57 protein-coding genes and 1 other annotated feature (1 of these 58 running past the window's edge) are annotated in these 57,671 nt (G+C 40.0%); of the genes, 4 read left to right on the top strand and 53 right to left on the bottom strand.

Annotation, left to right across the window (positions count from 1 at the left end; translation table 11 throughout):
* The 16 genes from rsgA to dapF form a co-directional block, all read right to left on the bottom strand.
* Positions 1-133: the beginning of a ribosome small subunit-dependent GTPase A gene (rsgA, locus tag BUQ87_RS03500; RefSeq protein ID WP_038267822.1), read on the bottom strand. It extends 758 nt beyond the left edge of the window; the window shows 133 of its 891 coding nt (coding positions 1-133); its start codon is at positions 131-133; its stop codon lies beyond the left edge, outside the window.
* A gap of 15 nt (positions 134-148) precedes the next feature.
* Complete coding sequence (gene pknB / locus BUQ87_RS03495; protein ID WP_038267819.1) at positions 149-2,170, bottom strand: Stk1 family PASTA domain-containing Ser/Thr kinase; 2,022 nt, start codon at positions 2,168-2,170, stop codon at positions 149-151.
* Positions 2,171-2,189: 19 nt separating this feature from the next.
* Positions 2,190-2,936 carry a Stp1/IreP family PP2C-type Ser/Thr phosphatase gene (locus BUQ87_RS03490; protein ID WP_038268353.1) on the bottom strand — a complete coding sequence of 249 codons (747 nt, stop codon included), beginning with the start codon at positions 2,934-2,936 and terminating at the stop codon, positions 2,190-2,192.
* A gap of 4 nt (positions 2,937-2,940) precedes the next feature.
* Entirely contained in the window at positions 2,941-3,972 is a 1,032-nt protein-coding gene (rlmN, locus tag BUQ87_RS03485; RefSeq protein WP_038267816.1) for a dual-specificity RNA methyltransferase RlmN, read from the bottom strand.
* 2 nt (positions 3,973-3,974) lie between these two features.
* Positions 3,975-5,306 (bottom strand): 16S rRNA (cytosine(967)-C(5))-methyltransferase RsmB, encoded by a 1,332-nt coding sequence (gene rsmB / locus BUQ87_RS03480; RefSeq protein ID WP_038267814.1) that lies wholly within the window; start codon positions 5,304-5,306, stop codon positions 3,975-3,977.
* Positions 5,307-5,355: 49 nt separating this feature from the next.
* Entirely contained in the window at positions 5,356-6,042 is a 687-nt protein-coding gene (locus tag BUQ87_RS03475; protein ID WP_038267811.1) for a zinc metallopeptidase, read from the bottom strand.
* Position 6,043: 1 nt separating this feature from the next.
* A complete protein-coding gene (locus BUQ87_RS03470) occupies positions 6,044-6,793 on the bottom strand; it encodes a DUF116 domain-containing protein (RefSeq protein WP_038267809.1) in 750 nt (249 codons plus the stop codon).
* Positions 6,794-6,795: 2 nt separating this feature from the next.
* On the bottom strand, positions 6,796-7,731 hold the full coding sequence (fmt, locus tag BUQ87_RS03465) for a methionyl-tRNA formyltransferase (protein ID WP_143182390.1): 936 nt from the start codon (positions 7,729-7,731) through the stop codon (positions 6,796-6,798).
* A gap of 23 nt (positions 7,732-7,754) precedes the next feature.
* Positions 7,755-8,207, bottom strand: coding sequence for a peptide deformylase (gene def, locus BUQ87_RS03460; RefSeq protein WP_038267807.1), 453 nt, complete (start codon positions 8,205-8,207; stop codon positions 7,755-7,757).
* 33 nt (positions 8,208-8,240) lie between these two features.
* Positions 8,241-10,694, bottom strand: coding sequence for a primosomal protein N' (priA, locus tag BUQ87_RS03455; RefSeq protein ID WP_038267802.1), 2,454 nt, complete (start codon positions 10,692-10,694; stop codon positions 8,241-8,243).
* Between the two features lie 58 nt (positions 10,695-10,752).
* Entirely contained in the window at positions 10,753-11,952 is a 1,200-nt protein-coding gene (gene coaBC, locus BUQ87_RS03450; RefSeq protein ID WP_038267799.1) for a bifunctional phosphopantothenoylcysteine decarboxylase/phosphopantothenate--cysteine ligase CoaBC, read from the bottom strand.
* Between the two features lie 76 nt (positions 11,953-12,028).
* Entirely contained in the window at positions 12,029-12,253 is a 225-nt protein-coding gene (gene rpoZ / locus BUQ87_RS03445; protein ID WP_038267796.1) for a DNA-directed RNA polymerase subunit omega, read from the bottom strand.
* A complete protein-coding gene (gene gmk, locus BUQ87_RS03440; RefSeq protein ID WP_038267793.1) occupies positions 12,254-12,868 on the bottom strand; it encodes a guanylate kinase in 615 nt (204 codons plus the stop codon).
* Positions 12,861-13,145: an extracellular matrix/biofilm regulator RemA gene (gene remA, locus BUQ87_RS03435; RefSeq protein ID WP_038267791.1), complete on the bottom strand. Its 285-nt coding sequence runs from the start codon at positions 13,143-13,145 to the stop codon at positions 12,861-12,863. Before remA ends, gmk begins: the two co-directional genes overlap by 8 nt.
* 10 nt (positions 13,146-13,155) lie before the next feature.
* Positions 13,156-14,037: a YicC/YloC family endoribonuclease gene (locus BUQ87_RS03430; RefSeq protein WP_038267788.1), complete on the bottom strand. Its 882-nt coding sequence runs from the start codon at positions 14,035-14,037 to the stop codon at positions 13,156-13,158.
* Between the two features lie 3 nt (positions 14,038-14,040).
* On the bottom strand, positions 14,041-14,871 hold the full coding sequence (gene dapF, locus BUQ87_RS03425; protein ID WP_330391218.1) for a diaminopimelate epimerase: 831 nt from the start codon (positions 14,869-14,871) through the stop codon (positions 14,041-14,043).
* Between the two features lie 593 nt (positions 14,872-15,464).
* Between dapF and BUQ87_RS03420 the strand changes: the two genes are divergently transcribed.
* The gene (locus BUQ87_RS03420) at positions 15,465-17,267 is read left to right on the top strand and encodes an Rqc2 family fibronectin-binding protein (RefSeq protein WP_038267783.1); all 1,803 of its coding nucleotides are present in this window, start codon (positions 15,465-15,467) and stop codon (positions 17,265-17,267) included.
* 45 nt (positions 17,268-17,312) lie between these two features.
* Here the strand turns inward: BUQ87_RS03420 and brnQ are convergent, their stop codons facing one another.
* The 15 genes from brnQ to BUQ87_RS03345 form a co-directional block, all read right to left on the bottom strand.
* A complete protein-coding gene (brnQ, locus tag BUQ87_RS03415) occupies positions 17,313-18,593 on the bottom strand; it encodes a branched-chain amino acid transport system II carrier protein (protein ID WP_038267780.1) in 1,281 nt (426 codons plus the stop codon).
* A gap of 139 nt (positions 18,594-18,732) precedes the next feature.
* Positions 18,733-19,992 carry a uracil-xanthine permease family protein gene (locus BUQ87_RS03410; RefSeq protein ID WP_242943771.1) on the bottom strand — a complete coding sequence of 420 codons (1,260 nt, stop codon included), beginning with the start codon at positions 19,990-19,992 and terminating at the stop codon, positions 18,733-18,735.
* Positions 19,993-20,099: 107 nt separating this feature from the next.
* Positions 20,100-20,636 (bottom strand): bifunctional pyr operon transcriptional regulator/uracil phosphoribosyltransferase PyrR, encoded by a 537-nt coding sequence (gene pyrR / locus BUQ87_RS03405; RefSeq protein ID WP_038267775.1) that lies wholly within the window; start codon positions 20,634-20,636, stop codon positions 20,100-20,102.
* A gap of 172 nt (positions 20,637-20,808) precedes the next feature.
* The gene (locus BUQ87_RS03400) at positions 20,809-21,732 is read right to left on the bottom strand and encodes an RluA family pseudouridine synthase (protein ID WP_038267774.1); all 924 of its coding nucleotides are present in this window, start codon (positions 21,730-21,732) and stop codon (positions 20,809-20,811) included.
* A gap of 17 nt (positions 21,733-21,749) precedes the next feature.
* Positions 21,750-22,196, bottom strand: coding sequence for a signal peptidase II (gene lspA, locus BUQ87_RS03395; RefSeq protein WP_038267771.1), 447 nt, complete (start codon positions 22,194-22,196; stop codon positions 21,750-21,752).
* 24 nt (positions 22,197-22,220) lie between these two features.
* On the bottom strand, positions 22,221-22,919 hold the full coding sequence (locus BUQ87_RS03390; RefSeq protein ID WP_038267769.1) for a 5'-methylthioadenosine/adenosylhomocysteine nucleosidase: 699 nt from the start codon (positions 22,917-22,919) through the stop codon (positions 22,221-22,223).
* 34 nt (positions 22,920-22,953) lie between these two features.
* Positions 22,954-23,424, bottom strand: coding sequence for a DivIVA domain-containing protein (locus tag BUQ87_RS03385; RefSeq protein ID WP_038267766.1), 471 nt, complete (start codon positions 23,422-23,424; stop codon positions 22,954-22,956).
* 30 nt (positions 23,425-23,454) lie between these two features.
* Positions 23,455-24,228: a YlmH family RNA-binding protein gene (locus BUQ87_RS03380; RefSeq protein ID WP_207647170.1), complete on the bottom strand. Its 774-nt coding sequence runs from the start codon at positions 24,226-24,228 to the stop codon at positions 23,455-23,457.
* 18 nt (positions 24,229-24,246) lie between these two features.
* A complete protein-coding gene (locus BUQ87_RS03375; RefSeq protein ID WP_038267765.1) occupies positions 24,247-24,522 on the bottom strand; it encodes a YggT family protein in 276 nt (91 codons plus the stop codon).
* A 19-nt stretch (positions 24,523-24,541) separates the two neighbouring features.
* On the bottom strand, positions 24,542-24,988 hold the full coding sequence (locus BUQ87_RS03370; protein WP_038267762.1) for a cell division protein SepF: 447 nt from the start codon (positions 24,986-24,988) through the stop codon (positions 24,542-24,544).
* A gap of 11 nt (positions 24,989-24,999) precedes the next feature.
* Positions 25,000-25,701 (bottom strand): YggS family pyridoxal phosphate-dependent enzyme, encoded by a 702-nt coding sequence (locus BUQ87_RS03365; protein WP_038267760.1) that lies wholly within the window; start codon positions 25,699-25,701, stop codon positions 25,000-25,002.
* A 12-nt stretch (positions 25,702-25,713) separates the two neighbouring features.
* Positions 25,714-26,961: a biotin/lipoyl attachment domain-containing protein gene (locus tag BUQ87_RS03360; protein ID WP_038267759.1), complete on the bottom strand. Its 1,248-nt coding sequence runs from the start codon at positions 26,959-26,961 to the stop codon at positions 25,714-25,716.
* Positions 26,962-27,139: 178 nt separating this feature from the next.
* Positions 27,140-28,147 carry an NAD(P)H-dependent glycerol-3-phosphate dehydrogenase gene (locus BUQ87_RS03355; RefSeq protein WP_038267756.1) on the bottom strand — a complete coding sequence of 336 codons (1,008 nt, stop codon included), beginning with the start codon at positions 28,145-28,147 and terminating at the stop codon, positions 27,140-27,142.
* A gap of 19 nt (positions 28,148-28,166) precedes the next feature.
* Positions 28,167-29,489, bottom strand: a complete 1,323-nt coding sequence (gene der / locus BUQ87_RS03350; protein WP_038267753.1) for a ribosome biogenesis GTPase Der — start codon at positions 29,487-29,489, stop codon at positions 28,167-28,169.
* Between the two features lie 151 nt (positions 29,490-29,640).
* Complete coding sequence (locus tag BUQ87_RS03345) at positions 29,641-30,792, bottom strand: RNA-binding domain-containing protein (RefSeq protein WP_038267751.1); 1,152 nt, start codon at positions 30,790-30,792, stop codon at positions 29,641-29,643.
* Between the two features lie 170 nt (positions 30,793-30,962).
* Between BUQ87_RS03345 and BUQ87_RS03340 the strand changes: the two genes are divergently transcribed.
* Positions 30,963-31,862: a selenium metabolism-associated LysR family transcriptional regulator gene (locus BUQ87_RS03340; RefSeq protein WP_038267750.1), complete on the top strand. Its 900-nt coding sequence runs from the start codon at positions 30,963-30,965 to the stop codon at positions 31,860-31,862.
* 120 nt (positions 31,863-31,982) lie between these two features.
* Here BUQ87_RS03340 and BUQ87_RS03335 read toward each other — a convergent pair whose 3' ends face one another.
* The 6 genes from BUQ87_RS03335 to BUQ87_RS03310 all read right to left on the bottom strand — a co-directional run bounded on the left by BUQ87_RS03335 (position 31,983) and on the right by BUQ87_RS03310 (position 39,901).
* Positions 31,983-33,368 (bottom strand): aminopeptidase, encoded by a 1,386-nt coding sequence (locus tag BUQ87_RS03335; RefSeq protein ID WP_038267749.1) that lies wholly within the window; start codon positions 33,366-33,368, stop codon positions 31,983-31,985.
* A gap of 478 nt (positions 33,369-33,846) precedes the next feature.
* Complete coding sequence (locus BUQ87_RS03330; RefSeq protein ID WP_038267748.1) at positions 33,847-35,283, bottom strand: YfcC family protein; 1,437 nt, start codon at positions 35,281-35,283, stop codon at positions 33,847-33,849.
* Positions 35,284-35,459: 176 nt separating this feature from the next.
* The gene (locus tag BUQ87_RS03325; RefSeq protein ID WP_038267745.1) at positions 35,460-36,569 is read right to left on the bottom strand and encodes an NAD/NADP octopine/nopaline dehydrogenase family protein; all 1,110 of its coding nucleotides are present in this window, start codon (positions 36,567-36,569) and stop codon (positions 35,460-35,462) included.
* A 324-nt stretch (positions 36,570-36,893) separates the two neighbouring features.
* Positions 36,894-38,213, bottom strand: coding sequence for a sensor histidine kinase (locus BUQ87_RS03320; protein WP_038267743.1), 1,320 nt, complete (start codon positions 38,211-38,213; stop codon positions 36,894-36,896).
* The gene (locus BUQ87_RS03315) at positions 38,210-38,875 is read right to left on the bottom strand and encodes a response regulator transcription factor (RefSeq protein WP_038267741.1); all 666 of its coding nucleotides are present in this window, start codon (positions 38,873-38,875) and stop codon (positions 38,210-38,212) included. The genes BUQ87_RS03320 and BUQ87_RS03315 overlap by 4 nt, the downstream gene beginning before the upstream one ends.
* 66 nt (positions 38,876-38,941) lie before the next feature.
* Complete coding sequence (locus BUQ87_RS03310) at positions 38,942-39,901, bottom strand: 3'-5' exoribonuclease YhaM family protein (protein ID WP_038267738.1); 960 nt, start codon at positions 39,899-39,901, stop codon at positions 38,942-38,944.
* 153 nt (positions 39,902-40,054) lie between these two features.
* On the opposite strand from BUQ87_RS03310, the gene BUQ87_RS03305 reads away from it, so the two are divergent.
* Positions 40,055-42,544: a YceG family protein gene (locus BUQ87_RS03305; protein WP_052636391.1), complete on the top strand. Its 2,490-nt coding sequence runs from the start codon at positions 40,055-40,057 to the stop codon at positions 42,542-42,544.
* A 25-nt stretch (positions 42,545-42,569) separates the two neighbouring features.
* Positions 42,570-43,676 (top strand): toxic anion resistance protein, encoded by a 1,107-nt coding sequence (locus BUQ87_RS03300; protein ID WP_143182388.1) that lies wholly within the window; start codon positions 42,570-42,572, stop codon positions 43,674-43,676.
* Positions 43,677-43,754: 78 nt separating this feature from the next.
* Here the strand turns inward: BUQ87_RS03300 and BUQ87_RS03295 are convergent, their stop codons facing one another.
* The 16 genes from BUQ87_RS03295 to BUQ87_RS03220 all read right to left on the bottom strand — a co-directional run bounded on the left by BUQ87_RS03295 (position 43,755) and on the right by BUQ87_RS03220 (position 56,770).
* Positions 43,755-44,150, bottom strand: coding sequence for a CD1247 N-terminal domain-containing protein (locus BUQ87_RS03295; RefSeq protein ID WP_143182387.1), 396 nt, complete (start codon positions 44,148-44,150; stop codon positions 43,755-43,757).
* Positions 44,151-44,191: 41 nt separating this feature from the next.
* A complete protein-coding gene (locus BUQ87_RS03290; protein WP_038267735.1) occupies positions 44,192-44,719 on the bottom strand; it encodes a hypothetical protein in 528 nt (175 codons plus the stop codon).
* Between the two features lie 190 nt (positions 44,720-44,909).
* Complete coding sequence (gene efp / locus BUQ87_RS03285; RefSeq protein ID WP_038267734.1) at positions 44,910-45,467, bottom strand: elongation factor P; 558 nt, start codon at positions 45,465-45,467, stop codon at positions 44,910-44,912.
* 53 nt (positions 45,468-45,520) lie between these two features.
* Positions 45,521-46,042, bottom strand: coding sequence for a shikimate kinase (locus tag BUQ87_RS03280; protein ID WP_052636388.1), 522 nt, complete (start codon positions 46,040-46,042; stop codon positions 45,521-45,523).
* Between the two features lie 206 nt (positions 46,043-46,248).
* Positions 46,249-48,042 carry a bifunctional diguanylate cyclase/phosphohydrolase gene (locus BUQ87_RS03275; RefSeq protein WP_052636385.1) on the bottom strand — a complete coding sequence of 598 codons (1,794 nt, stop codon included), beginning with the start codon at positions 48,040-48,042 and terminating at the stop codon, positions 46,249-46,251.
* Positions 48,043-48,431: 389 nt separating this feature from the next.
* A complete protein-coding gene (locus BUQ87_RS03270; protein ID WP_038267733.1) occupies positions 48,432-48,932 on the bottom strand; it encodes a PilW family protein in 501 nt (166 codons plus the stop codon).
* Complete coding sequence (locus tag BUQ87_RS03265; RefSeq protein WP_038267731.1) at positions 48,919-49,374, bottom strand: pilus assembly FimT family protein; 456 nt, start codon at positions 49,372-49,374, stop codon at positions 48,919-48,921. Before BUQ87_RS03265 ends, BUQ87_RS03270 begins: the two co-directional genes overlap by 14 nt.
* Before the next feature lie 16 nt (positions 49,375-49,390).
* Entirely contained in the window at positions 49,391-50,536 is a 1,146-nt protein-coding gene (locus BUQ87_RS03260; RefSeq protein WP_038267729.1) for a hypothetical protein, read from the bottom strand.
* Between the two features lies 1 nt (position 50,537).
* Entirely contained in the window at positions 50,538-51,269 is a 732-nt protein-coding gene (locus BUQ87_RS03255) for a type IV pilus modification PilV family protein (protein WP_038267728.1), read from the bottom strand.
* A gap of 12 nt (positions 51,270-51,281) precedes the next feature.
* A complete protein-coding gene (locus BUQ87_RS03250) occupies positions 51,282-51,722 on the bottom strand; it encodes a hypothetical protein (protein ID WP_207647169.1) in 441 nt (146 codons plus the stop codon).
* A gap of 62 nt (positions 51,723-51,784) precedes the next feature.
* On the bottom strand, positions 51,785-52,333 hold the full coding sequence (locus BUQ87_RS03245) for a hypothetical protein (RefSeq protein ID WP_038267723.1): 549 nt from the start codon (positions 52,331-52,333) through the stop codon (positions 51,785-51,787).
* The gene (locus BUQ87_RS03240) at positions 52,330-53,169 is read right to left on the bottom strand and encodes a hypothetical protein (protein ID WP_038267720.1); all 840 of its coding nucleotides are present in this window, start codon (positions 53,167-53,169) and stop codon (positions 52,330-52,332) included. The genes BUQ87_RS03245 and BUQ87_RS03240 overlap by 4 nt, the downstream gene beginning before the upstream one ends.
* The gene (locus tag BUQ87_RS03235; RefSeq protein WP_038267718.1) at positions 53,138-53,560 is read right to left on the bottom strand and encodes a prepilin-type N-terminal cleavage/methylation domain-containing protein; all 423 of its coding nucleotides are present in this window, start codon (positions 53,558-53,560) and stop codon (positions 53,138-53,140) included. The genes BUQ87_RS03240 and BUQ87_RS03235 overlap by 32 nt, the downstream gene beginning before the upstream one ends.
* A 27-nt stretch (positions 53,561-53,587) precedes the next feature.
* The gene (locus tag BUQ87_RS03230) at positions 53,588-54,775 is read right to left on the bottom strand and encodes a type II secretion system F family protein (protein ID WP_038267715.1); all 1,188 of its coding nucleotides are present in this window, start codon (positions 54,773-54,775) and stop codon (positions 53,588-53,590) included.
* 15 nt (positions 54,776-54,790) lie between these two features.
* Entirely contained in the window at positions 54,791-56,032 is a 1,242-nt protein-coding gene (locus BUQ87_RS03225; RefSeq protein ID WP_207647168.1) for a GspE/PulE family protein, read from the bottom strand.
* A 216-nt stretch (positions 56,033-56,248) separates the two neighbouring features.
* A complete protein-coding gene (locus BUQ87_RS03220; protein WP_038267713.1) occupies positions 56,249-56,770 on the bottom strand; it encodes a tryptophan transporter in 522 nt (173 codons plus the stop codon).
* Between the two features lie 73 nt (positions 56,771-56,843).
* Positions 56,844-57,105, bottom strand: a binding site (T-box leader).
* Positions 57,106-57,671 lie beyond the last annotated feature (566 nt).

The raw sequence follows: 57,671 nt of genomic DNA, 5'->3' as shown, positions 1-57,671 counted from the left end.
CAACCATGTCTCCCACAAGAGGAGTTATCTTATCCTTTCTGAATATCCCCCTTGCCTTGCACTCATAAAGGCCGCCGCTTGTTTCAACGTAATAAAAACCTCCTATTCCCTTTGTTATCCTTCCTTCTATCATTTAACCTCTCCTCGCCTAAAAGCTGACATCTCCATCATAATAAGAGCTGCCGTCTATAGTTATTTGATATGCTTTTGTAGTTCCGCTTTTACCCCTTATAGGGACAATAAGCAATCCATTTGTTTCATTTACTTTTATTTCTTTATCATATACAGTCTTTGTCTGGGAATCATAAGTCTCTTTTACTACAACTCGTATGTTTCCCTTGTCTTCTGGAAGCTTTATCGAAAGATTCCTTTTGACCTGATCTTCCTGTTTAGCTCTATCCCCTGAACTTTGAGTTTCACCTGCAGTTTCATCCTGGCTCTTTAGCTTGTTTACAACAAGGTTCATGCTTTTGTTTTCCTCGGTCTTTTCCCCGGCGGAAAGACTCTGCTTTAAAACCACCCCATCCGGCTGCGACTTGTCTTCATCATAAGTCACATCTCCAAGTCTCAAATCGCCCATTAGCTTTTTAGCGTCTTCAAAGCTTACGCCTACAAGCTGAGGTACTATCACCAGCTTGACTTCCTGTCCTTTGCTGACAACCACATCTATTGAACTTCCCTCTTCCAATTTAGAAAGGGCCCTAGGCTTTTGCGAAAGTATCGTCCCCTCTGGCTTATCGTTGAACTCAAAAGTGACTACGCCTTCTTCGAAGTTCGCCTCGCTGAGTATGCCTGTCAAATCACCGAGCTTTTTGCCTTCAAGGTTTGGAACCTGCGAAAGCTTTCCTCCCTTGCTGACAACCACCGTTACTTCAAAGCCTTCCTTTACAGTCGTGCCGGCTTGTGGCTCCTGGCTTATTATATGATCCTTGAGCACTTCATTGCTGTTTTCTTCCCTTCTTATGCTCAGCTTTATCTTTTTCTCCTCAAGCATTTTCTTTGCATCTTCAAATTTCATACTTTCCAGCTTTGGCAGACTGTACTCCTTAGGCTTTAGCATCTCCTTTATGTAAAATCCTCCTGCGGTGAATCCTACAGAAGCTACAAATCCCAAAACTATAGCAAGCATCATTATGAGCTTTTTATGTCCTTTTCCAGATTTTTTCGGCATGTCCTGTTCTCCCATGTCTTTTTCGGTTTGAAAATCTTCACTTCTAGTGATTCCCATGTCCTCAGAATGTCTTTCTATTATTATCTCCCTTTGCTGCTCAGCCTTTTCTATTGCTTCCCCAAGATTTTCAATCTTTTGAGTCTTGAAATCCTCATAGCTCGGCTGGATAAAATTAGGGCTCACATTTTTTTTGATAAGATCCATGTCCTTTATAAGCTCATCTGCGGTAAAATACCTTCTCGATTGGTTTTTTTGAGTTAGCTTTAGTATGAGCTTTTTTACATCCTCTGAAACTTCATTTTTTATGAAATCTGGAAATGTCACTTCCTCGTTGATGTGTTGAAGCGCTATATTTACAGGACTGTCTCCCTTAAACGGCACCCTTCCGACAAGCATTTCGTACATCACTATTCCCAGGGAGTAAAGGTCAGACCTTTCATCCACATATCTTCCCTTTGCTTGTTCCGGAGAAAAATAGTGGACAGACCCTATGACGCTTCCCATATTTGTAACAGTTGAACTCGTAACGGCTTTTGCTATGCCGAAATCCACAACCTTTACAGTTCCGTCTTCCTTTACAAGTATATTGTGCGGCTTTATGTCCCTGTGTATTATGTGCTTTTTGTGCGCCTGAGAAAGTGCCAATGCTATTTGCCTTGCTATTTCAATTGCCTGCTCCTCGCCTATCCTCTTGCTGCCTTTTATTATGTCCCTTAGGCTTTTGCCTTCTACATATTCCATAACTATATAGTGGACTTCCTCATCCTGGCCCACATCATATATGTTGACTATGTTTTGCTGAGTAAGGCTTGCAGCAGACTGAGCTTCATTTTTAAACTTTTCAAGAAACTCCTCGTCTTCAACAAATTCACTTCTCAAAACCTTTACGGCAACTATTCTGTTGAGAAGCCTGCACCTTGCCTTGTAGACAAAAGCCATCCCTCCGTCGCCTATTTTTTCCAATATTTCGTATCTGTTCCCTAATACTTTTCCTAACACAGTACCACCAACTCCCAGGTTATATTAAAATGTGAATCAAAGAAATATTGTCGTCTCCCCCGCTGTCCTTCGCCCTGCTTAGAAGCTCTTCGCAGCTTTGGTCAATATTTTCAAAATTCAGTATAACTTCTTGCATCTCATCATGTGCAATCATGTTTGTAAGGCCGTCCGTAGTGAGAAGCACATGGTCTCCCTTTACCACATCCCTTTCATACACGTCAACCTTCAAAGGTTCTTCCAGACCCACGGCTCTTGTTATGACATTCCTTTGAGGATGCCTTCTCGCCTCTTCCTCGGTTATAAGACCCTTCAATAGGAGTTCCTGCACAAGTGAATTGTCATTTGTAACTCTATGGAGTTTTTCCTCGCTAAACAGATAGCATCTGCTGTCTCCGACATTTGCAACGTACATTTTGCCACCTGTAATTACAGCCATCGTAAGCGTTGTTCCTATGCCGCGAAATTCTTCGCTCCTTTGTGCCTCTTTAATTATGATATCGTTTGAACGCTCATACGATTCAATCAGGTTTTCAACTACAATGGAATCTATATCCCTTTTGGCAGACTCAATTCTGCCTTTCAAATGCTGCATGACTTTTTCAACTGCAATCCGGCTAGCAACCTCGCCTTTATTATGTCCTCCCATGCCATCCGCTATTGCGAATATGCCTACTGCCCCTTTTCCACTGCCTAATATCTCTGCACCCCAAAAGTCTTCATTCATGCTCCTGACATTCCCTACATCTGATATTGCTTTATATCTCATATTATCACCCCGAAATATTTCGCTTCCTAAGCTGTCCGCAGGCTCCATTTATATCGCTTCCCATCTCTCTTCTAACTGTGGCATTAATGCCGTGTTTTGAAAGTATCCCCGAAAACCTCTCCACTCCTTCCTTTGAAGGTCTTTTGTAGTCTTTTTCGTCAATCTTGTTGACAGGTATTATGTTGACATGTGACAAAATCCCTTTAAGAAGCTTTGAAAGAGCCAGGGCCTCTTTTTCACTGTCGTTTACACCTTGAATTATTGCATATTCAAATGTGATTCTTCGGTTTGTCTTCTCTACATAGTACCTGCAGGCATCGAGCACCTCTTCTATAGAATATGCCTTTGCTATTGGCATTATCCTTTTCCTGCTGGTATCATCTACTGCATGCAGTGATATCGCAAGGTTTATGGGAATCTCCATGTCAGCCAGATCATAAATCTTTGGCACTATTCCGCAAGTCGAAAGCGTTATGTGCCTGTAACCTATGTTGAGTCCATTTTTGTCGTTCACGGCCCTTAAAAATTTCACAGTCTCCTCAAAATTATCAAGTGGTTCCCCGCTTCCCATCATTACAACATTTGAAACCCGCTCTCCAGTATCCTCCTGTATCCCTATGATCTGGTCGAGCATTTCCGATGCCGTGAGGTTTCTCTCCATACCGTCCACGGTGGATGCGCAAAAGCTGCATCCCATCCTGCAGCCAACCTGTGTTGATATGCACGCCGAGACCCCGTGCTTGTATTTCATCATTACGCTTTCTATTATGTTCCCGTCCATAAGCCTGAACAGGTATTTTCTCGTTTGATCTATTTTCGAAACGAGCTTTTTGTCTATTTGTATATTGTCTATATATGCATTTTGGGCAAGCTTCTGCCTTAATGGCGCAGGTATGTTGTTCATATCATCAAAATCCTTTATACCCTTGTAAATCCACTTGAAAACCTGGCTCCCCCTAAAGCTCTTTTCTCCTATCGTTTCAATATATCCCCTGAGCTGTTCTTCTGTAAATGACTTTATATCAACCTTTTCCATTATTACCTTACCTTTCTCAGCTTTGCAATAAAAAACCCATCGATTCCATGTATATTAGGATAAGTCTGGATATATCCGTCCTTTTGGGTTTCCATGTCTATATAAACCTCTTTTATGGGCTCCAGCACATAATCGCTGTTTTGTTTTAAAAACTGCGACACGACCCCCATATTTTCCTTATATTCTATTGTACAAGTACTATATATGAGTAGTCCATCTTTTTTTACATATCTATTTACATTCTCCAGTATCCCCATCTGGATGCTTGGAAGCTGGTCTATCTCCTGCTTGCTCTTGTATTTTATCTCCGGCTTTCTGCTTATTATTCCAAAACCTGAACACGGAACATCTGCAAGCACTATGTCAAACTTTTCGTCAAGCTCGTCTTGATGCTTCGTTGCATCCCCTATCTTTGCATTTATGTTTTTAAGACCGAGCCTGTTCGCATTTTGATTTATAAGGCCAATCTTGTGTTCATGCACATCTCTAGCCTCAACGCATCCAGTGTTTTCCATGAGAGTAGCCATATGTGTTGTCTTCCCGCCCGGGGCACTGCAAACATCCAAAACGTGCATATTATTTTTGGGGTTTGCAACATGTGCAACAAGCATGGAGCTTATGTCCTGTACAAAAAACATGCCTTTTGCAAAAAGCTCATTCGATTCTATATTTTTCATTCCTCTGACCCTTATAGCCTCGGCAGCCATTCCTACTGCCTCACATTCTATTCCTTGCTCACTCAGCATTTGCAGGAGCTGCTCCCTTGTAGTCTTCAACGTATTAGTCCTTATATATATTGAAGGCCTTTCCATGTTTGACATCATGAGCTCTTTTGTAAACTCCACGCCGTATGTTTTTATCCACTCGTCTGCAATCCACTCTTCATAAGAGTATTTCACAGATAGATATTTTGCCGGATTTTTTTTCTCACTTGGCATTTTAATAGATCCTTTTGACCTTATGAGATTTCGAAGCACGGCGTTCACAAAGCCTGCTGTTTGTGGCTTGAATTTCTTTGCTAGCTCCACGCTTTCATTTACGGCTGCAAAGTCCTTTACCCCGTCTAGAATGAGTATCTGGTATACCCCCATTTTAAGTATGTTCAGCACAACGGGCGATAGTTTCGAAAGCCTGATCTTTGAAAACTGGCTTATTGCATTTTCCAGAAAATATCTGTTTTCAACCACTCCATATACAAGCTCCGTTACAAACCCTCTGTCTTTTCCCGACAGTCCCGACCTTGTGAGCCTTTTGCCAAGGGCTATATTTGAATACATGCCCCTATCTTCTATGTCATTTATAGTTTCAAGCGCTACAATCCTGCTCTTTTCCAAAATGTTTTCCTCCCCTACAAAAAAGAAGCCCTAAGATAATCTTAGGACACTAGTCTCTTTGATTCCTTATGAGCAAAAGCCTTATGAGCTGGAGTACTGCAGAAGCAGTTGCAGCCACATATGTCAGCGCCGCGGCACTTAAGACCTTTTTGCTGTAAGGTATTTCATCTGCATATATTATGTGCGAGCTTCCAAGTTCATTTATGGCCCTTGAGCTTGCATTAAACTCCACAGGCAGCGTCATTACCTGAAAAAGCACAGCACCAATAAATAGCATTATTCCTATGTCTAAAAGCGCAGGGCTTATTATAAACCCTAGCGTTATGAATATCCATGCCATTGAAGAACCTATATTTGCTACTGGCACAAGACTGTTTCTAATTTTCAGCGGAGTATATCCCCTGGCATGCTGTATGGCATGTCCGACTTCGTGAGCCGCAACAGATATAGATGCTATCGAAGCCCCCATGTACACATCTTGCGAAAGCCTAAGTCGTTTTCGCCTAGGGTCGTAATGGTCTGAAAGCATGCCTGCAACCATTTCTATTTGCACATCGTCTATTCCGTTTGAATGGAGCATGTACTGTGCAACCTGTGCCCCTGTATAGCCCTTTTTAGACTGAACCCTCAGGTACTTTAAAAAAGTCGACTTTACCTTTGCCTGAGCATATACTGCAAATATTATAGCCGGAATCATTATTATGAATGTCGGATCGTAAAAAGGATATCCGTACATTTTAATCTACCCCCATAAAAAATTTTATAGCGTTTTCAACATTTTCAATGTTAACTTCAGTGTTAAAACACGGTCCGCTCGGCCTTTCATTGTATACGCCCAGAACCGGTATTTTAACCACTTCCTGTATACCGCTTGTAAGGTCTCTCTCACATGCTATTGCCACTACGGCCTTTGGCCTGTTTTCAATTATTATCTTCCTTGCCAGGGTTCCCCCAGTCGCTACGAAGACCTTAACGCCGTATTTTTCCCTGAGAGAGAGGAACCTGTCGATGCTACACTTTCCGCATCGTTTGCAGTTCGAAACATCATAAGTCACTTTGAAATTGCAAAAACTCTTTTGTATGCAGTGAGGTGAAAGCAACATTATATCCTCACCGTTTAAACTGTATTTTTGAGAATATATATAAGAATTGTTAAGGTGTACAAATATTCTCCTTATTTCGTTCTTGTTGACATTTAACAGCTTTCCTATGCTAGTCACAAGTGGAAAAAGTACCGAAAACACAATGAGGCTGATTTTCAAAGACCTTCCCTTTGGCATTCTGCCACTGCATATCCTATACACTACAAAGCTCATGTATATTATCGCAAATACGGCTAAAATCACTGTTGTGTTCAATGCGGTCAAAACTGCTCCCGTAACCGGTGCATATTTCCCCAAAATCACCATATTTGCAAGAAGAGCCAAAGTAACTATTCCTGTAACAATCACAGCTGCAATATTCATGAATTTGTATTGAGTTTTCATATCTATGCTCCTAGGGATACGCCTTTTTCTATTTCGTTTCCTTTTAGGTACTCGGAAACCTTCATTCTCTTTTTGTTTGGCATTTGAATTTCCTTGACTATTATGCACCCGTTTGCGCATGAGACCACTATGCCGTCATCGGAAACACTGGTTATGCGCCCTGGTTCACTGTCTCCTGTGCAGCTATCATATTCTGCCACTTCCCATATTTTCATTGTATTTCCATTATATCCTGTATATGCGCCAGGCCAAGGATTTGTTCCCCTCACAAGATTTACTATCTCATGCGGCTGCTTTTTCCAGTCTATCGCTCCAAGCTTTTTGTCCATCATGTGTGCATATGTCGAAATGGAATCATCCTGTTTTTCCCTCGGAGCGTTTCCTTTGCTTATTGCCCCTATTGTATCCTTTAGAACTTGCGCTCCCAGGCTTGAAAGCCTGTGGTAAAGCTCTCCGGCAGTTTCGTCATCTCCAATTTCCACTTCACTTTTTAGTATCATATCTCCCGTGTCAAGGCCTTCGTCCATGTACATGGTTGTGATTCCTGTCTTCTTTTCGCCGTTGATTATTGCCCAGTTTACAGGCGCAGCTCCCCTGTATTTCGGAAGGAGCGAACCATGCACATTAATGCATCCATATTTAGGTATTGAAAGTATCTCCTTTGAAAGTATCTGTCCGAATGCAACTACCACTATTATGTCCGGATTTATTTCCTTTAATATTTCTACAAATTCGCCGTCCTTTACGCGCTTTGGCTGGTACACCTGTATCCCATTTTCAATTGCAAGTTCTTTCACAGGCGGCATCGCCAGCTTTTTTCCTCTTCCCTTAGGCTTGTCGGGCTGCGTAACCACAGCAGCCACTTCAATACCTTCGTCCAGCATAGCCTTAAGGCACGGCACTGCAAAATCTGGTGTTCCCATGAATACAGCTTTCAATATCATCACTTCCCTAGTAGTTTTTATTCTTCGATTTCACCTTCAACCTTGTCTGTAAAAAGCACTCCGTCCAAATGATCCAGCTCGTGGAATACAGCCCTTGCAAACAGCTCTGTTCCTTCAAGCTCCACATGCTTTCCATCTCTGCCCTGGAACTTAACCCTAACCCAATTTGGTCTTCTTACCTTTCCGAATTTACCTGGAACGCTAAGGCATCCCTCATCTCCAAACTGCTCTCCATCGTATTCCACTATCTCGGGATTTATCATCTCTATAGGCCCGTCCCCTACATCTATTATGACTATTCTCTTTAGTATCCCAATCTGAGGCGCTGCAAGCCCCACTCCATCTGCCTCTACCATTGTTTCGTTCATGTCGTCAAGAAGCTGGGATATCCTGTCATCTATTTTTTCAACCACTCTTGATTTTTTCCTCAAAACCGGGTCTCCGTCCGTCTTTATTATCCTTGTTGCCATTAAATACTCCTCCTCATTTAAATAATCACTATTTTACATTATGCTTGACGGATTGATGTCTATGCTTACATTTACATCTTCGTCAATTATCTTAGAGCGTTTTGTGATGCATACAAATCGAACTATCTTCTTTAGAAATTCAATATCTATGCCACTGTCCCTAATAACCATCTGCCATCTGTGTTTCATATTTATAAACGCCATAGGGCATTCGCTTGGTCCCATTATAAAAGAAAAATCTTCGAATCCTTTTTTTGCAAGCACATATGTCATACCTTCATGTATCTTATATATATTGTTCATTACGCTGCTTTTGTTCCTGCCTGACACCACTATGCTCAGAATGTTTCCAAAAGGCTCATATCCAAATGTCTTTCTCAGGCGTATTTCCTTATCGTAAAAGCCCTCGTAGTCATAGTCCTTTGCATGCTGTATTGAATAGTGGGTTGTGTCGTGAGCCTGAAGCGCCACCACACCTGGAAGACTCGCCCTTCCAGCCCTGCCTGAAACCTGGGTTATAAGCTGGAATGTCTTTTCGGAGCTCTTGTAGTCTGGATAGTTAAGTGTAGCATCTGCAGACACCACACCTACGAACGTGACATCCGGAAAATCATGTCCCTTGCTTATCATCTGTGTCCCTATCAGTATGTCTGCCTCTTTTCGCCTGAATTTTTGAATTATATGGGAATGTGCGCCTTTTCTAGATGTCGTGTCCCTGTCCATTCTCAGAATATGGCTTTGAGGATACATATTTTTTATCTCATCAACTACCCTTTGCGTTCCCATTCCTCCGGTTTCAAGCGCATTTTCACCGCACTCGGGACATGCCTGCGGCATCTTCTCTTTGTGTCCGCAGTAGTGGCATTTAACGCCTCCTATGTCCTTGTGGTATGTCATGGATATGTCACACCTTTTACACTTTAATACAAATCCACATTCTGCACAATACACAAAATTAGAATATCCCCTTCTGTTTAGAAATATCATTGCCTGCTCTTTCCGCTCAAGAGCATCACCCAAAAGCTTTAGAAACCTTCTACTGAAAATGCCTCTGTTTCCGCTGTCGATTTCCCTCTTCATGTCTATAAGCTCTATTTTCGGAGGCAGTTTATTGTTTGCTCTCTTTTCTAACCTTATTATATCATATTCTCCAGTTTTACACATGTAATACTCTTTTACAGAAGGTGTGGCAGAGCCCAGCACAAGGCCTGCACCATGCATGTTACACATGATTTTCGACAGTTCTATTGTATCATATTTAGGAGACATTTCCGACTTGTATGAGCTTTCATGAAATTCATCTATTATGATAATTCCTATGTTTTCAAATGGCGAAAATATGGCCGAACGCGCGCCTATGCACACATTTGCATGTCCCTTTTTCATTTTTCTCCACTGGTCGTATTTTTCGCCTGCTGAAAGTCCGCTGTGAATTACGGCTATGCCTTCTCCAAATCTCGCCTTGAATCTCGAGACAGTCTGGGGCGTAAGCGCAATCTCAGGCACAAGCATTATGCACTCTTTTCCAAGCGATACGGCCTTTTCAATCGCCTCTATATACACCTGGGTCTTTCCGCTTCCAGTAACCCCGTGAAGTACTATGGGCTTTGAAAATCCTTCCGAAAACCCTTTTCCAATATGTCTCACGGCTGCCTTTTGCTCATCGTTAAGCGCTATGTCAGATTCCTCAATATCCTGCTGGTCAGGCTCCCTGTAGTATTCCTCTTTTTGAATCTCCACTATTCCTTTTTGCAAAAGCGATTTTATAGTGGCCTGGGATGCTCCGGTGATCTGCTTAAGGTCGCTTTTTATGCATTCGTCGTTATACCTTAAAAACTCGACAGCCTCTGCCTGCTTGTGCGCCCTTTGCTTTTTGAGCCGTTCTATATTGATGTCTATGTCCTCATAGTCGATGCACAGCCTTACAGTCTCCACATATTTTTTATTTTCAAGCTTTTTGTACTCCCATACAATCTCTATGACGTCCTTTTTTTCAAGCGCTGAAATAATTTTTTTTGCACTCCCAAATTTACCTGTCAGCTTTTCAATAGAAGCCGAGCCGGACTTTTGGATTTCTCCTACTATAATCTCTTCCTTTTCAGAAAGCGGATCTTTCGGCGTATTTTTAAGTACTGCAACCTTATAGTTTTCAAGCCCTATACCTTTTGGACATATCGCATTTATGCAGTCCATATAAGTGCATATATAATTTTCTCTCATCCACTCTACCATATCAAGCTGCTTTTTCGTGAGAATCGGATCGTAGTCTGCAATTTCAATGATTTTTTTGACTTTGAAGTCCGTATCCTTTTGACCTAGAATTTTAAACACATAGGCCTGCACCGGCTTGTTGCCCCTTCCAAACGGCACAAGCACCCTTTGTCCCAGCCTTATGCTTTCCTTCTGATCGTCTCCAACCTCATAAGTAAACAGCCTGTCGGTATTGTAGGAATTGTTACTGACTACTACTTCAACTAAACTTTTCATAAAAATCTCCTTTGCACGCAAAGCCCGTACATAACAAAAATAAGCACCCATAAGATGCCTATTTTTGTAATAGCAGTGTCACTTTGTCTATTATAACATTTGCAAGTTCGTCCTTGCTCATTTTAGGAAATTTTGTGATTTCGCCGCTTCTGTCTATTATGCTGACTATATTTGTATCAACGGCAAATCCGGCTCCTTCTTTTGTCAGGTCATTTGCAACTATAAAATCAAGATTCTTCTTTTTTATCTTTTCATTTGCATTTTGGATCAAATCGTTGGTCTCGGCTGCAAATCCCACAAGCACTTTTGAGCCTTTTATCTCTCCAAGCTCTTTGAGTATGTCGGGATTTCGCTCAAGCTCTATTGTAAGGCCGCCCTCACTCTTTTTTATCTTCTCACTGGCCACATCTTTTGGCCTGTAGTCAGCAACAGCCGCAGACTTTATTATGGCGTCGCTTTCATCAAAGTTCTCCATGACAGCCTTTTGCATATCGAGGGTTGATTCCACGCTTATAAACTTCGAAATGCCACTTGGCGGATCAATATGGGTCTTTCCCGATATCAGCGTGACATTTGCTCCTCTTTTGGCAGCGGCAGCGGCTATTGCATACCCCATTTTACCTGTAGACCTGTTTGTTATATATCTTACGGGATCTATGGACTCTATTGTCGGGCCTGCAGTCACTAGAATATTCTTTCCTCTTAGCTCTTCCCCCGCCATAAAATGATGTGCAATTCTATCTACTATGCTTTGCGGAGAAGCGAGTTTTCCCTTGCCTTCGTCTCCGCATGCAAGTCTTCCCGATTCAGGCTCTATGAATTGATAGCCCAGCGCTTTTAAGCTCTTTATATTTTTTTGCACAACTGCATTCTCGTACATGCCCGTATTCATTGCTGGTGCTATAATGACAGGGCATTTTGCAGCCATTATAGTTGTGGAGAGCATGTCGTCCGCGATTCCGTTTGCAATCTTGCCTATTATATTGGCAGTTGCCGGTGCTATTAAAAACATGTCAGCCTTTTGGGCCAGCGATATGTGCTTTATGTCCCAGTTCAAAGGCTTTTCAAACATATCAGTCGTCACAGGATTTTGGCTTAGGCTTTGGAATGTAAGCGGCGATACAAATTCTGCCGCGGAGCCTGTCATTATTACATCAACGCCTGCCCCGAGTTTTTTAAGCCTGCTTACAACGTCGCATGCCTTGTATGCGGCTATCCCTCCGGTCACTCCGATTACTATGTTCTTGCCTGAAAGCATTTCATCACTTCTCCCTGTTTTCTTTTAGGTGTTTTTTTACAAATATACGACGCATACCGACTAGTTATATGCCGCCTTACAGCTGATCCTGCAGCTCTCCCATTTCAAGTTCAGGCTTTTCAACTACTATCTTATGAGCCGCAACTTCGTTTGTAGCTATGTTTACAGGCTTGTCGTCCGAATCCATTGTGCCTTCTCTTTGTTCGTCTATTATCTGTCTAGCCCTCTTCGAAACGGCTATCACAAGATAATACCTGTTTTCCATTATGTCAAGCAAATCGTTTATTGATGGATATAGCATTTATAGTTCCTCCTCGAATTTTTTAAGTATGCAATCTTTATATCTTGAAACTCTGTTTTTTTCAGCCATTATTATGCTCTCAAGCTGTCCTACTGCTTTGTCCAGGTCATTGTTTACAAGATAGTAGTCAAAATTTTCTATCTTGCTTATCTCTGAAAATGCACTTCCGAATCTCTTTTTAAATGATTCTTCAGTTTCAGATCCTCTCTTGACTATTCTATTTTTCAGCTCTTCAAGCGAAGGCGGCAGTATGAATATGAACACCCCGTCAGGATATTTTTCCTTGACCTGCATGGCACCTTGTATGTCTATTTCCAAAAGTACATCTTCACCCTTTTCAAGGTTTTCGAAAACGGCCTTTTTAGGCGTACCGTAGCCGTTGTCATAAACTCTTGCATATTCAAGGAATTCGTCTTTTTCTATCATGTCCTCGAATTTCTGAGCATCAAGGAAATAGTAGCTGACTCCATGCTCTTCTCCCGCCCTTGGACTTCTTGTGGTTGCAGATATTGAAAGTTTTATGTCAGTGTTCTTTGTCAAAAACTTCTTGCATATTGTGCCTTTTCCCACACCTGAAGGTCCGCATATGACTATCAGAATGCCTTTTTTATTCATGTGTTTCTTCCTTTCTGTCTTCATTGTGGTGATCTTCCTTGTCTTCAAGCCTGTGAGCCACAGTTTCAGGCTGTACTGCAGAAAGTATTACGTACTCGCTGTCTGTGAATATAACAGCCCTTGTCCTACGCCCGTACGTAGCATCTATGAGAGTCCCCTTTTTTCTTGTCTCCTGTATTATCCTTTTTATAGGCGCCGACTCAGGGCTTACTATGGAAACTATTCTGTTAGCCGATACTATGTTTCCAAAACCTATGTTTACAAGTTTTATAGCCATGTCCAGCCTCCTACTCTATATTTTGAATCTGTTCTCTTATTTTTTCAAGTTCGCTTTTCACTTCTACAACCGTTTGGGTTATATCTATATTTGACGACTTGGAGCCTATTGTGTTGGCCTCTCTGTTCATCTCCTGTATCAAAAAGTCTATTTTTCTTCCTATTGACTCGTTTGACTTTATAGTGCCCTTAAGCTGGCTTATATGGCTATTAAACCTTACGACTTCTTCAGTTATGCTGCTTCTGTCAGCAAAGAAAGCTACTTCCTGGCTCAGCCTGTTTTCATCAATGACAGCTGTGCCTTCAAGCATTTCCTTAACCCTTGCCGAAAGCTTTTCCTTGTATTCCAAAGTGACAGTGTGCGAGAGCTTCTCCACCTGTGCTATGTACTTTTTCATGAGGTCGCATCTCATATCAATGTCCTGTGCAAGTTTTTCACCTTCCACAGCTCTCATTTCAGAGACAGTGTCCATGGACTCGTCTAGCGCAGGCTGAAGACTTTTCCATATGACATCTTCGTCCTCGCCTTTTTCCTCGACTCTTATCACATCAGTGAACTTGGCTATGTTTGAAACCGTGATGTCGTTTTTCGCTCCTGTAATATCTTCTATCCTGTTTAAAATATCAAAATACTCTTTTGCAAGATTCGAATCGAGACTCAAGCTTACTGCGCTTTCTCCGACAAGCTGCATCCCAACATATATGTCCACTCTTCCTCTTTTGATGAATCTTTTCACATGGTTTCTTATCTTTTCTTCAAAAAAAGATATCTTTCTTGGCATTCTTATGTTTATGTCAAGATATCTATGGTTTATAGTCTTGCACTCCACCGTGAAGTGGTAGTTCTCATCCTTGTACTCGCCTCTTCCAAAACCAGTCATGCTTATGGCCATATCTTACACCTCCAGTATGCCTTCGCAAATTTTCACAGCCGGACCATCCATATATATGATTCCGTCCTTTATTTCTATATAAATCCTGCCCCCAGGTGATTCTACAGATACACTTTCGCCACAAATGCCTATAAGGTTTGAAACGTATGCAGATGCGCATATGCCCGTTCCACATGCAAGAGTATGTCCGCAGCCCCTCTCCCATGTATACACTACGAGATTCTCCCTGTCAACAGCTTTTACAAAGTTGACATTCGTTCCTTCAGGAAAAACGGGATGCTTTTCAATTTCGGGTCCAAGCGTCAATACCTCTTCCATGTCAATATCATCTACAAATACCATGGTGTGCGGAACCCCCACAAGTATAGACGACACCTCGACAGTTCTGCCCGAAACAGCTATTTTCTGCTGTATGAACCTGTCCCCTTCATAGTCAACCGGTATCATCTCAGGGGCAAGTACAGCACCTCCCATTTTAACCTTTACGCTTTTGACTTTCCCGCCCTCCGTGCTGGCCTCCACATCAAACACTCCGGCAAATGTTTCAACTTGGAATCTGTCAGTCTTCACTATGCCGCTGTCACGCACAAACTTTACAAAGCACCTAAGGCCGTTTCCGCACATGTTAGCCCTGCTTCCATCCGCATTGTAGTAGAGCATGAAGCACTCCGCCTTTTCTGACGGCTTTACAACAAGCAGTCCGTCTGCCCCTACCCCAAATCTTCTGTGACATGCCTTTTCGGCAAGCTCCGAATAATCCCAAGTCTCATCTTCTACGCCATCGATTGCTACAAAGTCGTTTCCTGCTCCATGAAGCTTTGCAAATTTAACCACGGCAAATCCTCCCATACTGATATATTATACATAATATAATTTAATAGTTCAAAGCAAAATTCACAAATATATTGGAGTTTTGCGCTTTAACTCTTCCAAGTTATATGGAAAGAATTCAAACTCACAAAAACATATAAAAAAAGAGGATGCCTTTCGGCAGAATGGCTGTCAAATAAAACAAACCAAACCGAAGCAATCCTATCTCTATAAAAAATCTTAACACGTTTTCAGTCTGTATTCAATCCTTTATATATAAATATGAAGAAAGTCTATGTAAAACCACGGCATATGAGAGTCTTCGTGAAAATAAGATATATAAGTAAATATGTGTGTTTTTAAGCATATAGCTTCGGAATAATATCGAGCTTTAGCAAAAGGCATGTGTATGGCATAAATCAGTTCGGCTTTATTCCTGCCCGAGTCGACAAGACTCCTGCTTAATGGTAAAATCATACTTGACCATAGTTACTGCATGAATTGCTTTGTAGATTGGGGACTACCAGTTTCTATAATCCAATTTTTTTGCTGCTTCAATTGCATGCTGTTCAACTATATTATGATTTATAATAAAAAATCAATCTTGGAGGATTATAATGGCATTAGATGGAGTATTCATATATTCACTTGCAGACGAGCTCTCAAATGCTCTTGCGGGTACAAAAATAGACAAGATATACCAGCCCGAAAAGGATGAAATACTTATTCACATAAGAAAGCAAAAAGCTTCCATAAAACTTCTTTTAAGCGCAAGTTCTTCAAATCCAAGGGCTTATATAACCAGCGAGCCTCCAAAGGAAAATCCGGGAGTCCCGCCTACATTTTGCATGCTTCTTCGAAAAAATCTTACAGGTGGACGCATAGTCGAAGTTACCCAGCCTGATTTCGAAAGAATACTAAACATAACAATCGAGGTTTACGACGAGCTCAAGAACAAAAAGAATATGAACCTCATAATAGAAATAATGGGTAAGCACAGCAATATAATACTTGTCGACGCACTCGAAAACAAAATAGTCGACTCCATAAAAAGGGTTCCTCTTAGCATAAGCAGCTACAGGCAGGTGCTTCCCGGGAACGAATATATCTCTCCTCCCCCTCAGGACAAGCTAAACCCAATGGAGGACATATCTCTTCCAAAGTTTTCAGAAATCATAAGAAGCTCCAGCTCTCCTATATTCAAGGCGGTATACCAGTCTTTCAAGGGGATAAGCCCTCTTATTTCAAGAGAGATACTGTACAGGGCATCTGTTGACGAGGTTTTGCCGGCCTGCGCCCTTGAAGACTTTGAGCTCGAAAACATATACAATTCATTCACAAGGGTTTTCGGACAGCTTAAAAACAATATATTCAGCCCCTGCATATCGATAGACAGAGCTACGGATTCCCTGATAGCATTCAGCTGCATAAGGCTTACTATGTATTCCTCTTATTCATATATAGAAAGTCCTAGCCCTAGCTTCATACTTGAAAAATACTATACCCAAAGGGATATTAAAGAGAGGATAAAGCAAAAGACAATAAACCTTAGAAAAAACATATCCAACAAGCTAGACAGGCTATACAACAAGCTTCAAAAACAAAGTGAAGAGCTTTTGGAAGCTCAAAGTGCACCGGAATTCAAGCTCTGCGGCGAACTTATAACATCATATATATATATGATACAAAAGGGTATGGAAGAGATTTCACTTCAAAACTTTTACGATGAAAAAGGTGAAGAGGTCACTGTAAAACTAAACAAAAACCTCACCCCTTCTGAAAACGCTCAAAAATACTTCAAAAAGTACAACAAACTAAAAAATGCATCATTAATGCTTTCAGAGCAAATGGACATGACAAAGGCGGAGGCTGACTATCTCGAAAATGTGCTCTACAGCATAGAAAACTGCGAAAGCATTAGTGAAATAGAAGAGATAAGAAGCGAACTTATAGCCGAAGGTATTGTCAAAGACAGAGAAAAGAAGAAAAAGGCTTCAAAACCTTCAAAGCCTTCTGCATCCAAAGAGTCAGAACCGCTTACATTCTTCTCTTCTGACGGATATGAGATTCTTGTAGGCAAGAACAACAAGCAAAACGACAGGCTTACTCTTAAAATAGCATCTCCTTCGGACATTTGGCTTCACACAAAAAATATTCCGGGCTCACACGTAATAATAAAGACAAACGGGGGCGATGCAAGCGAGCAGGCAGTAATTGAGGCTGCAACCTTGGCGGCATATTTCAGCAAGGCCAAGATGTCTTCAAAAGTGCCAGTGGACTATACCGAGCGAAAGAACGTCAAAAAACCAAGCGGTTCAAAACCTGGAATGGTCATATACGAGACAAACAAGACAATATACGTAACGCCTTCCGAAGAAGAGTTCACAAAAATAAAACAAAACAGCCCCGAGAGTAAGTAATTCTCTCAAGGCTGCATATGTAACTATTATATTGGGCTGCGCTTATCAGCGCAGCCTTAAACTTTCTTTATCCCTGACAAGCGAGAAAATCAAGACTACAGCCGTGCACGGCAGAAACCATTCAAGCCCAAATTCAGAAAGGGGCAGATGTGCAAGAACTGATGAAGCATCTAAAAACTCGATTCCAACACTCGAAAGAGCCTGTGCTGTTCCTATCGGCATTACTACAGCCATTGCCGCCCTGTAAGCCCTTTTGTTTGGAATAATATTGTCAAACACACTCATAATGACTATTGATATAACCACAGGATATACTACAAGTAGTATGGGAACTGCAAGCCCAACTATTGCATCAACTCCAAGATTGGATAGCGCAAAGCTCACAACTGCACACACTGCCACAACCCACTTGTAAGGTAGCCTGCCGTTTGAAATGTTTGAAAAAAAGTCTCCAGCCATTGCTGTGAGCCCTGCAGAAGTGGTGAGACATGCAAGCATTACCGTAAGACTCATAATAATTTTTCCCTTTTGTCCAAGTATTCTGTCAACTGCCATTACAAAAAGGTCCGTCCTCGAAGCCTCCTGCACGCCTGTAAGGTTAGCCCCTACAAATATGAGCCCTCCGTACACTAACGACAGTCCAATCGCAGCTACAATTCCAGCTTTTGCCGATATTTTAAACTGCTCGTCCCTGTCTAATATTCCCTTGTCCATTAGCATTCCTATTGCAAATCCGCCCATGAGAATTGACCCGAGCGCGTCCATGGTCTGGTACCCTTCTTTGAATCCAATTGAAAACTGCTGCGCTGAAAATATCGGAGTGAATTCTCCGCCCAGCATGAATACTCCCTTTGCTATTATCACAAATATGACAGTCAATAGCACCGGTGTAAGCACCTTTCCTATCTTGTCCATAACCTTTCCCTTGTTCACAATTATCAGAAATGTCACTATGAAATATGCCCCAAGCACAATCAGCTTGCTCGCCTGAGGAAATGCCGGAAGCACTGCCATTTCGTAAACCGTCGCCCCTGTCCTTGGAACTGCAAAAATAGGCCCTATTATAAGCATTATAACCGTTCCAAGGTACTTTCCAAAATTCCTTCCCACATGCCTCGTAAGGTCTTCCACTGATTTTCCAGCCTTAGCCGAAGCTATGACTCCCAGTATTGGTATCCCAACTCCTGTAAGTAAGAATCCGGCCATGCACATAAGCCAGCCCTGTGCCGCCTGTCTTCCAAGGTAAATTGGAAATATGAGGTTTCCTGCTCCAAAGAATGTAGAAAAAAGAGCAAATCCCATAACTATGTAATATCTTTTGTTCATGCTGTCAGTCTCCTTATATATTTATACTGTATACATAATAATATACAGCCTCTATTATAGCATTTTAAATGATTGAGTAAAAGAAAAACCTCCTTTTTATGACCGATTCATAAAAGGAGGTTTTCCTGCTATCTAGCTATTAAGCAACCACTTCAGACTTCTCATTTCTGTTTAGCACCTTGTTAAGAACTATTCCTACTATTGCTGCAAGGCTGAGCCCTGTTATCTTAACCGATTCAGTTATTGATATCCCCATTGAAATTCCAAAATGCTTTTCTATATATCCCGATCCAAGTCCTATGAATATTATCACTGCTATTATAGCTATGTTCGAAGGACTGTAGTTTATATTGCTGTCCTTTAGAGTCTTGAACCCTATAAACGATATCATGGAGAACAGCATAAGGCTTATGCCGCCCATTACAGGAACAGGTATCGTCTGAAGGAATGTACCCACCTTGCTTACGCAGCCAAGTATTATAGCAAGAACCGCCGTTATCCTTATTATAGAAGGGTCATAATTTTTAGTTATTGCAAGCACTCCTGTATTTTCTCCGTAAGTCGTATTTGCAGGTCCTCCCAGGAATCCGGCAACAAGAGTCGCAAGCCCATCTCCAAGAAGTGTTCTGTTAAGGCCAGGGTTTTCTATGAAGTTCTTTCCTACTACCGCTCCGTTTGTAGTTATGTCACCTATGTGCTCCATGAACACTGCCAGAACTACCGGTGCTATTATTGCAATGGCTCCGATTTCGAATTTTGGCGTAGTCACATTAGGCTTTGCTATCCATGCCGCTTCTTTTATAGCCTGAGTATCTACAAGTCCCATCTGAAGCGATATTACATATCCAGAAACTACTGCTATAAGTATTGCAAGCTGCTTTATAAAACCTCTTCCCAGGAATGTTATCCCAAGAGCTATTGAAAGGGTCATTGTCGCTACCATAACGTTGTTTGAATACATGCCTACTGCAACTGGAACAAGATTAAGTCCTATAACTATTATCATAGGTCCTATAACCTGTGGAGGGAAATAGCTTTTTATTCTCTTTACTCCAAACTTCTTTACAAGCATAGACATTATTATATATACCAAACCAGCGGCCATTATCCCGCCCTGTGCATATGTCAAATCCCCATTATAGGTTTCCTTTACCGTTATTATCACGGGAATAAATGCAAAGCTCGATCCCAAGAACACAGGAACCATACCCTTTGTCACAAGGTGGAAAAGCAGAGTTCCTATACCTGCAGACATTAGGGCCACTGACGGGTCAAGCCCTGTAAGTATTGGCACAAGCACCGTTGCTCCAAACATCGCTATAAGGTGCTGCATTGCAAGTACAACTTTTCTTGCTGATTTTAAAGCCGTATGTCCAATTGTAGATTCTCCTGAAACCATTGTTTTTTCCGCCATTAATAATTCCTCCTTTTTTTATAAGGAGGGAGAATAATTTTTTTCTCCCTTTTCCAGTATCTCTGTACTGATTTAAAAGACCTGAAACCCTTTTACTTTTCATATATTGAAACATTATTTACATCGTCTATCTCTTCAAGCTGTACGCTTATGACTTCATTTCTTGAAGTTGGAACATTCTTGCCGACATAATCAGGCCTTATAGGCAGCTCCCTGTGGCCTCTGTCTACAAGTATTGCAAGCTGTATCACCATTGGTCTTCCGTAATCCATAACCGCATCCATTGCAGCCCTTACTGTTCTTCCCGTAAAAAGCACGTCGTCTACAAGTATTGCTATTTTTTCATTTATGTCAAAATCGATTTGCGAGCCGTGCACCACAGGGTCAAGCTCCTCTTTGCTCAGATCGTCCCTGTACAGGGTTATGTCCACCTGGCCTATTGCGACATCAACACCTTCTATTTCCTTTATCTTCTTTTGTATCATTCTTGCAAGAGGGACCCCTCTTGTCCTTATGCCTATTAGTACAACATCTTCAACGCCTTTGTTCTTTTCTATTATTTCATGGCTTATTCTCGTAATAGCCCTGAGTACAGCCTTTTCATCCATTATCTGAGCTTTTTCCTTCATAGAAAGCCTCCCCTCAAAATCCTGTGATATTCATACTGTATATGCCCATCAAAAAAGACTCCCTGTTAGACAGGGAGCCTGTTGTTTGCACGCAAAGTAGCCCGATGCACAACTCCTTGTCAGTTTCTCTGAACTGATTTAAAGGACCAATTTATTCATCTTGATAATTGTATCATAGACTGTAATTACTTTCAAGTATTTTGATTATATTTTCAAAATGCTCTGGAAGGCAGGAGTCAAACTGTATATATTCGCCGCTTCCAGGATGGACAAATCCAAGCGTCTTAGCATGCAGAAGCTGTCCCTCCAGTTTGAACTTGCTCTTTTTGGCTCCATAGACAGGGTCACCCAAAAGAGGGGTGTTCCTGTTTGAAATATGGACTCTTATCTGGTGGGTCCTTCCCGTTTCAAGGTTGGCCCTGATATGTGTATATCCGTCAAACCTTTTTATGACCTTAAAGTGCGTCACTGCACTTTTGCCGCCTTTCACCACTGCCATTTTAAGCCTGTTTGATGGATTTCTTCCTATTGGAAGATCTACTACAAACTCGTCCTGCTTTACATTGCCCACGCATACCATCTCATATGTTCTCTCTATTGAGTGTTCTTTAAACTGCTGGGCAAGTCCGCTATGTGCATTATTGTTTTTTGCTATCACCAAAAGCCCTGAAGTGTCCTTGTCTATCCTGTGGACTATCCCTGGTCTTATTATTCCGTTTATCGAAGAAAGATTTCCCCTGCAGTGGTACATAAGTGCATTGACAAGGGTTCCCTCGTAGTTTCCCGGAGCCGGGTGCACAACCATTCCCTGAGGCTTGTTTACGACTATTATGTCGTCATCTTCATGAACTATTTCTATTTCTATATCCTGAGCTTTGACTTCAAGGCATTTGGGCTCCGGTATATTGATTTCCACAATATCATTCTCCCTGACAATGTATTTCGCCTTTTCTACCTTCTCGCCGACCTTCACAAGCCCCTGCTTTATAATCTTTTGAACATACGATCTTGACATGTCTTCAAGCTGTTCTGAAAGGAACACGTCCAGTCTTACCCCTTCTTCATCTTCCATGACACAAAAATTTCTAAATTCCATACCTTAAAAAATACCTCCTAGTTGTCGCCTACAAGTTCGCTCCTGAATAGCATTATATATGCAAGCATGCATCCCCCGACAACAACACATATATCAGCAACATTGAATACGGGCCATATCCTGAAGTCAAAAAAATCCACAACAAACCCCAGCCTCACCCTGTCTATCAGATTTCCTATGGCACCCGCTACAATCAAATTGAGTGAAATCTTCACATATATGTTGAGCCCCTTGTTCGAGTAGAGGAAATATACTATATAGCCTATAACAGCAAATGTCAGTATTATAAAGAAAAACCTCTTGTTTTGCAAAACCCCAAAAGCCGCGCCCCTGTTTTCAACATAAGTCAGGTGGAATATATCCTTTATCACAGGGATGGAGCCTATGTCCGAAAGCTTTAAAAGCGCCCAAAGCTTCGAAAGCTGGTCTACTGCAATAAGAAAAACTATAAGTATTAAATTCAAATTTTTCACCCCAGATTTCATGCCCTAAATTTTTTTAAGCATTGCAAGAACTATATCCTTAGAATTATGCGCCGCTACCTCTACAAACTCGTTATAATTCACATGAGCCGTTCCATCGGCCTTGTCCGACATTGCTCTTATTATGACAAAAGGCACTTTGTTCAAAGTGCACACATGGCCTATTGCAGCCCCTTCCATTTCTGCACAGTATCCGCCGAACACGCCTACAAGCTTGTCCTTAATTTCCGGGCTGCTCACGAATATATCTCCGGTTGCAATTCTTCCCTTTAGAGTCTTGTGTCCGCTTGAACTCTCTACACCGGCTTCATAAGCCGCCTGAACAAGTTTTTCGTCAGCTTCAAAAATTGAAGTCTCCATTCTTGGAATTTCTCCTGGCTTGTATCCAAATCCTGTGGCGTCGAAGTCATGCTCCAGCGCATCAGTCGAAACCACTATGTCAAGAACATCAAGTTCGCTGTGAAGAGCTCCTGCAACACCTGTATTTATTACAGCACAAACCCCGTATACACTTATAAGTATCTGAGTGCACATTCCTGCATTAACTTTTCCTATGCCGCATCTTACAAGGACGACCTCTTTATCGTGTATTCTTCCCGAATAAAAATCAAGTCCTGCTATTCTCCTGTTTTCCCTCATGTCCATATGCTGCTTTAGTATGTCAACTTCTTCGTCCATCGCTCCTATTATTCCTATTATATCCATCCTTCTTCCTCCTTCGCGCAAAAAAATGAGTGCCTTATTCAGCACCCAGGTCTGCTTCTTCTTGTCCAAATAGTTCGTCTACATATTTCATCTGGTCTTTAAGCATTGACTTAAACCTGTTTTTAAATATCATAGATTCTTTTCTAATCTCTTCATACTCTTTTTTTATTCCTATGACCTCATTGTTTGAATCCTCTATTATCCTTCTACCCTTGATCTCAGCTTCCTCTATTATGAGCTGGGCCTTTTTAGATGCGCTTATTCCAAGTTCTTCTGCCGTATTTTGTGCCACAATCAGTGTGTTTTTAAGAGTATCCTCAATGCTCTTGAATTTGGATATCTGGTCTGAAAGCATGTTTATCTTGTCTTTAAGCTCTATGTTTTCCTTGTAGAGGTTTTCAAAATCTTCTTTCAAGTCATCCAGGAAATCCTCGACCTCGTCTTCCCTGTATCCCCTTATACCTCTTCTAAATTCCTTATTCTCAATATCCAGCGGAGTTATCATGTTTTACTTCCTCCCGTAATCCAATATGATCTATATTATGATTTTTGCCGTTACCGAAATTCTTCCTTTTTTTGTATTTCCGTTAATACTATCTATAAATGCCCTTCCCTTTCCCCTCACAGAGATAAGGCCTCCCTCATACAAGTGCTTAGCGCTTTCAACCACGGGCTCAAAATCAACTCTCACACGCTCCGATGATACCATCTTGCTCGCTTCGCCTCTTGATATATTATATATTCCTGAAAGCATGCAGTCCAGCCTCAGCGAGGACACTGTAAAGTTTTTAGCTTTAAACTCCTGTTCACTGCAAGTGAATTCATCACCATCTATACGCCTTACATTTACACTATTTGAAGATACCTTATTGAAATTCATATGCAAAAAATCTGCCACTTCAGACTTCACAGCCAGATGACAGCTGTTTTCATGTACATGTATATCACCAATCTTCTCACGCCTTATCCCAAGCCCCATTACTGAGCCCAGATAGTCCCTGTGTGAAATTTCCCTGAACTTGAAATTCCCACCGACGCAAAGAAATGATATGGGGCTTTCAATCTCCTCCACATCCATATACCAAGGACATATTAGCACGCACTTTCGTTCAGCCTGGCTGCATTCTCCATATTCACGGTATATGATATCTCCCTTAAGATGGTTGAGTACATCTCTTACGCATCTGAGTTCATACGGATTCAAAAAATCCGTAGACTTGACATCATGGTTTCCGATTACTGACTGCGCCTTGTCCAAAACACTGCATACAAGCCTTTTAACCTCTTCGTCTCTTATATGTAATGTCAATTTATGCTTGTCTATCACTTAAAATCCCATCCCAATAAGCAGTCTAATCAATGTTCTGTGTACAAATTGTATTAAAAGAAGCGCTACTATAGGCGAAAAATCTATAGGCCCCGTTCTTATAATCCTATTCATAAGCTCTCTTACCGGTTCAAGCACCGGTTCTGTGACCCTGTATACAAAGCTTGCAAATTGAGAATAAGGGTCTATACTAATCCATGACATTATTACCCTTATAAATATCATTATTTCCAAAAAATTTACAAAATATCCAAGCGCCCTAATTATAACATACATACAAAAATCCCCTTATATTTTATTTTTGCCAGGGAAACAGCACTTTGTTTTCTAGTTCCCTTTTTATATTCGCATCTATATCTATATTGTTTGGAGCAAGTACGAATATGCCGCTTGACACCTTCTGAATGGTTCCCTCAAGAGCATATATCGCTCCGTTTAAAAAATCAAATATGGTTTTTGCCGTTTCCGCATCATGAATGCTTTGCAAATTCACTATAACCGCTTTTCTGTTTTTCAGATTATCTACTATAGCAGGCACTTCCTCGTAATTACTTGGCTCGTATAGTATCACCTTCATTTGAGTAGTCGCATGAATATTTACTATTTTGTTGTTCTTAGGAATATCTCTCGTTGCAACTATTCCAAGCTGTTCTACTTCTTCTTCAAAAGATTCATTTTCCATATCGTATTCTTCCTCAAATCCCATCAGCTTTTTCATCTTATCCACCATTTTTCCCGACATAGCCTGACCTCCTAACTTTCATAGTTCCTTTCGCCGAATATAGCAGTTCCTATTCTGACCATATTTGAGCCCTCTTGAATTGCAATTCTATAGTCATTACTCATTCCCATGGACAAATATTCCATTTTCACACTTTCCATATTCATACCCTCAATTTGAATAGAAATATCTTTTAATTGCTTAAAATATGCCCTTGTTTCCTCAGGCTCTTCTGTAAATGATGCCATGCCCATAAGCCCTAGTATCCTTATATTTTTATAATTACTTGATACAGTCCTTATAAATTCAACCACGTCTTCCTTTGCAATGCCGTGTTTTGAATCCTCCTGAGATATGTTCACCTGCACAAGGCAGTCCATAATCTTCCCATTTTCCCCTGCCCTTTTATCTATTTCCTTTGCAAGTGATATCCTATCAAGCGAATGTATAAGGTCTACTTTATCAATTATATATTTTACCTTGTTGCTCTGTAAAGACCCTATAAGATGCCACCTTACATTTTTTTCCACTTCATCATATTTTCTAAGAACCTCTTGTACCTTGTTTTCTCCAATGTCAGTAATGCCTTCTCTTATGGCTTCATTCATCTTGTCGGCTTCCACAGTCTTTGTAACGGCTATCAAGACAACATCTTCAGCTGCTCTTCCTGTTTTCTTTGCATTTTGCAAAATATCCTTCTTTATCTCAGCTATGTTTTCTCCTATGACAGACAACTCTGTTCACCCCTATCTTATTTTCCTGCCCTCTTTTACTTTTTTAGGATTTAAAATAATTTCATCATATAGATTTACAGTTTTTACCTTGTCCCTTGTTATTTTCTTATAATCAAGTATAACATATTCACCGTTTTCCCCCAAAACACAATTTAACTCTTTAAAAGTGGCTACCCCCGTTTCGGAAACCACATACACGCCTTTTTTGCCTTTTTTCTCAACCACTGCCTTTTGTGGTATTTTTATTCCATTTAAATTCTTAAGCACTATTTCCACATCGTGAGCTCTCTCGTAATGGACAGCGGCGCTGCCTGCATTTGTCTTGAATTCCATTATGTATTTGCCGTATTTATCCTTGTATAGGCCTTTGATAACCCCGTATATCATGTCATCATCAACATTTACATAAAGACCTTTTCCCTTTTTAAACAGTTTGGCCTCTTTGGACTCAAGCGTAAACACCATATACCAGTAGTGATTGTTTATTATCTTGAATACGGGATCTCCCACATTCACATCTTTCCCCTTGCTTATGCGGTTCCTGTTTTGAATGCCGCTTAGAATTTGTGAATCTAATTTTCCAAGCTGGTCCGATTTAAGCATATCCTCATACCCGTCGGCAGAAAGGCACAGTTCTCCTGGGAATGTATTTTTTATAAATTTAGTTGAAGATTCCATTTTATTTCTTATTGCCGATATCTTGCTTGTGATTGAGCTTTTGTCACCAGAGTTTGAAAAACTGCCATACAGTATGCTTTTTTGGTCCATAAGATACATCATCTCTTTTTTAAGCCGCGGAATTAAAAGTATATTTTCATCCATGAAGCTGTTTTTTATCTCATGCCTTTTCACATCTATCATTCTGTCTAATTTCTCCGGTGCCAAAACATTCGGCGAGTATACCATCCCCGTTTCAATTATATCTATACGCCTTTGTATTGTATCAGCTTCTTCCTTGAGCTTTCTGTCGGCAAGGCTTATTTGTATTTCACATACATTTTTGTTGCTGCCCATACGCTCGCCTTCCTTGAAGAGATACTTGGGCACTCCTTGCGCATTAGAATAAAAAACCTGCTCGTCCCTCAGCAGCACACCTCTTTGGGGCATACTTTCAATGAGCTGCCCTTTTTTCACAGTGTAAGTTTGTATTCCCGTATTCATTATACTGATTACGAGATTATATATTATATAGCTAAATATCCCCACGAATATAATGTAATTCGAAATTTTTCTTTTAACTCTTCTTTTCTTTCTCGTCAATTGCAACACCTCAGCATGATTAATACGGCTCTTTATATAAATAATATATAGCAACCGCGCCAGCTTTTCAATTCAAATATAATTCTAAATTCCAAAACAAAAACTCTCTCCATTGTAAAACCCGCAAATTGAGCACATAAGGCTTTGGATTTGCGGGTCTTAAAACAAATATGAATTTTTATATGCTGAGATCTTCTATTTCATGCGTCTTGCTTCTCATCATAAGGTCTATTACGGATTTCTTTACATCCTTTCCGCTAAAGAGTACTCCGTACAGCTCGCTTGTTATAGGCATTTCGACATCATATTTCATAGAAAGTCCATATGCAACCTTTGCAGCCTCAACGCCTTCCACAACCATTTTCACCTCTGCAAGCGCTTCTTCAAGGCTTTTTCCCTGTCCTATTAGTATTCCAGCCCTTCTGTTCCTGCTGTGCATACTCGTACACGTCACTATAAGGTCTCCTATTCCAGAAAGACCCGAAAAAGTCTCGGCCTTTGCACCCATTGCTACTCCAAGCCTTACTATCTCAGTAAGCCCTCTTGTCATAAGAGCGGCTTTCGTGTTGTCCCCGTATCCAAGTCCGTCTGAAACTCCCGCAGCGAAGGCTATTATATTTTTAAGCGATCCCCCAAGCTCGACTCCAACAAGGTCGGCATTAGTATACACCCTGAACTTTGGAGATATGAACATATCCTGGACCACTTCTGCTACATCCATGTCATTTGATGCTACAACCACAGTCGTTGGCACATCCTTTGCAACCTCTTCTGCGTGAGAAGGTCCCGAAAGCACTGCAAAGCTGTTTTCCTCAAGTTCTTCTTCAACAACCTGCGATATTCTAAGGTTAGTCCCTCTTTCAAGCCCCTTTGCAACGTTTACTATTATCTGGTCCTTTGATATATAGGGTTTCGCCAGCCTTACGACTTCCCTTACCGCCTGGGAAGGTACCGCCATTACTATGGCCTTGGCCCCTTTTATCGAATCCTGCATGTCTATGTTGAGATTCATATTTTGAGGTATAATGACCCCCGGAAGAAAATCGATATTTTCCCTGGTTTTGTTTACATCCTCGCACTGAGACTCTTCATTGGTCCACATTTGAACCGCATACCCCTTTTTAGCAAGGAGTATTCCAAGAGCGCTTCCCCAGCTGCCTGCTCCAAGTATGCATATCTTATCCATAAAACACACCCTCTTTTATTTAATATCTGCTTTGCTTTTCCCTGCAGTAGAATCTTATAGGTGTTCCCTCAAATCCAAAGTTTTCCCTTATCTTGTTTTCAAGGTATCTTTGATATGAAAAGTGCATAAGTTCCTTGTCGTTTATAAAAACTGTAAACCCAGGAGGCTTTATGTTTGTCTGAGACACATAGTATATCTTAAGCCTTTTACCCTTGTCCGAAGGAGGCTGGTTGAGCATCATCGCCTCTGCTATAACCTCGTTTAGAACTCCAGTTTGAACTCTCATTGCATGCTGGTTCGATACGAATTTTATCTTTTCTATCATCTTGTCAAGCCTTTGTTTTGTAAGCGCAGAAACAAACATTACGGGCGCATATGAAAGGAATGCAAGCTGGTCTCTTACTTCCCTTGTATAGTCCCTCATTGTATTTGTTTCCTTTTCTACAAGGTCCCATTTATTTATAACTATTATGCAGGCCCTGCCTTCTTCATGGGCTATCCCAGCCACTTTTGTATCCTGCTCCGTAACACCTTCAGTCGCATCTATAACTATAAGTACGACATCTGACCTGTCGATTGCAGCCACAGTCCTTAGGACGCTGTATTTTTCAACGCCTGCCTCGACTTTTTTCTTTTTTCTTATCCCCGCAGTATCTATAAGGATGAATTTGTCATCGCCGTGTTCAAAATAAGTGTCTATTGAATCCCTTGTCGTTCCGGCTATAGGACTCACTATAACCCTTTCTTCCCCCAAAATGGAATTTAGTATTGAAGATTTGCCGGCATTAGGCTTTCCAGCTATGGCAACCCTTATCACGTCGTCTTCATAGTCAGTTTCCACGCCTTCCGGGAAGTTTGCTACAACCTCGTCAAGAAGGTCTCCTATCCCGAGACCTATTGAAGCTGAAATCTCCATAGGGTCTCCAAATCCAAGCTCATAAAAATCATAATAGTGCTCTGACACCTTGTCGTTGTCTACCTTGTTAAGCACAAGCACTACAGGCTTTTTGCTTCTCCTGAGCAGTTGGGCAACCTCTCTGTCTGTAGATGTAAGACCCGCCTTTGCATCCACAACAAAAAGTATTACATGTGCCATCTCTATGGCTATTTGAGCCTGCTTCTTTATAAGCGAAGGTATAAGCTCCTCGCTGTCAGGCTCTATCCCTCCGGTATCTATAAGCGTGAAATGGTGGTTCAGCCACTCTGCACGGGTATAATTCCTGTCTCTCGTAACTCCAGGGCTGTCCTCGACTATCGCCAATTTCCTGCCTGCTATTTTGTTGAAAAGCGTCGACTTTCCAACGTTCGGTCTTCCTACTATTGCAACTAACGCTCTACTCATATAAGCGCACCTCTTTCTAATAACTAATCTTTATATAACTGCACTACATTTATTTCGTATTCAAGCAAATCCCTGCTGCCGCGGTTTAATCGAAGTCATATGGGCAGTTTCCATCAAATTATGTTACCATGTATATGACATCGCAGTCAAGCTAGCATTCAAATCTATTTGATATTCCGGGAAATACCACCTTGAACATGTTCCTTCTGTATATGTTTAAAAACTTAACCCTGCAGGGCTCTTCAAAACAATTTTCCATCCTCTTTAAGCCCATTCCACTTTCCAAAAACCTTTTTTGTTCGTCAAGTATTATAAGCCTTTCATATATCCAGCTGTTTCTCCTTGGGGGATTGCTCTCCTTGGCAATCTCTTTGAGGCTGTCTCCGTTAAGTATGGTTCCAGGATTACTGACCTCCACCCTTTCACCGTCTATGTACACAACGGTCTCCCTGTTTATGTCAAAATAGTCCCTGTGCACAAGACTATTTCTAAGCGCCTCAAAAACCGCAGCGACCGGATAGCCCAGGCCTCCTATTAGCTCGTTTATATATTTTTCAGACCCATCCAGCATCTCCAGTATGTTTCCGTGAAAAATCCTAACGATCTTATCTTCTATATTGCTTACCACCCTTACAGATGAACCCACTATATATTTTTGGGGATGCCTTCCAAACACCATTAATCCTCCAAGAGTGGGATGCATGTGTCCGCTTTCCGTTGATACGCATATTCCAAGTGTTTCATAGAGCTCGTTCGATACCGCCTCGTCAAGATTTATCTTTTTGCAGTATTCATACACAAGCCTTTCGTCTATGTCAGCTGCAGAGGCTTCATATATTGGGGTTCTTTCTATGCTTAGTATTCCGCTTCTTTGAAACATTGATGCAACCTCTATCCTCCTGGCCACATCCGTTGTAGAACCCCTCCTTATGTAAAAAGCTCCGTTTTGCCTTATCTGATGGGGCTTTTGAATGCTCTTGAATATTGTAAGAACGCCTACGTTCTTCCTCTTGTACTTTACATACTCCATCCTTACAGGTACAGGAGGATCAATCCTTTGGGATATTATCTGCTGTATCTTTTCTTCCATATATTTGTCACATTCAACTCCTATGACATTCTTGTTCTTGTCCTCTATACCGAATACTATATAACCCCTTCCTCCAGGTGTGTTTGCAATCGCCGCAACGTCCTTTGCAAATTCCTTTTTTTGGCTGCTGGTCAAAAGTTCCATGTCTCTTTTAAAGTCAAGTTTTGCGCCTTCCGATTTCTTTATAAGCATTTGCAATTTGTTCAGCTCCATGCCCATGCCCCCCTAATTATAGTTTTTATAATTATATTATAAAGCAATGATTCGACAAAAAACATTCTATTAATAAAATTTATTTGATATAATCTATATGTCCCGGATTAAAATATTCAATAGTGTTTTAGTCCCTGCGGATAAATTTCACTCAGAAAGAAGGGATTCAATTGGATTTCAAACAACTCGAAAGCTTCATATCAATAGCCAGGCACAAGAGCTTCTCTAAGGCTGCAAAAGAACTTTTTCTTACCCAGCCGACCATAACAAACCACATACAAAATCTCGAAAAGGAACTTGGAACAATACTGATAAACAGGTCGAACAGGACAATATCGCTTACAAAGGCCGGCGACATACTCTACGACTTTGCAATCGATATGATAAACACAAAGAAAAACACACTGTTCACACTCGGGGAGTACAAGGGTAAAATCGAAGGCCTTATAGAAATAGCATCCAGTACAATACCTGAGGAATACGTGGTGCCAGAGCTTATAAAGTCGTTCAGCAAGAAATTCCCTCACGTAAAATACTCTCTAAAGCATTTCGACTCAAGTGATGTAATAGACGAGATACTCAACCAAAAGTCAAATTTCGGCTTTGTAGGCGCCAAGATACGCAACTCTCAAATCGAATATATGACCATCTCTGCTGACGAGCTCGTTCTAATAGCACCCTCTAGCATGGATATAAAAAGCGAAGATGGCTATATAGACCTCAATAACTTCAAGGGCCACCCTCTGATAATGAGAGAGACCGGTTCCGGAACCAGAGATCTTTTCATAAGAGAACTTGAAAAACACAAGCTTTCAATGGATTCGTTCAATATAGTAGCCCATGTTGAAAATACAGAGTCCATAAAGCAAATGGTCAGAAAAGGCATGGGAATATCTATAATATCAAAGGCGGCAGTAGAAGACGAGCAAAGCTTCAACCTTCTCAATGTGTACAAGATAAGGGGCCTAAAGTTAAATAGACACTTTTATTTCGCCTACCCTAAAAAGAGAACACTCGCCCCTCTTGAAGAAAAATTCAAGGAACACGTTCTTGATTTTGTAAGCATTTGATTGCAGCGCCTTAGAGGAATTTACATCAAATTCCTGAGACCTTGCAAATCTCAAACTAGAAAAAAACCTCTGGCGTTCTCAGATAAAACCATTGAGAATTTCAGAGGTTTTGTGTATATATTAAGCGTTTTTCAGGAATGCCAGATATCCCTTTTTAGCCATGTATGCGTCTACCTTGCTTGCAAGCTCCATAGGTGCGTGCATGCTCAAAAGCGCTACTCCGCAATCCACAACTTCCGCGCCATAGTTCGCAAGTATATAAGCTATGGTTCCGCCGCCGCCTTGGTCAACTTTTCCAAGCTCTCCAATCTGCCATACAACTCCATTTTCATTGAATATGTTTCTTACCGAGGCAACAAATTCAGCATTTGCATCATTACAGCCCGACTTGCCCCTTGCTCCGGTATACTTGGCTATTACAAGCCCCTTACCTATATATGCGCTGTTTTTCTTGTCCATGACCTCAGGGAAGTTAGAGTCAAATCCCGCAGTCACGTCTGCAGAAAGCACCTTCGTACTTGCAAAAGCTCTCTTAAGCTTTAGCTCGTTGTAGTCTCCCTGAAGGTTTATAAGCTCTGCAACAGCATTTTCAAAGAATTTAGACTCCATGCCCGTATTTCCCACAGAACCTATCTCCTCTTTGTCTGCAAATACAGCAACGCATGTACGCTGGGGAGATTCGACCTCAAGAAGCGCTTCAAGACATGCAAATGAGCACACTCTGTCGTCATGTCCATATGCAGCCATAAGAGACCTGTCCAAACCGACATCTCTTGCCTTTCCAGCCGGTACGACCTGAAGCTCTGCGCTAATGAAATCCTCTTCGACCATGCCGTATTTTTCGTTCAAAAGCTTAAGTACATTCATTTTTATGGCATTTTTTTCTTCATCTGGATCAGGCATAGACCCTGCTATAATATTAAGCCCTTCTCCAGTTATAAACTCTGAAGCCTTTTTTTGCATCTGGTCCTTTGCAAGGTGAGGAAGAAGGTCCGAAATGTAAAACACGGGATCGTCATTGTCCTCGCCTATGTTTATATTAACAGCCTCTCCGCTTGTTTTAATAATAACTCCGTGAAGACTTAGCGGAATCGATGCCCATTGATATTTCTTGACTCCACCGTAGTAATGAGTCTTAAGAAGTGCCATCTCCGACTCCTCATAAAGCGGAAACGGCTTAAGGTCAAGCCTTGGAGAGTCTATATGCCCCCCCACTATGTTCATTCCCTTTTCTATATCCTCTTTTCCGATTATAAAAAGAGCCGCCCCCTTGCCCCTGTTTTCAAAATATACCTTGTCACCGGCACTTAGCTCTCCATCCTTCATGTCCCTGAAGTCTACAAAGCCGTTCTTTCTGGCTACATCCGCTATGAATCTGGTACATTCCCTTTCAGTCTTTCCCTCATCCAAAAACTTCTTATATCTTTGGCAGTATGCCATTACCTCTTCTTTTTCGCAAGGGCTCATGCCCTTCCAGGCGTTTTTAAATTCATAATTAAGCTGCATTCTATTTACCTCCACTCAGACAAAAAAAGTTATACGTAAAAAAATATTATTCATCCATTATACCATAACTTAAGCCCATGTTTTGATTTTCAATGTGAATTTTTTAAAAATTATACCTGTATACACTTCTCCCATCAAGACTCCACACTCTCTGCGAAAACTCACCTTCCTTTACATTTACAAACAACAGTCCCTTTGAATAATTTCCAAATTGAAAAACACCTGAAAAATAGAATCCAAAATCCACAATTGTAATGTATATAAACTTTTACGCACAATCCATATAGTAAGTACTGTTTTCAAATAACAAACTATCAAAAACTTCTCTGCTATACCGTTTTTTTAACTTAATTGTTTTTCGTTGTTTTCCACAAAGTCTAATTTAAATAAAAAACCCCTTTTTGAACGTATATCATATACTTTACCGTTTGTCAAAAGGGGTTTTTTATTTATGAAATTTTTTACAATAGTTTTATGCTTAACCCACAGGATATATCTTTAATCCTATAAACAAGAATACAGCAGCAACAAACCATAAAACAGTTACCAAAGGCAGTATAACCTTAAGCCATTTTTGAAAAGGTATTTTGCTAATACTTAGCGCTGCCATCAATATACCCTGTGTCGGAAATATAAAGTGCCCTATCCCACATCCATATTGATAGGCGGTTACAATAACTTGTCTGTCGACTTTGACAAGGTCCCCAAGTGGAGCCATCAATGGCATTGTTAAAGCCGCTTGAGCAGAAGATGATGGCACTAAAAAATTTATAACCGTTTGTATTAATAAGTTAAGTGTTGTAAATACACCTTTAGGAAGACCATTCAGCGTACCTGCAAGCGAGTTTAGAATTGTATCAATAATTTTGCCGTCCTGTGCTACAATCAAAATTCCTCTTGCAACTCCGATTACTAGCGCTGCAAAACATATGTCCTTGCATCCTTCTACAAAAGACCCCGCAACATCTTTCTCCGTCATAACACCTGCAATCATAGCCACTATTCCAGCAAATAAAGCTATTGCCAAAAAAACCATTGTTATTTCCTCTATATACCAGCCTAATTCCTTTACTCCATATGACATTAATCCAATGCCAGCCATGAAGCCTGCAAGGATTGCACCATGATGCCATCTGAAATTTGCCATAGACTGGCATTCACTGCTTAAAAAGTGCTCTCTATTTTTCTTGTCAATTTCATACATCGGAGAAAGTTTCGGATTATTTTTTACTCTTTTCGCATACCACATAACAAAAGCTATAGATATGCTCATATAAATAAAAAATTGAATCCATCTGAACTCTATTCCCGAACTTATTGGTATGCCAGCACTAGCTTGAGCAATACCCACTGCGAACGGGTTAGATGTTGATGCCGTAACACCTGTCTGAGCGCCTAAAAATATTATCATTGCGCCTGTCAAAGAATCATATCCCATAGACATCATTAGCGGTATAAATATCATATAAAATGGGAGGGTTTCTTCCGCCATCCCCATAATTGTTCCCCCAAGTCCAAATAGCAACATTGCCACAGGTATAATAAGCATTTCTCTTCCTGCAAGCATCTTCACTACTCTGGAAACTCCTGCTTCAATCGCCCCTGTACTACCTAAAATACCGAATGCCCCACCTAGTAAAAGCACAAATACAACAACGTCTGCTGCTGCTACAGTTCCTTTCATAGGGGCTGTCAAAACGCCCGTAAGTGCTTGGCGGGTATCTTGCACCACAACACCATTTTCCCTTTGAACCTTTTCAACCTGTTTGTAAGTTCCTGCAATAGGCGTTGGCTTCTTAGCGTCTTTTGCATAGTCAAATTCTCCACTTGGTACAATCCACGTGAGTGATGCCATCAAAATTATAATTCCAAACAGTAAAGTAAGCGTATGTGGAACTTTTATTCTTCCTTCCATATTATGCCTCCCAACAAAATAATACTTCATGCGATTTAGCTGTAATATTTAATAATCCGATCCTAAATATCTCTCTAAAATCATTTAGACATTGAAATCAAATTAAAAGTGAATTTGCAAGAATCTGAAAATTCATCAGATTCTTCAGCTGCAAATGTATTTGCTTGAGTTAAAGTCTAGCAAGAAAGATATTTAACTATTTCTTCCACATTCATGTTGTCAAGCCCCATTGTTTCCAATGTTCTCCCGCTTTTGAAATAATTTTCATCATTATATGCCGAAGCTATGTGTATGCACGATTCTACTATCGGAATATTAAGACCTGCCACTTTGGCCAGTTCAAAGCATGGCACTAGAAGATATGCCACATCTTCTGTTATATATCTACTCTTTGAACTTGCCGGAGAACTGTTTATCTTGACATGAGTCGTTGAGGCTCTGTTAAATTCATATACCGTTTTGTAGTTACTGTTGTATAGGGCATTCATTGCTTCTAATTCCGTTTTTAAATCAAATCCAAATTGTGCTCCCACAGATAAACGCTCTTCGTCCATTTTTGCAGCTGCATTTGCGGTTGCTACACTACAGCAATCTCTATAATAATTGAATTCCCCATTAAAGTTTTCAAGAAGTCCCATGTTTAATGTCGTTAACAGCGGATGTCCTCCAAAATTAATATTTTCTAACCCTGCTACAATTGGATTGTCCAAAAATTCCAATCTCAGCGGCAGTATGTTGTCTATTTTAGACTTTGCATATTCTAAATTCGAATATGGGAAAACACTCATAGGCAGAAATTCTTTGAGCCCCATTATAGCAATTTTCGCAGGCTCAACTGCTCTGCATGCCCAAGGTATACTTATTGCATCTACGAATGTAAGCTTCAGATCAGATCTTGCACTGTCATTTTTGATCTTATTTAAAACCAACCCCCCATAATTACCTGGCATAAGTATTATTATTTGGTCATCTTTAAGGTGTGGAAGCATTTTTTCAAATAGTATTTCTTGTGCAAAAGATGGGCATATCAGTACAAGTACATCCGAAAACTCAACCGCTTCTTTTATATCCGTAGTCGCCTTGGTTATCTTCTCAAACCCAGAGAATAGCATTTTGCACTCATGTAGTTCTTCTAATGCTTCTATTCCTCCCTTTTCATTTATGGCATTTATTTGCGTATCGAACATAGGTGAATCATAAACGCAAACCGAATTTCCAATTTTACTCAAATGATATGCTGCTGTCAAACCTCCATTGCCAGCCCCTATAACACTAACTTTTTTCATTATTTAGTCCTCCCTCGAAAAATTTAAATTTCTTTACTCGCCATATCCACATTCCTAAAGCGAAGGAAAACTTTTTCCTTCACTATTGACTTAATTCATTTTAAAAAAACATTGTGCACATAATATGCTGATTATGTATTTTTTTATGCTTTAATTATGTTAAATTGTGTCACATTCCGTCGAATTGTATGTGTTTCTCCTGAAATTCACTAAATTCTCACGGGCCATCCAAATAAATCTGGCATTTTCCTGATTTATCAAGACAAAAAAATCCGGAAGTCTTATAAAAAAGACCTTCCGGATCTATAGAACTTGTTAATTATTTTATTTAGGCAATTCAACTTTAAACATACACCCTTTTACAGTAGGTATGAATGTAATGTCCCCATTGTGAAGCTGAAATATCTTTTTACATATACTCATACCCAGTCCATAGTTTCCATTCAAGCCTTTTTCAAAAGGCTTGAATATATAATTGATATGCCTATCATCTATTTTTTCACCATCATTATAAAATAAAATTCTGATAGTTTCACTTGCAATTATAGAACGTACAATTATGCGTTTTTCAGCATACCTCAATTGATTTTCTATTATATTTTCAAATGCAACTGATATCTTATCTTCATACCCTGATATGTCAAGATCAGCATCTAGGTTTAAAATCACTTCCACGTTGGTTTTCGAATCTTTAATAGCTTTAAAGTTCTCCATGATTTTCTGTATAGTCAGACCTAAATTCACTTGCGAAAGATTCTTTTTATCTTGTTCTTCTTGCTCTTTATCAAGTTCAGCAATAAATAAAAGGTCTTTCACCTTATTCTCCATGCGATTTGTCTGTTCGAGCACCGTATCGAGAGTAGAATTTAAATTTCCATTTGGATAAATATTTTCTTTGGCGGCTTGAATATAACTGGATATAATCATTATAGGTGTTTTTAATTCATGTGATATATATTGAAGCACTGATTGCTGGAGTTTATCTCTTTCAACCAATTTTTTCCTCATACCGTCAAACGACCTTACAAGGCTCAATATGTCCTCATTATCAGTGGAAATTTCCATTTGCTCAGTCCAATCTTTATGCGCAATTTTATTTGCATAATCACCTATTTGGTTTATATCCGATGTTAAATGCCTGCATATTATTCTTATAATATATATGGATATGCTGAATACGAATACAACGGATATTAAAAACCATACTAATATTTTCGGAAAAACTTCCCTGTATATGTCTTTGATAATCGAGTATTTATATACTTGTTCTCCATTTTCTTGATCAATATCTATCATATACATCAAATACTTGTCTGCTATTTTTTCCTTGTACAGCTTGCTTCGTACCAATTGATTTTTTGCATCCTCATAAACTCGATCTGCAATCTCTTCCCCATGAATCGCTTCCACCAAATCAATGCTATGGGCAGTTACACCCAGTATCCATTCATCTTTCACGTGCAAGCTTTGATTAGAATCATGAGTGTGCATTTCTATAACTTTGTCTTCAAATATATTGCTAAAATAATAGTACGACCAAAAATAGATAATTCCTATGCTCAGCATGCACACTGCCGTAATAAGTGTTGAAAAATAAACACACAGCTTGAAGTATAGTGTTTTTTTATTCTTGAATTTAATCATAAATTGCACCTGTATCCATATCCATATATGGTTTCTATATCAAGGAAAGGCATTTTTTTTCGTATTTTCTTGATATAATTATCCACTACTCTAGCGCTGCCAAAGTAATCATCACCCCAAATATTATTCAGTATATTATCCCTCGATAAAGCTATAGACCTGTTATTTACAAAATATAAAACTATATCGTATTCACGAGAAGTCAAATCGATAATTTTATTTTCATATGTTATTGACCGCTTTTTCAAATCAAGAATATAATTACCTGCTTTTACTTCCGCTTTAGATATTTGATTGTTTTTATAAAATCTCTCTATCAATTTTTTCGACCTCAAAACAAGTTCTTTAGGAAGAAAAGGTTTTGATATATAGTCATCACAGCCCATTTCAAGACCCAAAACCCTATCAAGCCCATCGCCTCTGGCTGAAATGAGAATAATAGGAGTACTTTCATTGGCGCCTTTTATATCTTTAAGCAATTCAAAGCCGTTCCCATCCGGAAGCATTATATCTATGATCCACAAATCTATTTTGGTGTTGAACGCTTTTCTAGCATCAGTCAAATTCGAATAAGATATGACATTAAAGCCTTCCTTCGATAAGTAAATTTTCAATATGTCATTTAAAGCCTTTTCATCTTCAATCAGGCATATGCAATACATAAAAACACCTCTTGCTATTAAAATAATATTAAAATCAACATTTAAGCCTTTGACTTAATTCTACAATTAGAAATTATACCTGTATACACTTCTCCCATCAAGACTCCACACCCTCTGCGAGAACTCACCTTCCTGAGTATCGTCAACCGCCTTTTTAAAATCATACATCCTTGCGTCCATGATATCGAGGTAGTGAAGCATCTCGGCTTCAGGTATCAGCGGCTTTTTAGGGCTTCCGTACTCAGCCTCGAAGTGGTGTGAAAGTATCATGTGCTCAAGAAGCATGGCAGTCTCTTTGGGCGCTCCAATTTCAGCGGCCGCAGACTCCACTTCCTTTATTCCCTGTATTATGTGCCCAAGAAGCTTTCCCTCCACGGTGTATTCGGAAACCATCCCAATTTCATTGGAGTCCATTTCATCCACCTTGCATATGTCATGGAGCACCACCCCTGCATATAAAAGGTCGCTGTTTAAAAACGTGTATATTTCCATAAGCTTTTCAGCAGCCGAAAGCATTGTCATTATATGGTACAAAAGCCCAGACCTTATTGCATGGTGATTTGACTTGGCCGCCGGATAATACATAAGTCTTTCCCTTTTCTTGTCCATTATGAGCTTTACTATTCCCCTTATGTCGTTTGAACTTATATTGTCGACATATCCGCTTATTATCCCATACATGTGCTCCGCCTCATACGGAGCCGCCGCCACAAACTGCTCAATGCTTACGCCGTCATCCTCAACCGCCTGTCTCATCTTCTCTATTTTAAGCTGAGCTGTATTTTTCCAAGTGCTTACAAGCGCCCTCACCTTTACAATGCACCCCGTCTCATATGAGGTCTCCTCGTATGGGCCCATGTCCCAGAGCTTTGCATTTATATCTCCCGTCTTGTCCGAAAGCATAATGTCCAGATAATTCTTGTTGTTGCTTGCGGTTTTCACCTCGATTGACTTTACTAGGAAAAAACCATCTATCTTGTTTCCAGGTTCAATAGCATTTATGCCCTTTACATCAAAAAAATTCATATATATACCTCGTTTCCAGTTTATTATAAATGTAGTGTATCCATATACTAATTCTATTCGATTTTAAAGTTTTTGTAAAACTTGACAGTATATTTATGTGATATACTTAAAAATAAACCTACAATAAAGACCCCTTTACGGAAGGTGAAAAACATGAATAAATACGGAGATATTTTCACTACAAGACTTAAAATTTCAAATGACATACTGAGGGATTTTGCAGAGCCTCGCAAAATTGACATGTCGTCTCAAAGACATGACGTAGATATCTTTTTCTACAGGTATATAGGCATGGATTCTTCTAAAGATACTTATATTGATCAGATACGGTCTGTATTCATATCCCTGCTGGAAAAAAACATCCCGTTTCTGCACTATATAGGCGAGCTGTCCAGTTCCCTGGATACTTCTTCTGTTTCAAGCGTCAAGGATTCATTCTCGAATTGCAGCGGCCTTAGGGACATAAAATGCGTATGCGAAAGCCTTGAAAAAAACGGTTCATTCTACAGTACTTCGAACGACATTTTAAATATTTCTGCAATAGCGTCATTTAGGAAGGTTATTTCGCTTTTCATGGCCAACAACAAAAATACAAACATGACAATATTAAAAAATCTATGCGCAAAGCTTCTATCGTGGATAAACACTACCCTTCCAAAATTGGACGAAATCTTAAAAAGTGCCGGTGATTCGGATAAAATCACGCTCCCCAAGATAATATACATGGGAGATATAAAAAACCACGAGATATATTTTTTGATATTCCTTTCAATGTTAGGGTGCGACGTGCTTTTTGTAAACTCAATGGGAGATTGCGAATTTAGCATGGTGGACAAATACGAGACCTACTCGAAACTGAGCCTAAATGCCAAAACCTCAGTAGAGGTGGACTATAGCGGTATAATACCATCCATACCAAAGGAGTATTTCAATTACACAGAATCTCAAAACATAATAAACGCCTCGCTAAAGAGCTCTACGGACATATTTTTAGACATTTCATACCCTCTCCAAAAAAGAAGCGGCTTTATAGCAGGGGAATCCCCCATTGTGCCAGTATTTTTTTACAGGGTAATAGGGATATCCGAAAACAGCGACAAATACTACAACAGCATATACACTCTGCATAAAAAGCTCTCAAGCCTAAAAGGGCTATACCTCAAGTTCGAAGATCAAATACCTATTCCATCGGACAAGAGTTCAGCAGTCATAGGCCTGGGGCTTAAGAATCTTTTCGAGGACTTTGACTTTAGGAATTCAATTCTTTGGATCAACTTTCTCAAAAAGCAGGGGATTACAAATATAAGCCAAAATTATACGATAAACAGCTCTTTTGAAAAAAACCTAAAGCTCGTGCTGGATCTTTACATCAAAAATACACCCGACATAAATTTTACAAAGCTTAAAAATTTCTGCCTTAAAATGCTTATATGGGCCAAGAAATATATGGATGCCCTTTTTTCAGGGTTCGACTTTGCAAGTACAGACGAAAATGCATACAACCCCAAAATTCTCTACTACGGGGACATTAAGCTTCATGAGATATACTTTCTCATTCTTATGTCGAAATCCGGCTGCGATGTTCTTTATATAAACACCTCTTCTGACGGAGAGTTTTCAGCAATAGACAAAAACCAGGCGTATTCAAAGACAGTGACCCTGCCGAAAAAGGAGGCCATAGAGCCCTTCCCAAAAACGGAAAGGATTTCAAGGCACGAAACGGTTGCATACAAGTCATCTAGGGAGATATCGAATATAATATATTCGGATGAGGACGGATTTTACAGGCCTTGGCAGTTTGAAAACCACAATGCAAGCCCGGTGACTCTTAAAACGACATACGATGAACTCAAAATACTCTGGAACGAGCAGGCTCGACTCAGATCTAGCTTCAAGGCCGATTCTACCACAGTGTTCATACCCAATATATTTTCAAAGATAAGCGGAGTCCATGATGACATTGGCGAATACGCCCAGGAAATAGAAATGTTCAAATCGGCAGAGAACGTATTTTTCACAAGTGATGTTCCGTTTTCAAACTCAGGCTTTTCAACAGGGACGCCTTCAGGCTACTCGAAAAGCGGGACTGTAAAAAGGGACAACACATACCCCTACAGATTCTTTTTGGGATCAAGCGGAAAAATAGAAAAAAAGGCGCTGGTTTCAAGCAGTCTTTACAAGTTTTCTCACCTAAAGACATCACTCCAGTATGCCATAATATCAAAAATCCAGTATCTCATGGACTCTGACATACTTACAATGGATCATCACGAAGACATGAAACTTAAAATACTTTCGGTGATACTCAATATCGACAAGGCTCTTTTGAATATGATACAAAAATTCGACTACCCTTTCGATATTCCGAAATTCATTGCATATGACAGCAGCGAAAACATATTCAGTTTGGAGGACTGCATAATAATATCCTTTTTATATTTATTTGGATTTGACATACTTATAATAACTCCAACCGGGTATAATAACATGGAAAAATATATTAACTCCAAATATTTCGATGTACACAAGCTTGAGCATGTCAAATTTGACCTGGACATTCAAAATGTTTATTCATACTCAAATTTGGCAAGGAAAAAGGGAAAGTCGCTCTGGTCGAGCATATTCGGAAACAGCGGCAGATAATTGAACATGCGAAAGGAGCATTCAAATGGAAAGTGTAAACAATATGGCTGAAGAAAAATATGAAATTGACATCCAGAAAAAAACTCAGGAGGTTGAAGACAAACTGCAGCACTCTAATGAAGTTATGGTTCTTGCAAACCAAATCGACATAGCTAAGCCCGAAAGCATATCAGCATTTGGGCACGAGACGGCTCATGAGATATCAAAATTTGCGGACAAAATACTGGCTACCATTCAAACCACCTCAGTTGAGGATTCAGGCCAGCTTCTCATTCAGCTCAACAAAATAATGGACAGATTCGACTCTTCGGATTTCAGCGCCGAAGAAAAAAAAGCTGGCCTTTTGAGCAGGCTATTCAAAAAAACGAAGGACTCAATAGACTCCCTTTTCCAAAAATACAATACCATGGGAAACGAAATGGACAAGGTCTATGTTCAGCTTAAGGAATACGAGTCAGAGGTTAAAAATTCAAATTCAATGCTGGATGACATGTTCGGACGCAATATGGACTATTACGAAATACTCGAAAAATACATCCTGGCCGGAAAAAAGGTTCTAGAGGACATTCAGGGGAATCTAATCCCTGACCTGAAAGCAAAAGCCGAATCACCCTCGGCAAGCCAGATAGACCACGTCAATCTTTCAAACGCACTTCAGATAGATGAAATGATGCAGCAGAGGATATTCGACCTTGAACTTGCAAAAAACGTGTCGCTGCAGACAATGCCTCAGATCAAAATGATACAAAAAGGCAACTACAACCTTGTAAGAAAGATAAACTCGGCTTTCATAGTCACAATACCAATATTCAAGCAGTCGCTAATACAGGCTATCACCCTTAAAAGGCAGGCCATACAGGCAAAAGCCATGGCGGCACTTGACGAAAAGACTAACGAGCTGCTTCTTAAAAATGCGGAAAACACAGCCCTTCAGTCAAAGCTTTTGGCACAGCTTTCAGGCGGAAGCTCTATAAATGTTGAAACCCTTGAAAAGTCTTGGCAGACAATAATAAAAGGCATAGAAGAGACAAAACAAATACAAGAGGACAACAAAAGAAAAAGAGAAGAAGGCAGCAAGAAGCTTCAGGAAATACAAGACGACTTCAAAAGAAGAGCCCAGTCCCAGGTTTAAAACAAAGTGCCTCAACACTACGACAACTACAATATAAATGTCCCCAAAATAAAAGCGGCCTATGGCCGCTTTTATTTTCTACTCTTCTATACCCTCAAGCTCTTCGTCGTTCATAATGACATTCTTGCAGTTTGGGCATACTATCTCAATGTCCTTGTCACACATCAGGCCTTCATCAACATATATTGTCTCGCCGCAGTTGGGACATACTATTTCGACTGTATTGAAATCATCTTCATCTTCAAACCTTAACATTTCGTCCTCTATGTCTGCAATATCTTCGTCTATCGACTCTATATACTCTTCTAGCTCCTCCTGGTTTTCCTGTATATCTGCAAAAATATCAACAAAATCCTCAAGCATGTCAACTATGCTTAAAAGAAGCTTGGCCTCTTTCGTATCCTCTTTTATGTCCAATCCGTCTGAAAGCCCCTTTATATAAGCCAGCTTTTCATATATATAGTTTATACTCATTTTCCGCCCTCCCCTTCTTCTTAATTAGCATACCCAATCAGTTAGCCTGTCTTTGCTTTGGATGCATAGTAAGCTTCCGCAAACCTCACTATATCAGGCGCCACGTCCATTCCATAGTCAAAGCTTGTCTTCAAAAGTTCCCTAACCTTTGCCCAGTCCACATCCTGACTGTTAAGCTCCTTGTTCACACTTCTAAAAAGCTCTCTTATCGCTCTTTTAGTCTCTGTATTTTCACTTAAAAGGTCTATCTTTGAAAGTATCCTTATCCCTATATCAGTGTCCATGGCATCCTCTTCAACATAGTCATTCTCCCAGTAGTTATTCCCCTCTTTTATAAATCTCGCCTTTTCCTTGGTTGATATGATCTTTAAGTTGAGAAGTATGCCTTCTATTGTGGAACTTTCCCTCAAATGCCTGTATTCATCAGAGTTTTTTTCATATATGTCCCGTACAGCATTAAAGCAATTGTTGTGCCATTCTATATACTTGAGTGTATGCCTGTCATTTTCAGTAAAATTCACGCCTTTTTCTATAAGCTCATCCAATTTGTTTATTTTATTGTGTCCCATAAATATCCCCCCATTTTTAAAGAGTATATCTTTTTTATACCTATTTAAGACGGATTCTAACAAATTATTGCACTTATTATGCTCAATTTGAAAATTAAATCATATAAGAGACGACAGCTACGGGAATATTCATATACTTTGAAAAAAAACATAAAAAAACAGATGCCGCTTAAGGCATCCGTCTGAAATACTATGCTCTAGACAGGTATTCTCCTGATCTAGTGTCTATTTTTATCTTGTCTCCAACGTTTATGAACATAGGAACCTGAACTGTAGCTCCTGTTTCAACAGTTGCAGCCTTTGTAACGTTTGATGCAGTGTTTCCTTTTACTCCCGGCTCAGTTTCAGTCACTTCCAGCTCTACGAAGTTAGGTGCTTCAACCTGGAATGCAGCTCCCTCGTAGAATCTTATTACCACTACGTCGTTTTCCTTTATGTATCTAACAGCCTCTTCAACTTGCTCGTACTGAAGTGGTATCTGCTCATAAGTTTCACTGTCCATGAAGTAGTAAAGCTCTCCGTCGCTGTAAAGGTACTCCATTTCTTTTGTTTCTATGTTAGCCTTAGGGAACTTGTCACTCGGGTTGAAAGCTTCCTCTCTTGTAGCTCCAGTTTTAAGGTCTCTATACTTAGTTCTTACAAACGCAGCCCCTTTTCCTGGTTTAACGTGCTGAAAGTCAACAATTAGACATGGCTGACCGTCTTTTACAAATGTTACTCCTTTTCTAAAATCTCCTGCTGATATCATAGTATACCTCCATTTTATATAATGCTCTACTAAAAATTCACATTGTTATGATATCATATTTTACCCAAATTGAATAGTATTTCAAACACTATGTCTTCCACATTCTTGCCGTCGACGTCTACAATCACATGGGCGGCGTTTTTGTATTTAGGCGCTCTTTCAAAAAGCATATTGTCGACTTTGATCTCCTGCTCACCTTTTTTCATAAGGGGCCTTACATCTTCAGAGCGCCTTAAGTTTTCAAGTATTGTCTCCCTGTTTGCCCTAAGCCATACAACAGTGCTGTTTTTCCTAAGCATTTGCACGTTTTGAGACCTTAAGACAGCACCTCCTCCGGTGGACACCACCAGGCCTTCCATGGCACATACTTCTTCAACCGCAGTGCTTTCAGCGTCCCTGAAATAGCCTTCACCTTCGGTTTCAAACATGGATTTTATCGACCTGCCCTCTTTTTCCTCTATAAGCTCGTCAGTATCCACAAACCCGTATGAGAGCCTGTCTGCAAGCTCCTTTCCTATTGTGCTCTTGCCGCTTGCCATGAAACCTATTATGGATATGTTCTTTTTGTTTTCCAAATTATCGCCACCCCTTTAGGATCTGTTGAACAATGTCAGTTTTCAAATCCCGAATTTATATATTCAAAATTATCACACAATCACGGGTGATTGTCCAATGGAAAAAGGTGATTCCATATTTACAATTCGTTCTCTACTTCTACATGTAAATTAAAAAACTCCTATTTTTATAGATGCTTTTGGTAATGGTCATAAATTCACTCATATTAGTTTTCATCCATGTCAATCGGGGTTTTTAGCATTTCTATGAATACTTCCACAAGGCCGGGGTCAAACTGAGTGCCTGCATTTTTCACGAGTTCTTCTGTTGCTTTTTCCATATCCATCCCTTTCCTGTAAGGACGATTGCTTATCATTGCGTCATATGCATCAGCGATGGCTAAAATGCGACACTCCAGGGGTATTTCTTCTTGTTTCAACCCCAATGGGTAACCTTTGCCATTCCACCATTCATGGTGTTTTAAAATCAAGTCTGCCACATGAGCTAAATCCGGAACAGACAGTGCTATTCTGTGTCCGATTTCACTGTGGGCCTGCATATCTTTTCTCTCATCCGGTGTCAGTGGACCCGGCTTTAAAAGTATTCTATCTGGAATCCCCACTTTCCCTATATCATGGAACTGTGCTAGAAGCTTTAAATTGTTGACCGTTTCCTCTGGGAGGTTAAGCTTTTTCGCCATTGCTAAAACATATTGCTTCAGACGCTGCGCATGGTTTTCAGTGGCAAAGTCCCTGGCTTCCAGTGTTTTCATAAGGCCTTGAACAATAGAATTTCTAGCGCTTTGCCTGTGATTCAATTTTTCACGATACATATTGTTATCGGCTTCTCTGTATACATCGTTCATGCTTCGAGTTTCATCCGCTCTAACCGCGAAGCCTGTGGACATGCTGATGATGAGATTGTCATTTTCCCTGTTATACTGCGTTATTCTCTCAGTAAGTTCTTTCCTGTACTCTTTTACCATATCCTCATTGCAGCGGGGAAGTATTGCTGCAAATTCATCCCCTCCTATTCTAGCTATAAATCCTATGTGTTCAAATGTACTTTTGAGTATATTGCCCAATTCAACAAGCAGCCTGTCTCCCGTAGGATGGCCCATCGTATCATTGATGAACTTAAGCCCGTCCACATCGCATATCATCAAACCCACAGGTATACAGCACGACCTGTCAATCGATTCTATTTCTTCTTCGAAATAAGTTCTATTGCTCAAACCAGTCAGGTTATCGTGCTGACTATTGTACTTGAGCTTTAACTCCATTTTCTTTTTGAACGTTATATCACGTATTAAAAATGTTGTTTCGTCTTCGCCGCTGACAAACATCCTGGCTTCAAAATGAGTTTCCTCGCCATTTATGTCAAGTCTGTATTCATAAGATTGAATTTCCCTCGTGCTCCTTCCCTTTTCAATATGATGTGTTGTAGTAGCCGCTACCTCAGGCGGCAAAACATCTTTAATGTTTTTGCCTATAAACACTTCAGGCGAAGCATATAATTTATCGCTTTCGGCAGCAATGTAGTCTAAAAATACGCCTTCACCATTGACTCTGAACATTAGATCCGGTATTACATCAAAGAAAGCTTTGAGCCTGCCTTCGCTTTTTTTCAATTTAGCTTCGATTTTCCTACTTTCATTCAATTGCCGGTCCAGTTCATCATTATATACTGCAATTTTTTCATAGGCATACTTTAGTTTTTCATGTGTTTTTGATAGTTCCCGATAGCTTTCATCTAATCTTTTTTTCGCATTGTTTTTATTGCTCAATGCATTGCTCACCAATGCATATATGATTATCCCAGTCACTATGACGTACACCCAGCCCTTTAACATGCTCAGAATCATTATCGTCTCTTTGTCATCAATAAAAATTCCCATGGTTTTGTCAGAAAACAATATCCACATGCATCCAAAAATGATATATATGATTGCTATTCTCAACGACTCATTCTCAATAAATCTATTTTTCCGGATACGATTTCCAAATTTAAAATTTTCCATAATATTTATAGCCCCTTTCGTTACTTCATATACTCTTTCTGAAGTCTACACTCACTATCTGAATTAAGGCTACCGAATGTTCATTTTTTTATTGGTCCCGTCTGAATTTCCAAACATTTATAGACACTGCTTTGAAAAACAGACTGTATGACCGCTACAAATCATTTTATTTTCCATATATACCTTTTTAGGTACGTGCTTAACCTTTTCCATGCTTAATTTTCATCAGCACTTCTTTTTGTAATGATATTAATTGGTCAATTGCTGTTTTATTTATCAAATCCATACATATTTGTACAAAAAACCGCATTCAATCCAAAAGATCATGCGGTTTTTTGCGCCTGCAACGCGAAATGTGTAGTTAAGTTGTTGAATTTTTGACTGTTTGCTCAAACATTCCTGAAATATGCGGTAAAATCAACATCCATACCGCAGTTTTCCCTTTCAAGCCTAAACACCATTCTTATTCCCCTGCCGCCGTCCACTTTATAGGCCTTCATACTGCTCACATAATCTGCAAATTCATATCCCGGGCTGTAAAAATCGGTCCTGTAAAACAGTTTTTTCGTATCGCTGTTTATATATATCTCGCCCTCTATAGTCTCAAGTTTAAAACGTATCTTCTGAATTTCTCCCCCCTCAAATTCACTCCAGCCCTTGGCTCTTTCTCCCTCTGCCCTGACATTTATCACCTGAGAGCAAAGTTGCATTCTGGTTTCCACGAACTGCTGGAGTATTTGGGCGTTTTCCTGTATTTCAACATCCGACTCCCCCCTGTCGTAAATTCCCTTGAACATAATAAGCATCTCGAACATCACAGTCAAAAACACCGACATAACAGCTGCCGCCACTACGGTTTCAATAAGTATGAACCCTTTACTCCTCTTCATAAATACCTTCCTTTATGAGCACTCTTCCGCTGAACGGAACTATTGTAAGTATTGTATCCGTCCCGCTTCTGATATCATTTATCCTTATTGTCTCCCCTCTGCTGCTTAGAGCGCCTGTGCATGTAAATTTTATGACGCGCACAGAGTGGTATATGTCCGTGTCCCTCGGGAGAGCCACCCTCCGTACAACCTTTCCGTTTTCCATCAATATGTAAGCATTGCGCCCATCTTCCAATATCTCGTATTTTATAAGTGTTGTATAGTCAGAGCTCATGTTTTTCAGCCTGACGTATCTTATGTCGCTGCAGAGGCTTCTTGCAAAAGCTTCTATTTTCACTTCTCTTGAATCAAATCTGAATACGCATATTCCTGCCAAAGCAGCTACAATGAAGACTGCGCACAGGACCTCTATCAGCGCGAACCCCCTCGCTCTAATTTTCATTCAATCATCCCCATGATTATCGCCTTCTTGTCCACTGTCTTATATCTATAAAGCTTTCAACGTCAACATCTCCGTGTATTTTCGCCCTCCCCAGCTTTTCCACCGAAATTATGTAATCACTTGAATCCGATTTTGACATGTCGAATATATCTTCTAGTGAATTTAATACCATTATAGTTTCTACAATACTCCTGTTTCGTTTTAATGAAAAGCCGTCTTCGCATTCTATACCACCTAGTCCTATAAGCATCCCCTCAAAACACCCATTGCCCGCCTTTATTGCACCTCTTGTAATTATGACCCCCCTGCACATATGCTCTTCCATTTCAAAATCTTCCTCCCCGACATATACGACAGTCCCATCGCATTGGCTTGACATCTCCTTGTCCCATTTTATAAGGCCCTCGACTTCCTGCATTTCTGATTCCCCTGTCAAAACCGCTATGTCGCCTGCATTTGCAACATTCACAGGATTTGGTGATATCATGTCAAAATCCATAATCAAAGGCACACTTGCCTTGCTTTTTGAATAGTCCAAGTGGCCGCAGTCACTGTCAGGCACGACTATTCCCATTTCCACATCTATCCTTATGTCAGACGCCTTGTATTTTCTGCTTGAAGATATTTCAAACACTATCTCGTCTCCTTCATTTACGACCATGTCGTCTATTACATTTATTCTGGCTCCATCTATTTCTACAGCTTCTATTCCATTTACAAAGTCTCTCTTCTTTTCACCGCAAAAATATCTGGAATATTCACTTTTGAACATTTCATTTAACATCTCTTCTATTTTGTCTTTGTCTGTTCTGTAATCGATATGCCCGTACTGGTCTTTTGACGATTCAATATACAAGCTGTCTGACCCTTCAATCTCTTTTTGCATCTCGCTGCATATGAAATCGTCATACTCATCTTCCATGAACCTGTCCACTTCTATCCAGCCACTTTCAATCGCATTTTGTATTTCTTCCATGAGCTTTGACTTCACGCCCTCTATTGCCCCCTCGCATATATAGAAATTCTGCTTTGACTGGCGGCTTATTATTTTCAGCTTCGCATTGCTCATGGATATTGAAATAAGTGTGAGCCCCATTATCCATATCGACACTGTCACAAGCATAATTCCTATCATTATGAATCCATTTTTATCTTTTTTCAATTCAATACCTCACATTTCTGTAAGTTACAATTTCGGCCTCCAGATTTTCCTTGCAGTACACGCAAATACGTGCCCTTAAAAGCCTCGTCCCCGTTTTAAAATCACCCATATTTACCTGAATGCAGACATTTTGCCCCTCTATCGCAATCTCATTGAATCCCTCTGTTTGATTTTTGAAATGATATACGTCAATGTCTCGTCTAGAACTGTTTTTCACATGTATGCGTTCAATATCAGCACATCCCCTTTGCCATATTACAACAGCTCCTGCTTTTATCCCTTCAATGCCTATTCCGTATGGCTTCACCAGAATTTTTTCCGGCTCCTCAATTGTCACCTCCATGTTTTCTTGCACGGGCATTTCCAATCCATTAATCAAAACTGCATCATCACCTATTTCAATCAAAACATCTCTTTTGATTTCTTCAATGCATACATCCCTATTTGCAATGTTTTCTCTTTGAATTTCCAGTCCTACACTCACCCTGTAATCTCCTTCTTCACTTTCATAGCCTGAATACGTACTTATAAGCGCATCTTCCTCCATGTTAAGCATCTCTTCCGCATATCCTTGAGCTATATTGACCGCCTTCTGATTTTTGCCAGCCTTATTTATTGCATTCATGGCATTATAGTACGCGTCCATTAATGAAATCAGCACTAATGCAGCTATGCTTATTCCCATTATCACTTCTATTAGTACAAACCCCTTGCCATTTCTGGTGTTTTCCATCTCAATCACTCTCTAATCCGAATCAGAGTATATTTGTATCTCGATGCTGGAAAGCAGCTGTTCTCCCTGCTCTACTAGTATGTCTACATTGCCTATTGATATGAGACCCCGCGCCTGCTCAATCATCCTCAAAAGCTCAACTGTGCTTTCCCTGCTTCCTGAAACTGTAATTTTTATATCAGTGCATTCGATGTATTCATTGGATTTTTCAAGCCTTATTTCCTTGCATTCGTGCTTCTGACCTATCAGCTTGACTCCCGACTCCAAATATATCGTTTCCAGCATATTCAAAATTTCAGTCTCCTCATCCATGTATTCAAATGCCATGCATATATTCCTATACTCTTCATCTACATCCCGCGTCTCGGCCCCCCTTTCTTCCAGCCCACTTATTTTTTCGTCGATATCTTGTGCATGTCTATACTCTTCAATCGCAAGGCCCAGATCGTTCAAAAGATAATTTTCAGAATATAGAAAGATAAAATACAGGCACAGCGCATGGAGCAACAGCTTTTTCACATGTCGTCACCTCTTTCGCCCTTTTCAAATTCGCACTTAATCCTGAACGAATACACTTGTTCATCGGTTTCAAAGCTTGCTTTTAATATGTTTTCAACTTCAAAATCTAATTCAGATCCTTCTTCCAAGGCTTTTATAAACCCCGATATACTTCCATACCTTTTGCAATCACCCGATATCGCCATCTCATTTGAATCAATTGATATTTTGTCAACTCTTGCAAAATCGATTGATTTTCGAAATATTTCCTCTAATATTTCATATTCGCGCACATCACGCGATTGCCCCTTTATGTCTTCAAAATCTTCTATATATACTTTTCGAGAAACATATATTTCCCCAAACTCATAAAATTCATTTTCATATTTGGATTCGATTTGTCTGTTCTTATCGCTTTGGAATTCCAAATAAATGCATGCCGCCCTGTCTGATGCAATTATAAAAACACCCAAAAACATCATGATTATGAAAATTCTGTATTTCTTCAGTTTCCCAATGTTTTCTTTACGCCTGTACAGTCTGTTGAAGTCAATATACTCTTTCATAACAGCTCCCCGCTTAGCCTTTCAATCAAAGCCCTGTCTACATTAAACTTTCGAGACATTGTACCTGCATGAGAATCTTCCACTTCTTTTAGCTCCTCAAAGCCTGCGATATTCGTATATATTTTATGCTTTTCGCCGAATATACTCTTTAACCGCTTGATCTCCTGGCGTGCATCTTTTATTTGTAGTTCCTTAAACTCAGTCCCCTCCGCTTCTAATATCATCTCCATCACTGAAAATCCTCTGTCGTAAAGAAATGTACCGTGCTCAAATACACTAGAAATGCATGCCGCCTCGTTGAAAAGAATATGGGCGCCTGAATATACAGACGTTTTCAGTGCGCCCAACCCTTTCGATATCTGGTTGAAGGAATCCATACGCTTTTGCATTATTGCCAGCACAAGTACGTCAGTACAATCGCTTCGCTTTTTAATTTCAACCTCCTTAAAAATATAATTTCCAAGAGATATGTTGCTTTCCATAATACATTTATTTACTGCAGCCCTTTTTTGCATCCATCTAAATCTAAATTGCGGAATCTCTGTGCACCTTGCAATGCAAAAGCTTGAGTTGTCTATGAATATAATTTTATCCATGCCGACTCCCTTTCCCGCTGCGGCACTATAGCTGAGTATATCTGATATAAGATTTTCCTCGTCTATCGAATGAACTCCCATTCCCTTATGTCGTTTAATACTCATTTCACAAATCGACTCTACGCCTTCTTTGCAATCAATATAAGCCACTTGTGCTTTTTCGTCTTCAATCCACACCATGAGTTTCACTTTCGCACCTGCCCACGCTCTAATTTTGTTCCACTCCAGTACCTTTATCATCTTCGACTTCAATATTTGGATACAGCAGTTTTGCTTCTCCGCCCTTGCTTATTTCAACTTTAACCCTTCCATTATCGTCCACATCTATTTGCCAACTGTACCCTCTACTTTTAGGCGCTCCCACATCTTTTACATATCCTTCGCTTTCAATGGCTTTTATTATCTCATCCGTATCGCCGTCCACATCCTCATTTTCAATTGCATAAAGTTCTACCGCCTTTCCTATCGCAGAAGCTGATATTATATCAGCATCCAGCCTGCCTTTGGCGTTCATCCCCATAACATTTGGAATCACAACTGACATAAGCACTACCATCATTACTACAGCCGCCATGACTTCTATCAGAGAAAATCCCTTGTTGTTTTTCAAAATTTTCTTTAAAGCTTGCATAGACGTCCATCTCCTTTATTCTTTGTTCTAAACCATGTTGTTCAATGTGCCTATTATAGGCATTACCACAAAATACAGCATAGTCCCCATTACAATAGATACCGCAACTATGAGCAGAGGCCCCAGCACGCTTAAGGCTCTTTTCACGTTGGACTGCAAGGCCCGTTCATAGTATTTCGACATGTTCTCAAATACCTTGGGCAAACTTCCCGAATTCTCCCCTATGCTCACTATTGCCACAAGTTCTTCGGAGAATATGTCCGATTTAGCCATTCCACTCGAGAAACCTTCTCCGCGCTTTATGTTCTCCTCCATAATCTCCAGGGCCTTCAGGTATCCCTTCTCCTTGAAAATCCCCTTACATGCATCCACCCCCTCCAGTATGTTCATTCCTCCGCCCATGCTCATTCCCATAGTTTGTGAAAATGCCATTCCAACAAAGCTTTTATACACCTTCCTTGCCTGCGGAAATCTTAAAATCACTTTTTCCATCCATTCCCGCTTTATATTGCTTTTAACTATGCCCATGGCCGAAGCTGACAGGGCTGCCACCATTATTCCCAGCTTGACAATATGGCTTCTGGCATACACACTGCTCTTCAGTATAATGCTGCTCCAGCCTGTTACCTCTATTCCATTTAAGTATACGAGTTCAGAAAATCTGGGAAGTATTATTACATACATTGAAATGAACATTATTATGGAAAAAATCAAAACTATGATTGGATATAATGAAAGGTTTATTATCTCTTTTTTCATACAGTCTATATTGTTATAATAATGCGAAAGTTTTTCACATGAAAACTCAATGTTGCCGCTGTTTTCACCTGAATCCACTAGCTTTAAAGCCATGTCTGGAAATCTAACGTCAGACATTTCCATAGATTTCAAAAGCGTATCACCCCGGCTTACTCCCTCATGTAGAGGCTTTGCATATTTCGACAGTTTTTCCGATGCGTTTTCCATTATATTCAGTGCCTTGCAAAGTGGGATTCCTGCACGAAGAAGCATATGAAGCCGGTCAAAGAAGGCTCCAATTTCACCGGGATTTAAAGCACTGCCTTTTCGCGAAACTCCAATAATTTTGAACGCCAATAATACATACTTTAAGCTTTTTGATACGCTGCGCAGAGCCGATTCCTTGTCAGCTCCTGCAGCCAACTCAAATGATATCCGCCTTTTTTCATCTGTTCCCAATATGAAATAGGTATACATACACACACCACCAGACTATACCTTGTCATTTAAAAAAACTGCTATTTCGTCAAATGTGGTAATTCCGTTTCTTACGAGCCTTACTGAGTTCTCAAGTATTGTTTTCATTCCATTTTCCACTGCTATTCTTTTAATCTGCGCATCCGACTCCCCCCGGTTTATGCTATCCCTTATATTCGAGTCTATTGCCATTACCTCATACACTCCCACTCTTCCAAGATATCCGGTTCCAAAGCATTTTTCACATCCCTGCCCCCTTGTAAAAGCACAATCACAATGGTCTTCTATTCCAAAAAAAGTCAGCTCCTCATTCGGCAGTCTGTACTCTTGTTTGCAATTTTGGCATGCTTTTTTAACAAGCCTTTGCGCTACAACACATCTAAGTGAAGAAGCCACCATAAAAGGATGTATCCCCATTTCTACAAGTCTTGTCACTGCACTTGCTGAATCATTTGTATGAATGCTGCTCAATACAAGGTGCCCCGTCATAGCCGCCCTGGCGGCTATTTGCGCAGTTTCCGCATCCCTTATTTCTCCAACCATTATTATATCCGGATCACTGCGTATTATGGACCTGAGTCCCGTAGCAAAATCCAGTCCCTTGCTCTTGTTCACCTGTATCTGGGATGCGTTTTCAACTATGTATTCGACAGGGTCCTCTATTGTGAGTATATTCTTGTTTTCCGGATTCATGTGTTTAAGTATAGAGTATATGGTCGTCGTCTTTCCGGAACCTGTGGGCCCCGAGACCAATATCATTCCGCTGGATCCTCCTATGGACTTTTTTATACGTTCAAGTTCTGCAATGCTCATCCCCAGAGTCTCTATACTATACCCAAGGTTACTCTTGTCGAGTATCCTTATGACCGCCTTTTCTCCAAATATGGTCGGCACAGTTGCAGCTCTAAGGTCAAAACGCTTCCCCTTGTATTCAAACATGCATCTTCCATCTTGGGGGAGCCTGTTTTCCGCTATATCCATATCTGAAATAACCTTTAGCCTTGAAATTATGCTTGTTATCTTGTCAGCAGCTATATTTGATATGAGTCTCAAGGAACCATCTATACGAAATCTAAGCTCTACATGGTCTGACTTTGGATTTATATGTATGTCGCTGGCTCTTTTTTCTATCCCCTGCTCAATCAATTCATTCAGTACGTTTACTGCATACCCTTCCCCATATTCAAATATATTTTCGGAGAATTTTTCCAAGCAAGCATGCTCACGTGCATATTTAGTCCCATCCAACTCATCCACCTCGATTTTTCATTTAAAATATACATTCAAATTGAAATATTTCAGCACAAGTTTATATTACCCTTTTATTCAAATATTTAACATTATAGTTTTATATTTGCAATTGCAATTCTATTCCCAATACAAAATCCGCAAAAAGAAAGAATCCCGCTTGTTACAAGCGGGATTCTTTCTTTTTGCGGAACTATTGTTTTAATCCTGTATACATATTTAAGATTACTGTCTTGCAAGTGAGAAGTTGGACATCTTAAGAGCCATGTTTACCGCTCCATATACTGCAACTGTAACGAATATGTTTGTCACTGCCGTTGGAAGCACTATTCCTATGAAAAGTGCGCCAAATGGAGCTGGAAGACCTACTATTAAGAGTGCAGAGTACAGGAATACGCTTCCGCTTACTATCGTTCCCACGAATGCTATTATTCCCGCCGATATCTTGTTGAACTTTATCTTCTCGGCTATTTTGACCATTGCAAATACTACCATGCATGTAACGAGTTTGTCTATTATGTTTGGAAGCTGGCCTCCAGGGAAAGTAGTTGTAAGAGCTGTTATTATTCCGCCTAGAAGCGCTGTAAGCACTGCATTTTTGAATTCGCTGTTTATGAATATGGATACGAATATGACAGAAAGCATTATGTCAAATTTCATGCTGCCTAGTGCTCCCGGTACAAGTTGATGAAGTATGAATCCTATCGCTAGTAAAAGTGCCGTCAGTATGTTTTTCTTTAAATTCATGTAAATCCCTCCGTTTTTTATTTTACAGATTTTTACACTAGAATTAAATAAAAAATGGCCTATCATCCCTACATAATGGGACGAAAAGCCATGAGCTATCGCGGTGCCACCCAATTTTAGATAATAAAAATTATCTATCCTCAGCAGATACAGAGATAAATCTCGATATCCTGTCCCTATAACGGGAGACTACCCGGCCAAGAATACTTTCTTCAATAAGAGTTCATCCGGCTTCTCACAGGTCCATTCATTAGACTTCCTACAATCGGCTCACACCAAACCCGACTCGCTAAGTATAGAAAATTCCAACTACTCTTCCTGTTCACAGAATTTAAATCTAGTGGTTATTTAGTTAATATTAATGTTATCAGATTAAAAATACCCTGTCAACAGATTATATTTCTTATATGTATTTTTTAACTTGCCTGGCACTTTTTCTGGCAATACTGTTCACATCTTTCGTTTTATTCTGGCAAATGCGTTATATTAGCAGAAAGTCATAATGCTTTTTCTCTATATCTCTTTTACATATCTATTCCCGCTTGAACATATTCACCTTTTGACTTAAACTAGAGATGAGCATAATTAGGTAAAATAAAGAGTTTGTTGAAATAGACAATCGTATAGTTCAAATCTTTTGAAGAAAAAATTGTCTATTCAATGAAAATGTATATTATTGCTGATAAAAAATGTTTTTAGGCGCACTTAAATAAGCTTTGTGAAAAAATGTGATTATTATGCAGGCTCTTTCATAAGTTTTGAAAGAGATTTTGTAAATTTAACACAGCTTTCATCCTTAGCATTTTTGACAGCAGCCAAAGCGGTTGAAAGCATGCAAATATGACCTATTGTATTCAAGTTTGAAATTGAATTTATGTTCCTGACTGAAGGCTTTTCAAGG

It is taken from the genome of Peptoclostridium litorale DSM 5388 (assembly GCF_900141635.1).
Lineage (GTDB): Bacteria > Bacillota > Clostridia > Peptostreptococcales > Peptostreptococcaceae > Peptoclostridium > Peptoclostridium litorale.
The sequence above is the reverse complement of the archived record's forward strand: the minus strand, read 5'-3'. Positions and strand labels throughout refer to the sequence as shown.

Coding starts and splice junctions, on each gene's coding strand:
- gmk (WP_038267793.1), bottom strand. CDS start 12,868: ATGAATAAAAAAGGCATTCTGATAGTCATATGCGGACCTTCAGGTGTG.
- BUQ87_RS03490 (WP_038268353.1), bottom strand. CDS start 2,936: ATGAGATATAAAGCAATATCAGATGTAGGGAATGTCAGGAGCATGAAT.
- BUQ87_RS03390 (WP_038267769.1), bottom strand. CDS start 22,919: ATGGATATAATAGGAATAATAGGAGCGATGGACGAAGAAGTTGACATA.
- BUQ87_RS03335 (WP_038267749.1), bottom strand. CDS start 33,368: ATGCAGCTTAATTATGAATTTAAAAACGCCTGGAAGGGCATGAGCCCT.
- BUQ87_RS03305 (WP_052636391.1), top strand. CDS start 40,055: ATGAATAAATACGGAGATATTTTCACTACAAGACTTAAAATTTCAAAT.
- BUQ87_RS03400 (WP_038267774.1), bottom strand. CDS start 21,732: ATGGAATTTAGAAATTTTTGTGTCATGGAAGATGAAGAAGGGGTAAGA.
- BUQ87_RS03295 (WP_143182387.1), bottom strand. CDS start 44,150: ATGAGTATAAACTATATATATGAAAAGCTGGCTTATATAAAGGGGCTT.
- BUQ87_RS03290 (WP_038267735.1), bottom strand. CDS start 44,719: ATGGGACACAATAAAATAAACAAATTGGATGAGCTTATAGAAAAAGGC.
- brnQ (WP_038267780.1), bottom strand. CDS start 18,593: ATGAACAAAAGATATTACATAGTTATGGGATTTGCTCTTTTTTCTACA.
- BUQ87_RS03370 (WP_038267762.1), bottom strand. CDS start 24,988: ATGTCGGGAAAAATGGTGGATAAGATGAAAAAGCTGATGGGATTTGAG.
- BUQ87_RS03355 (WP_038267756.1), bottom strand. CDS start 28,147: ATGGATAAGATATGCATACTTGGAGCAGGCAGCTGGGGAAGCGCTCTT.
- BUQ87_RS03310 (WP_038267738.1), bottom strand. CDS start 39,901: ATGAATTTTTTTGATGTAAAGGGCATAAATGCTATTGAACCTGGAAAC.
- der (WP_038267753.1), bottom strand. CDS start 29,489: ATGAGTAGAGCGTTAGTTGCAATAGTAGGAAGACCGAACGTTGGAAAG.
- BUQ87_RS03245 (WP_038267723.1), bottom strand. CDS start 52,333: ATGAAAGAGTATATTGACTTCAACAGACTGTACAGGCGTAAAGAAAAC.
- efp (WP_038267734.1), bottom strand. CDS start 45,467: ATGATATCAGCAGGAGATTTTAGAAAAGGAGTAACATTTGTAAAAGAC.
- def (WP_038267807.1), bottom strand. CDS start 8,207: ATGGCAACAAGGATAATAAAGACGGACGGAGACCCGGTTTTGAGGAAA.
- BUQ87_RS03240 (WP_038267720.1), bottom strand. CDS start 53,169: ATGATAAAGGTACTGGAGTGGAACAAAATTAGAGCGTGGGCAGGTGCG.
- BUQ87_RS03420 (WP_038267783.1), top strand. CDS start 15,465: ATGGCATTAGATGGAGTATTCATATATTCACTTGCAGACGAGCTCTCA.
- pyrR (WP_038267775.1), bottom strand. CDS start 20,636: ATGAAGGAAAAAGCTCAGATAATGGATGAAAAGGCTGTACTCAGGGCT.
- BUQ87_RS03275 (WP_052636385.1), bottom strand. CDS start 48,042: ATGGAAAATTTTAAATTTGGAAATCGTATCCGGAAAAATAGATTTATT.
- BUQ87_RS03220 (WP_038267713.1), bottom strand. CDS start 56,770: ATGAATTTAAAGAAAAACATACTGACGGCACTTTTACTAGCGATAGGA.
- BUQ87_RS03385 (WP_038267766.1), bottom strand. CDS start 23,424: ATGATAACTCCGCTGGATATTGAGAATAAGGAATTTAGAAGAGGTATA.
- BUQ87_RS03345 (WP_038267751.1), bottom strand. CDS start 30,792: ATGGAGCTGAACAAATTGCAAATGCTTATAAAGAAATCGGAAGGCGCA.
- BUQ87_RS03265 (WP_038267731.1), bottom strand. CDS start 49,374: ATGAAAATTAGAGCGAGGGGGTTCGCGCTGATAGAGGTCCTGTGCGCA.
- priA (WP_038267802.1), bottom strand. CDS start 10,694: ATGAAAAGTTTAGTTGAAGTAGTAGTCAGTAACAATTCCTACAATACC.
- rpoZ (WP_038267796.1), bottom strand. CDS start 12,253: ATGCTATATCCATCAATAAACGATTTGCTTGACATAATGGAAAACAGG.
- BUQ87_RS03325 (WP_038267745.1), bottom strand. CDS start 36,569: ATGAAAAAAGTTAGTGTTATAGGGGCTGGCAATGGAGGTTTGACAGCA.
- coaBC (WP_038267799.1), bottom strand. CDS start 11,952: ATGCTTTCAGGCAAGAACATAGTAATCGGAGTGACCGGAGGGATAGCC.
- BUQ87_RS03475 (WP_038267811.1), bottom strand. CDS start 6,042: ATGTACGGATATCCTTTTTACGATCCGACATTCATAATAATGATTCCG.
- BUQ87_RS03270 (WP_038267733.1), bottom strand. CDS start 48,932: ATGAAGAGGAGTAAAGGGTTCATACTTATTGAAACCGTAGTGGCGGCA.
- BUQ87_RS03320 (WP_038267743.1), bottom strand. CDS start 38,213: ATGATTAAATTCAAGAATAAAAAAACACTATACTTCAAGCTGTGTGTT.
- BUQ87_RS03230 (WP_038267715.1), bottom strand. CDS start 54,775: ATGTATACCTATTTCATATTGGGAACAGATGAAAAAAGGCGGATATCA.
- BUQ87_RS03330 (WP_038267748.1), bottom strand. CDS start 35,283: ATGGAAGGAAGAATAAAAGTTCCACATACGCTTACTTTACTGTTTGGA.
- remA (WP_038267791.1), bottom strand. CDS start 13,145: ATGGCTATAAAACTTGTAAACATAGGTTTTGGAAACATAGTATCGGCT.
- BUQ87_RS03470 (WP_038267809.1), bottom strand. CDS start 6,793: ATGAAAACTCAATACAAATTCATGAATATTGCAGCTGTGATTGTTACA.
- BUQ87_RS03255 (WP_038267728.1), bottom strand. CDS start 51,269: ATGGAAAACACCAGAAATGGCAAGGGGTTTGTACTAATAGAAGTGATA.
- BUQ87_RS03430 (WP_038267788.1), bottom strand. CDS start 14,037: ATGGCCATAAGCATGACTGGTTTTGGAAGAGGCGAGTACAAGGATGAG.
- rlmN (WP_038267816.1), bottom strand. CDS start 3,972: ATGGAAAAGGTTGATATAAAGTCATTTACAGAAGAACAGCTCAGGGGA.
- BUQ87_RS03315 (WP_038267741.1), bottom strand. CDS start 38,875: ATGTATTGCATATGCCTGATTGAAGATGAAAAGGCTTTAAATGACATA.
- BUQ87_RS03300 (WP_143182388.1), top strand. CDS start 42,570: ATGGAAAGTGTAAACAATATGGCTGAAGAAAAATATGAAATTGACATC.
- BUQ87_RS03375 (WP_038267765.1), bottom strand. CDS start 24,522: ATGTATGTTATAATTAGGGCGCTTGGATATTTTGTAAATTTTTTGGAA.
- BUQ87_RS03235 (WP_038267718.1), bottom strand. CDS start 53,560: ATGCAAGCTTTAAAGAAAATTTTGAAAAACAACAAGGGATTTTCTCTG.
- BUQ87_RS03410 (WP_242943771.1), bottom strand. CDS start 19,992: ATGGTTTCAGGAGAATCTACAATTGGACATACGGCTTTAAAATCAGCA.